At 60.7% G+C, this 54,148-nt stretch carries 45 protein-coding genes; 24 read left to right on the top strand and 21 right to left on the bottom strand.

What is annotated here, in order from left to right:
* Nucleotides 1-97 precede the first annotated feature (97 nt).
* The 3 genes from QMX86_RS10275 to QMX86_RS10265 form a co-directional block, all read right to left on the bottom strand.
* The gene (locus tag QMX86_RS10275) at nt 98-1,042 is read right to left on the bottom strand and encodes an ornithine cyclodeaminase family protein (RefSeq protein WP_122707152.1); all 945 of its coding nucleotides are present in this window, start codon (nt 1,040-1,042) and stop codon (nt 98-100) included.
* Between the two features lie 117 nt (nt 1,043-1,159).
* Nucleotides 1,160-2,638: an ATP-dependent RNA helicase RhlB gene (gene rhlB / locus QMX86_RS10270; RefSeq protein ID WP_016771585.1), complete on the bottom strand. Its 1,479-nt coding sequence runs from the start codon at nt 2,636-2,638 to the stop codon at nt 1,160-1,162.
* Nucleotides 2,639-2,734: 96 nt separating this feature from the next.
* On the bottom strand, nt 2,735-3,391 hold the full coding sequence (locus QMX86_RS10265) for an alpha/beta fold hydrolase (RefSeq protein ID WP_071174461.1): 657 nt from the start codon (nt 3,389-3,391) through the stop codon (nt 2,735-2,737).
* 468 nt (nt 3,392-3,859) lie between these two features.
* Between QMX86_RS10265 and QMX86_RS10260 the strand changes: the two genes are divergently transcribed.
* From QMX86_RS10260 to QMX86_RS10245, 4 genes are all read left to right on the top strand, one after another.
* Entirely contained in the window at nt 3,860-4,891 is a 1,032-nt protein-coding gene (locus QMX86_RS10260) for an amino acid ABC transporter substrate-binding protein (protein ID WP_016771583.1), read from the top strand.
* Between the two features lie 66 nt (nt 4,892-4,957).
* Entirely contained in the window at nt 4,958-6,139 is a 1,182-nt protein-coding gene (locus QMX86_RS10255) for an amino acid ABC transporter permease (RefSeq protein ID WP_071174462.1), read from the top strand.
* Nucleotides 6,140-6,149: 10 nt separating this feature from the next.
* Nucleotides 6,150-7,244, top strand: a complete 1,095-nt coding sequence (locus QMX86_RS10250; RefSeq protein ID WP_110600243.1) for an amino acid ABC transporter permease — start codon at nt 6,150-6,152, stop codon at nt 7,242-7,244.
* A gap of 13 nt (nt 7,245-7,257) precedes the next feature.
* Nucleotides 7,258-8,022 (top strand): amino acid ABC transporter ATP-binding protein, encoded by a 765-nt coding sequence (locus tag QMX86_RS10245; protein WP_016771581.1) that lies wholly within the window; start codon nt 7,258-7,260, stop codon nt 8,020-8,022.
* Nucleotides 8,023-8,079: 57 nt separating this feature from the next.
* On the opposite strand, the gene QMX86_RS10240 is transcribed toward QMX86_RS10245, so the two are convergent.
* Nucleotides 8,080-8,568, bottom strand: a complete 489-nt coding sequence (locus QMX86_RS10240) for a type II toxin-antitoxin system MqsA family antitoxin (protein ID WP_073473650.1) — start codon at nt 8,566-8,568, stop codon at nt 8,080-8,082.
* Nucleotides 8,565-8,876 (bottom strand): type II toxin-antitoxin system MqsR family toxin, encoded by a 312-nt coding sequence (locus tag QMX86_RS10235; RefSeq protein ID WP_071174464.1) that lies wholly within the window; start codon nt 8,874-8,876, stop codon nt 8,565-8,567. Before QMX86_RS10235 ends, QMX86_RS10240 begins: the two co-directional genes overlap by 4 nt.
* A gap of 166 nt (nt 8,877-9,042) precedes the next feature.
* Here QMX86_RS10235 and QMX86_RS10230 point away from each other — a divergent pair, with 166 nt between their 5' ends.
* From QMX86_RS10230 to QMX86_RS10210, 5 genes are all read left to right on the top strand, one after another.
* Nucleotides 9,043-9,702, top strand: a complete 660-nt coding sequence (locus QMX86_RS10230) for a FadR/GntR family transcriptional regulator (RefSeq protein ID WP_282386714.1) — start codon at nt 9,043-9,045, stop codon at nt 9,700-9,702.
* The gene (locus QMX86_RS10225; protein WP_122747668.1) at nt 9,692-10,996 is read left to right on the top strand and encodes a CynX/NimT family MFS transporter; all 1,305 of its coding nucleotides are present in this window, start codon (nt 9,692-9,694) and stop codon (nt 10,994-10,996) included. Before QMX86_RS10230 ends, QMX86_RS10225 begins: the two co-directional genes overlap by 11 nt.
* A gap of 190 nt (nt 10,997-11,186) precedes the next feature.
* Entirely contained in the window at nt 11,187-11,657 is a 471-nt protein-coding gene (locus QMX86_RS10220; RefSeq protein WP_071174467.1) for a nuclear transport factor 2 family protein, read from the top strand.
* A 40-nt stretch (nt 11,658-11,697) separates the two neighbouring features.
* Nucleotides 11,698-12,000: a GIY-YIG nuclease family protein gene (locus tag QMX86_RS10215; protein ID WP_073473642.1), complete on the top strand. Its 303-nt coding sequence runs from the start codon at nt 11,698-11,700 to the stop codon at nt 11,998-12,000.
* 84 nt (nt 12,001-12,084) lie between these two features.
* Complete coding sequence (locus QMX86_RS10210; RefSeq protein WP_282387908.1) at nt 12,085-13,020, top strand: glutathione S-transferase family protein; 936 nt, start codon at nt 12,085-12,087, stop codon at nt 13,018-13,020.
* Nucleotides 13,021-13,103: 83 nt separating this feature from the next.
* On the opposite strand, the gene QMX86_RS10205 is transcribed toward QMX86_RS10210, so the two are convergent.
* Together QMX86_RS10205 and yejK are read right to left on the bottom strand one after the other, a co-directional pair.
* Nucleotides 13,104-13,454, bottom strand: a complete 351-nt coding sequence (locus QMX86_RS10205; RefSeq protein WP_282387698.1) for a glutaredoxin family protein — start codon at nt 13,452-13,454, stop codon at nt 13,104-13,106.
* Nucleotides 13,454-14,458, bottom strand: a complete 1,005-nt coding sequence (gene yejK / locus QMX86_RS10200) for a nucleoid-associated protein YejK (RefSeq protein WP_016771572.1) — start codon at nt 14,456-14,458, stop codon at nt 13,454-13,456. Before yejK ends, QMX86_RS10205 begins: the two co-directional genes overlap by 1 nt.
* Before the next feature lie 395 nt (nt 14,459-14,853).
* Here yejK and QMX86_RS10195 point away from each other — a divergent pair, with 395 nt between their 5' ends.
* Nucleotides 14,854-15,135 (top strand): HU family DNA-binding protein, encoded by a 282-nt coding sequence (locus QMX86_RS10195; RefSeq protein ID WP_003221909.1) that lies wholly within the window; start codon nt 14,854-14,856, stop codon nt 15,133-15,135.
* Nucleotides 15,136-15,335: 200 nt separating this feature from the next.
* Here QMX86_RS10195 and rlmF read toward each other — a convergent pair whose 3' ends face one another.
* The 5 genes from rlmF to QMX86_RS10170 all read right to left on the bottom strand — a co-directional run bounded on the left by rlmF (nt 15,336) and on the right by QMX86_RS10170 (nt 22,005).
* Entirely contained in the window at nt 15,336-16,355 is a 1,020-nt protein-coding gene (gene rlmF / locus QMX86_RS10190; RefSeq protein ID WP_016771571.1) for a 23S rRNA (adenine(1618)-N(6))-methyltransferase RlmF, read from the bottom strand.
* A 233-nt stretch (nt 16,356-16,588) separates the two neighbouring features.
* Nucleotides 16,589-19,435, bottom strand: coding sequence for a valine--tRNA ligase (locus QMX86_RS10185; RefSeq protein ID WP_282384220.1), 2,847 nt, complete (start codon nt 19,433-19,435; stop codon nt 16,589-16,591).
* Nucleotides 19,436-19,633: 198 nt separating this feature from the next.
* Nucleotides 19,634-20,020 (bottom strand): hypothetical protein, encoded by a 387-nt coding sequence (locus QMX86_RS10180; protein WP_056783087.1) that lies wholly within the window; start codon nt 20,018-20,020, stop codon nt 19,634-19,636.
* 8 nt (nt 20,021-20,028) lie between these two features.
* Entirely contained in the window at nt 20,029-20,457 is a 429-nt protein-coding gene (locus QMX86_RS10175; protein ID WP_243243217.1) for a DNA polymerase III subunit chi, read from the bottom strand.
* 57 nt (nt 20,458-20,514) lie between these two features.
* Nucleotides 20,515-22,005, bottom strand: coding sequence for a leucyl aminopeptidase (locus tag QMX86_RS10170; RefSeq protein ID WP_039759172.1), 1,491 nt, complete (start codon nt 22,003-22,005; stop codon nt 20,515-20,517).
* A 296-nt stretch (nt 22,006-22,301) separates the two neighbouring features.
* Between QMX86_RS10170 and lptF the strand changes: the two genes are divergently transcribed.
* The 8 genes from lptF (at nt 22,302) to pdxJ (ending at nt 30,708) form a co-directional block, all read left to right on the top strand.
* Nucleotides 22,302-23,423, top strand: a complete 1,122-nt coding sequence (lptF, locus tag QMX86_RS10165) for an LPS export ABC transporter permease LptF (protein WP_016771566.1) — start codon at nt 22,302-22,304, stop codon at nt 23,421-23,423.
* A complete protein-coding gene (gene lptG / locus QMX86_RS10160) occupies nt 23,416-24,477 on the top strand; it encodes an LPS export ABC transporter permease LptG (RefSeq protein WP_073473630.1) in 1,062 nt (353 codons plus the stop codon). Before lptF ends, lptG begins: the two co-directional genes overlap by 8 nt.
* A gap of 173 nt (nt 24,478-24,650) precedes the next feature.
* Nucleotides 24,651-26,447, top strand: a complete 1,797-nt coding sequence (gene lepA, locus QMX86_RS10155; RefSeq protein WP_016771564.1) for a translation elongation factor 4 — start codon at nt 24,651-24,653, stop codon at nt 26,445-26,447.
* Between the two features lie 9 nt (nt 26,448-26,456).
* Nucleotides 26,457-27,311, top strand: coding sequence for a signal peptidase I (lepB, locus tag QMX86_RS10150; RefSeq protein ID WP_016771563.1), 855 nt, complete (start codon nt 26,457-26,459; stop codon nt 27,309-27,311).
* Nucleotides 27,312-27,480: 169 nt separating this feature from the next.
* The gene (gene rnc, locus QMX86_RS10145) at nt 27,481-28,170 is read left to right on the top strand and encodes a ribonuclease III (RefSeq protein WP_024011703.1); all 690 of its coding nucleotides are present in this window, start codon (nt 27,481-27,483) and stop codon (nt 28,168-28,170) included.
* Nucleotides 28,163-29,065, top strand: a complete 903-nt coding sequence (era, locus tag QMX86_RS10140; protein WP_016771562.1) for a GTPase Era — start codon at nt 28,163-28,165, stop codon at nt 29,063-29,065. The genes rnc and era overlap by 8 nt, the downstream gene beginning before the upstream one ends.
* A 167-nt stretch (nt 29,066-29,232) precedes the next feature.
* Complete coding sequence (gene recO, locus QMX86_RS10135) at nt 29,233-29,922, top strand: DNA repair protein RecO (protein WP_282384210.1); 690 nt, start codon at nt 29,233-29,235, stop codon at nt 29,920-29,922.
* Between the two features lie 39 nt (nt 29,923-29,961).
* Nucleotides 29,962-30,708: a pyridoxine 5'-phosphate synthase gene (gene pdxJ, locus QMX86_RS10130; protein ID WP_130928302.1), complete on the top strand. Its 747-nt coding sequence runs from the start codon at nt 29,962-29,964 to the stop codon at nt 30,706-30,708.
* A gap of 80 nt (nt 30,709-30,788) precedes the next feature.
* Here pdxJ and mltF read toward each other — a convergent pair whose 3' ends face one another.
* Complete coding sequence (gene mltF, locus QMX86_RS10125; protein ID WP_024011704.1) at nt 30,789-32,249, bottom strand: membrane-bound lytic murein transglycosylase MltF; 1,461 nt, start codon at nt 32,247-32,249, stop codon at nt 30,789-30,791.
* Nucleotides 32,250-32,534: 285 nt separating this feature from the next.
* On the opposite strand from mltF, the gene purL reads away from it, so the two are divergent.
* The 3 genes from purL to QMX86_RS10110 all read left to right on the top strand — a co-directional run bounded on the left by purL (nt 32,535) and on the right by QMX86_RS10110 (nt 38,034).
* Nucleotides 32,535-36,431, top strand: a complete 3,897-nt coding sequence (gene purL / locus QMX86_RS10120) for a phosphoribosylformylglycinamidine synthase (protein WP_073473626.1) — start codon at nt 32,535-32,537, stop codon at nt 36,429-36,431.
* Nucleotides 36,432-36,436: 5 nt separating this feature from the next.
* Entirely contained in the window at nt 36,437-36,748 is a 312-nt protein-coding gene (locus tag QMX86_RS10115) for a YqfO family protein (protein ID WP_016771558.1), read from the top strand.
* Nucleotides 36,749-37,680: 932 nt separating this feature from the next.
* A complete protein-coding gene (locus tag QMX86_RS10110; protein ID WP_016771557.1) occupies nt 37,681-38,034 on the top strand; it encodes a DUF6124 family protein in 354 nt (117 codons plus the stop codon).
* A gap of 63 nt (nt 38,035-38,097) precedes the next feature.
* Here QMX86_RS10110 and QMX86_RS10105 read toward each other — a convergent pair whose 3' ends face one another.
* The 8 genes from QMX86_RS10105 to QMX86_RS10070 all read right to left on the bottom strand — a co-directional run bounded on the left by QMX86_RS10105 (nt 38,098) and on the right by QMX86_RS10070 (nt 52,540).
* Nucleotides 38,098-43,815: a membrane-targeted effector domain-containing toxin gene (locus tag QMX86_RS10105; protein ID WP_282390390.1), complete on the bottom strand. Its 5,718-nt coding sequence runs from the start codon at nt 43,813-43,815 to the stop codon at nt 38,098-38,100.
* A 129-nt stretch (nt 43,816-43,944) separates the two neighbouring features.
* Entirely contained in the window at nt 43,945-45,660 is a 1,716-nt protein-coding gene (gene nagE, locus QMX86_RS10100; protein WP_282384198.1) for an N-acetylglucosamine-specific PTS transporter subunit IIBC, read from the bottom strand.
* Nucleotides 45,661-45,683: 23 nt separating this feature from the next.
* Entirely contained in the window at nt 45,684-48,197 is a 2,514-nt protein-coding gene (ptsP, locus tag QMX86_RS10095) for a phosphoenolpyruvate--protein phosphotransferase (protein WP_282384196.1), read from the bottom strand.
* A 34-nt stretch (nt 48,198-48,231) separates the two neighbouring features.
* Nucleotides 48,232-49,254, bottom strand: a complete 1,023-nt coding sequence (locus QMX86_RS10090) for an SIS domain-containing protein (protein ID WP_095180442.1) — start codon at nt 49,252-49,254, stop codon at nt 48,232-48,234.
* Nucleotides 49,235-50,341, bottom strand: a complete 1,107-nt coding sequence (gene nagA, locus QMX86_RS10085) for an N-acetylglucosamine-6-phosphate deacetylase (protein WP_282384190.1) — start codon at nt 50,339-50,341, stop codon at nt 49,235-49,237. Before nagA ends, QMX86_RS10090 begins: the two co-directional genes overlap by 20 nt.
* 40 nt (nt 50,342-50,381) lie before the next feature.
* The gene (locus QMX86_RS10080; protein WP_016771550.1) at nt 50,382-51,113 is read right to left on the bottom strand and encodes a GntR family transcriptional regulator; all 732 of its coding nucleotides are present in this window, start codon (nt 51,111-51,113) and stop codon (nt 50,382-50,384) included.
* A gap of 283 nt (nt 51,114-51,396) precedes the next feature.
* Entirely contained in the window at nt 51,397-51,912 is a 516-nt protein-coding gene (locus QMX86_RS10075) for a L,D-transpeptidase family protein (RefSeq protein ID WP_016771549.1), read from the bottom strand.
* A gap of 76 nt (nt 51,913-51,988) precedes the next feature.
* The gene (locus QMX86_RS10070; protein ID WP_016771548.1) at nt 51,989-52,540 is read right to left on the bottom strand and encodes an NUDIX hydrolase; all 552 of its coding nucleotides are present in this window, start codon (nt 52,538-52,540) and stop codon (nt 51,989-51,991) included.
* 147 nt (nt 52,541-52,687) lie between these two features.
* Here QMX86_RS10070 and QMX86_RS10065 point away from each other — a divergent pair, with 147 nt between their 5' ends.
* Genes QMX86_RS10065 through QMX86_RS10055 form a run of 3 tightly spaced genes read left to right on the top strand, consistent with a single transcriptional unit; the run spans nt 52,688 to nt 54,063 of the window.
* Nucleotides 52,688-53,287 carry a CoA pyrophosphatase gene (locus QMX86_RS10065; protein WP_016771547.1) on the top strand — a complete coding sequence of 200 codons (600 nt, stop codon included), beginning with the start codon at nt 52,688-52,690 and terminating at the stop codon, nt 53,285-53,287.
* Between the two features lie 39 nt (nt 53,288-53,326).
* Entirely contained in the window at nt 53,327-53,851 is a 525-nt protein-coding gene (locus QMX86_RS10060) for a gamma carbonic anhydrase family protein (protein ID WP_282384187.1), read from the top strand.
* Entirely contained in the window at nt 53,848-54,063 is a 216-nt protein-coding gene (locus QMX86_RS10055) for a DUF1289 domain-containing protein (protein WP_122880357.1), read from the top strand. The genes QMX86_RS10060 and QMX86_RS10055 overlap by 4 nt, the downstream gene beginning before the upstream one ends.
* The last annotated feature ends 85 nt before the right edge of the window (nt 54,064-54,148 follow it).

Genomic DNA, 54,148 nt, shown 5'->3' with positions numbered 1-54,148 from the left:
CGCGAGCCTGCTCGCTATGCGGGGTATCAGGCGACAGCTTCGGTGAATGTCAGTCCGCATTCGCGAGCAGGCTCGCTCCCACAGGGGATTTTTGGCGTTAGTGGGTTAAGTGATAAACCGCATTGGCGAGGGCAATGTCTTCCAGGCCCAAGCCGATTGAACGGAAAAACACGTGACGGTCGTAACCCGGGCGCTGCACTTTTTCGCTGAGCAAGTCGGCGAGGTCGCCGACAATCGAATCCTTGCTCCAGCCATGCTGTTCGGCGGCAATCAGCATCTCACCTGCCGAACCCGGCGTGGTCTGACGATAGTCGCAGAACACCTGCATGTCGTTGAGGCTTTGCGGCGGTACTTCATGGGCGCGCGGGGCGTTGGTGCTGATCGAGGTGATCAGCGCCGGTTTGTGCAGTTGCGCCGGATCGATCACCGGCCCGGCAGACGAGGTGCAGAGCATGATCACGTCAGCATTGGAGATGGCGGTCTCGCGGCTGTCGGCAATCTTCAGTGACGGCGCGATGGACTTCAACACAGTCTGTGTTTCCACATCTTCCAGCAGCGATGGCGAATACAGGCTGATGCTCTGCCAGTCGCGCAGCGCCTTGGCGTAATGCAGATGCGCCTGAGCGACCTTGCCGCTGCCGATGATTGCCAGTCGCTGGGCGTCCAACGGGGCGAGGGCGTCGACCGCCACTGCCGTGGTCGCGGCGGTGCGCGCGGTGGTCAGTTCGCCGGCATCACAGAGCAGCAGCGGCTGGCCGGTTTTCATCGACATCAGCAGGGTCCACGCCGTCACCAGCGCACCCTGCTCACGAACGATGTACGGCGAAGTCTTCACTCCGTATACGCCGTCCTCAGCCAGCACGCCCAGATAATTGATGAAGTCGCCTGCGCCCTTGGGGAACTCGACCCATTGCTGCGCCGGCTGCACGGCGTTACCGGCCGCCAGATCCCGGAACAGCTTGCGCAGGATTTGCGGAACATCGATACGCGCCAATAGCTCATGGGCCTGGGCTTGATCGATCACATAAGGCGTACTGGACATTTCGCGCTCCGAAACTAAACTTATTTTTCCATTATGGACTTTTAGTTCTGGCGAGCAACCATCGGGCATAAAAAAAGCGCAGTCCGTTTCCGGCTGCGCTTTTTCATTTCGTGACGCTTACTGCGGGCGCTTGCGCTCAACTGCGCGCAGCAGATGCGTCGGCGGCGTTTCGCAGCTGATCTTGCGACCGAGTTTTTCTTCGATGGACGGCAACTGATAGGAGTCGTCCTCGCCAGCGAAGCTGATCGACACACCGTCAGCGCCGGCGCGACCGGTACGGCCGATACGGTGCACGTAGTCGTCCGGCACTTCCGGCAGGGTGAAGTTGATCACGTGGCTGATGCCGTCGATGTGAATGCCGCGACCGGCAACATCGGTGGCGACCAGCACGCGAATCTTGCCTTCGCGGAAACCTTCCAGAGTCTTGATGCGCTTGTGCTGCGGTACGTCGCCGGACAGCTGCGCGGCGTTGATGCCGTCACGCACCAGGCGCTCTTCGATGCGGCGTACTTCGTCCTTGCGGTTGGCAAACACGATGACCCGCTCCCAACCGTTGTCGTTGACGAGGTTATAGAGCAGTTTGTATTTGTCGGCAGCGGCCACGGCGTAGATGTGCTGCTCGACGTTCTCGTTGGCGACGTTGGTGATTTCGATTTCGACGATGGCCGGGTCGGTGGTCCATTGCTTGGCCAGATTCATCACGTCTTCGGTGAAGGTTGCGGAGAACAGCAAAGTCTGGCGTTCGGACTTCGGCGGGGTCTGGCGAATGATCTGCCGTACCTGTGGGATGAAACCCATGTCGAGCATGCGGTCGGCTTCGTCCAGGACCATTACTTCAACCATGTCCAGATGCACGTCGCCGCGCTGGTTGAAGTCGAGCAGGCGGCCCGGCGTGGCGACGAGGATGTCGCAATGACGTGCTTCGAGGTGCTTGAGCTGTTTGTCGAAGTCCATGCCACCGACGAAGGTCATGACGTTGAGGCCGGTGTACTTGGTCAGGTCAGCGGCGTCCTTGGCGATCTGCACCACCAGCTCACGGGTCGGCGCGATGATCAGCGCGCGCGGTTCGCCCATGTAGCGCTCTTTCGGCGGCGGAGTCTGCAGCAACTGGGTGATGATCGAGATCAGGAACGCGGCGGTCTTGCCGGTGCCGGTCTGCGCGCGGCCAATGGCGTCTTTGCCGGCGAGGGTGAAACCCAGCACCTGCGCCTGGATCGGCGTGCAGTACGGAAAGCCCAGGTCCTGGATGGCGTGCATCAGTTCCGGAGCAAGCTTGAAATCGTGAAAGCGGGTTTTGCCTTCCTGCGGCTCGACGACGAAGTCTTCGAGTTTCCATGGAATGACCGGTGCCTTGGGCTTCGGTTCGCGACGTGGCCTGGCCGGTTTCGGCGCTTCGCTGGGTGCAGGCTCTACGGCAATTGGCGCTGGCGCAGCGGGTATTTCTTCTGGCTTCGGTGCGGCTGCGGGAGCGGGGCGGTCGGCCTGCGGGGCATCGGTGCGATGACCGGGGGCGTGCGACGGCGCACTGGGAACTGGCGCGAGCTGCTCAGCCTCGCTTTTACCGAACATCTTCTTGAGTGCTTTGAGCACGGTCATCTCATCAGTTGGTTAAGGAATGTACGCCGGCCAGTGTAATGCAAGAATCGGGCGCGGCGTAGTAGGAGGGATCAATGGGCGGACATTGCTCGCAAATCAGCGCAGGCGTTCGCTCAGCCAGACGCCGACGTCGCGGATCTCTTCAGGTAACACTTCGTGCTCCATTGGGTATTCCTGCCATGTCACGGTGACACCATGCTTCACCAAATGCTCATAGGCAGTGCGCCCCATCGAGTTCTGCACCACGCCATCGAACTGCCCGTGCAGACACAGCACCGGAATACGCTGCTGACTGGCGGATAACTCCAGTTCTTCGCTGAATGTCGGTGCGTACGTCGACAACGCCAGCACCCCACCCAGCGGTCCCTGCCATTTAAGAAACGCGGTATGCAATACCACCGCGCCGCCTTGCGAAAACCCGGCAAGGAAAATCCGCGAGGCGTCTATTCCGCTGGCGCGCTGGTTTTCGATCAGCTCGATGATGCGCTCTGCCGACGCCTCCAGTTCGTCGCGATCGATCGCCCGGGCCGGGCTCATGGCCTTGATGTCATACCAGCTGGGCATGGCATATCCGCCATTTATCGTCACTGGACGGGTCGGTGCCTGCGGCAGCACAAAGCGCGTGCTCAACAGACTTTCCTGCAACGCCTCGGCCACCGGCAGGAAGTCGTAGCGGTCGGCGCCGAGGCCGTGCAGCCAGATCACGCAGGCGTCTGCGGGCTTAACAGGCTGAAGAATCAAGGGCTCGGTCATGTCTGCTCCAAAAATGTGCGGGCGCTCACAATGAGTGCGTGATTGAAGTGCGCGCCCGGTTGATCCGTTAACAAGATGTCGCAAGGTTACAAGTTTAGCTATTGACGTGTCGCGCAATCACTTTCGCAAGCGGTGTGGTACGGCGTTTGCTATGGAGCTTTGCGTACGAAGCATCCGTTGCGCGGCGGTAACACTATCAGTGTCAGTCGCGCGATGGGATAGCAACGAATCCGGTGATGGATGTTCGCCAATGGCCGCAACGGGCTTAGCGAACGTGAAAGGGCTACAGCCCGTTCGGCCGATTGGTGAGAAGTGAGTGATCCATGATGTGGATTTTCTCCTACTAGACTCATAGCGAAGGTCTTACGTCGGTTGACCCCAAAAAAAGCCAACACGGGTCAACAACGCCTCAAAAGGGTGCGACAGGACTCAAGCTCCGACACAACAAGAGCAAAACTGGAGGTTTGAATGAAGATGTTGAAATCCACTCTGGCGGTCGTGACTGCTGCAGCAGTACTCGGCGTCAGCGGGTTCGCTCAGGCGGGTGCAACCCTGGATGCGGTACAGAAAAAAGGTTTCGTGCAGTGTGGCGTGAGCGACGGTCTGCCGGGCTTCTCGGTACCGGATGCGACCGGCAAGATTCTCGGCATCGATGCTGACGTCTGCCGCGCTGTGGCGGCAGCCGTTTTCGGCGACGCCAACAAGGTCAAGTTCAGCCAGTTGAACGCCAAGGAGCGCTTCACCGCGCTGCAATCCGGCGAGATCGACATCCTGTCGCGCAACACCACCATGACCAGTTCCCGTGACGCGGGCATGGGCCTGAAATTCCCGGGCTTCATCACCTACTACGACGGCATCGGCTTCCTGGTGAACAACAAGCTGGGCGTGAAAAGTGCCAAAGAGCTCGACGGCGCGACCATCTGCATCCAGGCCGGTACCACCACCGAACTGAACGTTTCCGACTACTTCCGTGGCAACGGTCTGAAATACACCCCGATCACCTTCGACACCTCCGATGAAAGCGCCAAGTCGCTGGAATCCGGTCGTTGCGACGTGCTGACCTCCGACAAGTCCCAGCTGTTCGCCCAGCGCAGCAAGCTGGCCTCGCCGAAGGACTACGTGGTGCTGCCGGAAACCATTTCCAAAGAACCACTGGGCCCGGTCGTACGTAACGGCGACGACGAGTGGCTGGCGATCGTGCGTTGGGTCGGCTACGCGCTGCTCAATGCCGAAGAAGCCGGCATCACTTCGAAGAACGTCGAAGCTGAAGCCAAGTCCACCAAGAACCCGGACGTGGCCCGTATGCTCGGCGCTGACGGCGAGTACGGCAAAGACCTGAAACTGCCGAAAGACTGGGTTGTGCAGATCGTCAAGCAAGTCGGCAACTACGGCGAAATCTTCGAGAAAAACCTCGGCAAGAGCACTCCGCTGGAAATCGACCGTGGCCTGAACGCCCTGTGGAACAACGGCGGCATTCAGTACGCACCACCAGTGCGCTAATGGTTCTATCGCCCGGCGGGCCAACCGCCGGGTGATGTTCTTGTTCCATTTCTTCCGGGGCACTTCATGCAAAATTCAATCGGCGCACCAAAGCAGAGGCTCAGCCTCAGCGATCCACGAGTGCGTGCGTGGCTATTCCAGATCATCACCGTTGTGGCGGTGGTCTCGCTTGGCTGGTACCTGTTCGACAATACGCAAACCAACCTTCAGCACCGGGGCATCACCTCCGGCTTCAGCTTTCTGGAGCGCAGTGCCGGATTCGGCATCGCTCAAACCCTGATCGACTACACCGAAGCGGACAGTTACGCGCGGGTGTTTGTCATCGGCCTGCTCAACACCCTGTTGGTGACGTTTATCGGCGTGATCCTGGCGACGATTCTCGGTTTCATCGTCGGCGTGGCGCGGCTGTCGCAGAACTGGATCATCGCCAAGCTGGCGACGGTGTATGTGGAAGTGTTCCGCAACATTCCGCCGCTGCTGCAGATCCTGTTCTGGTACTTCGCGGTGTTCCTGACCATGCCGGGGCCGCGCAACAGCCACAACTTCGGCGACACCTTCTTCGTCAGCAGCCGTGGCCTGAACATGCCGGCCGCACTCGCTGCCGACGGTTTCTGGGCGTTCGTGATCAGCATCGTCCTGGCCATTGTCGGCATCGTGCTGATGTGCCGCTGGGCCAACAAGCGCTTCGAAGAAACCGGCGTACCGTTCCACAAGTTCTGGACCGGCCTGGCAATTGCGCTGGTGATCCCGACCCTGTGCGCGCTGATCTTCGGCGCTCCGCTGCACTGGGAAATGCCCGAGCTCAAGGGCTTCAACTTTGTCGGCGGCTGGGTGTTGATCCCGGAACTGCTGGCGTTGACCCTGGCGCTCACCGTGTACACCGCAGCGTTCATCGCCGAAATCGTGCGTTCCGGGATCAAGTCGGTCAGCCACGGCCAGACCGAAGCGGCGCGTTCGCTTGGCCTGCGCAACGGCCCGACCCTGCGCAAAGTGATCATCCCGCAAGCCCTGCGCGTGATCATTCCGCCGCTGACCAGCCAATACCTGAACCTGGCGAAGAACTCCTCGCTGGCCGCCGGTATCGGTTACCCGGAAATGGTTTCGCTGTTCGCCGGCACCGTGCTCAACCAGACCGGGCAGGCTATCGAAGTGATTGCCATCACCATGAGCGTGTACCTGGCGATCAGTATCAGCATTTCCCTGCTGATGAACTGGTACAACAAGCGCATTGCGCTGATCGAGCGGTAAGGAAAAGCGCATGAGTACTCATACTTTCAAACCCGACATGCCTCCACCGAACAGCAGCATCGGCGTGGTGGCGTGGATGCGCGCGAACATGTTCTCCAGCTGGCTCAACACCCTGCTGACGCTGTTTGCGTTCTACCTGATCTACCTGGTCGTGCCACCGATCCTCAGCTGGGCGATCGTCGATGCCAACTGGGTCGGCACCACCCGCGCCGACTGCACCAAGGAAGGCGCCTGCTGGGTGTTCATTCAGCAGCGCTTCGGCCAGTTCATGTACGGCTATTATCCGACCGAACTGCGCTGGCGCGTCGACCTGACCGTGTGGCTGGCGGTCATTGGCGCAGCACCGCTGTTCATCTCGCGCGTGCCGCGTAAAGCGGTGTACGGCCTGAGCTTCTTGGTGCTGTACCCGATCATCGCCTTCATCTTGTTGCATGGCGGTTTCGGAATGACCACCGTGCCGACCAGCCAGTGGGGCGGCCTGATGCTGACTCTGGTGATCGCCACCGTCGGCATCGCCGGAGCATTGCCGCTGGGCATCGTGCTGGCGCTGGGACGGCGTTCCAATATGCCGGCGATTCGTGTGGTCTGCGTGACCTTCATCGAGTTCTGGCGCGGCGTGCCGTTGATCACAGTGTTGTTCATGTCCTCGGTGATGTTGCCGCTGTTCCTGCCCGAAGGCATGAACTTCGACAAGCTGCTGCGGGCGCTGATCGGCGTGATCCTGTTCCAGTCGGCCTACGTTGCCGAAGTGGTGCGCGGTGGTCTGCAGGCGATTCCCAAAGGGCAGTACGAAGCGGCTGCAGCGATGGGCCTCGGTTACTGGCGTTCGATGGGCCTGGTGATTCTGCCGCAAGCCCTGAAGCTGGTGATCCCGGGCATCGTCAACACGTTCATTGCGCTGTTCAAGGACACCAGCCTGGTGATCATCATCGGTCTGTTTGACCTGCTCAACAGCGTCAAGCAAGCCGCCGCCGACCCGAAATGGCTGGGCATGGCCACCGAAGGCTACGTGTTCGCCGCCCTGGTGTTCTGGATTTTCTGTTTTGGTATGTCGCGCTATTCCATGCATCTGGAACGCAAGCTCGACACTGGCCACAAGCGTTAGGAGTTCTCTGTAAATGAGCGAAGCAATCAAAAAGCCTGTGGGTCCGGAAGGCATTATCCAGATGCAGGGCGTGAACAAGTGGTACGGCCAGTTTCACGTACTCAAGGACATCAACCTCAACGTCAAACAGGGCGAGCGCATCGTCCTGTGCGGCCCGTCGGGTTCCGGTAAATCGACCACGATTCGTTGCCTGAATCGTCTGGAAGAACACCAGCAGGGGCGCATCGTCGTCGATGGCGTGGAACTGACCAACGACCTCAAGCAGATCGAAGCGATCCGTCGCGAAGTCGGCATGGTGTTCCAGCACTTCAACCTGTTCCCGCACCTGACCATTCTGCAGAACTGCACCCTGGCGCCGATGTGGGTGCGCAAGATGCCCAAGCGCAAGGCCGAGGAAATCGCCATGCATTATCTGGAACGCGTACGCATTCCGGAGCAGGCGCACAAGTATCCGGGGCAGCTTTCCGGCGGTCAGCAACAGCGTGTGGCGATCGCCCGCGCCTTATGCATGAAGCCGAAAATCATGCTGTTCGACGAACCGACTTCAGCGCTTGATCCGGAAATGGTGAAAGAGGTTCTGGACACCATGATCGGTCTGGCCGAAGACGGTATGACCATGCTCTGTGTGACCCACGAAATGGGCTTTGCCCGCACCGTGGCCAACCGCGTGATCTTCATGGACAAGGGCGAAATCGTTGAACAGGCCGCGCCGAACGATTTCTTCGACAATCCGCAGAATGATCGGACCAAGTTGTTCTTGAGTCAGATTTTGCATTGATGCCCGTCAGGCACTGAAACAAACCCGGACTCAGTTCCGGGTTTGTTTTATCTGGGCTCATCTGGCCAGAACAGATTCCCGCTCCGGGTAACGAGTTTCAAGAAGCTGTTTGAGACCGTCGTCTGTGTGAAGTGCCTGAATTTCCTCTAGCAGTTCGGGATGACGATCCAGAAGCCGCATCAGTGTGAACAACGGCTGCGGCGGAGCCAGTTCGCCGCGTTCATATCGTGAAAACGCATTATGCCCACCTCCTGACAGCCACTTCACCGCACTTCTTTGAGTGAGATGGAGCTTTCGGCGAATACGCTTCATTTCGGTACCGATCAGCCCAAGTACGTCTTCGAGTAATTGATCGCCGGCGTCTACGTAGCGCTCGGCACTGTCGGTACCACTGTCAAAAATGATTTCGCCACAGACCCTGCACTCCCAGCCGGCAAGAAGGTGTACGGGCCGCGAAAACTGTTTGTAATTGACGTCGAGACTGCGATCTTGAAAGTGGTGCATTGCGTGTTCGGTGCCGCAACTCAGGCATTGCCTCTTGCTCATGTGTTTTTCTCCTTGAAGGAGATCACCGGAGACCCACCGCTGGTGCAGTAGGTCACTTTGATGTAGATCTCCCGATTTCGAAACGATACGTGATAGACGTCGTGCCAGTTCCGATGGTTGGAATAAGAGGTCATGGATTTGTAGAGCATCCGCCGCTCAAGCGTTGCCACAACCTGCATCATCACTTTCCAGGACATGCCCATGTCCCGGCCTGTCTCAAGTGCATAACGTGTAAAGGCTTCTTTGCCTCGTCTAATTACTTCGGCCTTCACGACTGCCAAGTCGTAATGGGGTGTGTTCTTTTCCATAAGAAGCCAAAACCCTGTCCTTGAAATTACCCTTAAAGGGTAATTTTGACCAATCGAAAATGCCGCTCCATGTGTCTCCGATTGACCCTAGGTGGTTGCCGTCCTACATGGGTCTGACTAACATGTCGGAAAATTCATCCTATGATTGGATGAAAAGGCGAGGCTCATGTCAGAAATTTCCCCTTTGATCAAGCGATCCCTGGTCGATCAGGCATTGGGTCAACTGCGTCAGCGCATCAACAGCGGTGCGTGGCAGGTCGGCGAGCGTCTGCCGACCGAGCCTGAGCTGTGCGCCGAGCTGGGCATCAGCCGCAACACAGTGCGTGAGGCGATGCGTGTTCTGGCGTTCTCGGGATTGATCGAAATTCGCCAGGGCGACGGCAGTTATCTTCGTGCGCTGGTCGACCCGCTCGACACACTAAAAGCGCTATCGCGTTGTTCGCTGGAGCAGGCCCGGGAAACCCGGCACATCCTTGAGGTCGAGGCCATCGGCCTGGCGGCGTTGCGTCGTACCGATGAGGATCTGGCGGCGCTGCGTGAAGCGCTCGGCACCAGCGGCAGCCATTACCACGGCGATCTAGACACCTATATCGCCTGCGATCTGGTGTTCCATCGCCGACTGGTCGACGCCGCCCACAACCCGACCCTCAGCGAGTTGTATCGCTACTTCTCCAGCATCGTCGGCGCGCAATTGCGCCAGACCCTGAATATCTCCCCGCGCCGTCAGGAAGTGTTCGATCTGCACATCGACTTGCTCGATGCGGTCGAGCAACGCGACCCGGAACGGGCAAAAGCCTTGTCGAGGCAGTTGATCAATGAACCTTGAAACCGAGAAGACCATGTCCCGCAGTGAGTTATCCACAGCGTCGAAGCGCACCCGCGAACTTGAAGAGCTGCTGATCGATGCCGAGGCTGATGACGAGCAGGTCCAGCAAAGCCATCCGTTGGTAAAACGTCCATGGCTGTTGCTGCTCGGGTTGATTCTGGTGGCGCTGAACCTGCGCCCGGCGTTGTCGAGCATGGCGCCATTGCTCAGCGAGGTCTCCAGAAGCCTCGGGCTGTCTGCGGCGCAGGCGGGATTGCTGACCACGTTGCCGGTGCTGTGCCTGGGCTTGTTCGCACCGCTGGCACCGATTCTGGCGCGGCGTTTCGGTGCTGAGCGGGTGGTGCTGGGGATTCTGCTGACACTGGCCGGCGGCATCATCCTGCGCAGCAATTTCGGCGAGATCGGCCTGTTCGCCGGCAGCGTCCTTGGCGGCGCCAGCATCGGCATCGTCGGCGTGCTGCTGCCAGGCATCGTCAAACGCGACTTCGCCAAACACGCCGGGACCATGACCGGCGTCTACACCATGGCCCTGTGCCTGGGCGCTGCGATGGCGGCGGGTTCGACCGTGCCGCTGAGTGAGCACTTCGGCAACAGCTGGGCGATGGGCCTGGGCTTCTGGGTGATTCCGGCATTGGTGGCGGCGGTTTTCTGGCTGCCACAAGTCGGCTCCAAACATGGCGCACACAACGTCGCCTATCGCGTGCGCGGCTTGCTGCGTGATCCGCTGGCCTGGCAGGTGACCTTGTACATGGGCCTGCAATCGTCGCTGGCCTACATCGTGTTTGGCTGGTTGCCGTCGATCCTCATCGGGCGCGGGCTTACACCGACTCAGGCCGGATTGGTGCTGTCCGGTTCGGTGATCATTCAACTGGCCAGTTCGCTGGCCGCGCCGTGGCTGGCGACCCGGGGCAAGGATCAGCGTCTGGCGATCGTCGTGGTCATGGCGCTGACCCTGGCCGGCCTGTTCGGCTGCCTGTACGCACCGATCGAAGGTCTGTGGGGCTGGGCGATTCTGCTCGGCCTGGGGCAGGGCGGTACGTTCAGTCTGGCCCTGACCCTGATCGTCCTGCGCTCGCGCGATTCCCATGTCGCGGCGAATCTGTCGAGCATGTCGCAGGGTTTTGGCTACACCCTGGCGTCCATGGGGCCGTTTGCCGTGGGCGTGGTGCATGACTGGACCGGCGGCTGGAATGCGCTGGGCTGGATTTTCGGCATTATCGGCGCCGGTGCAATCCTCGCCGGGCTGGGTGCCGGCCGGGCGCTGTATGTGCAGGTGCAAAGCGAAAAGATCTGAATGCACTGACTGCAAATGTGGGAGCGAGCCTGCTCGCGAAAGCGGTGTTTCAGTCAACATGGATGTTGAATGTTGAATTGCCTTCGCGAGCAGGCTCGCTCCCACCAGGGTTTTGCGTAATGCCGATAGTGTTTCTGCGCGCGGCAGATTATGGTGCTGGCAATCTGTACCTATTTCTTTGGAGATTGCCGTGAGCGAAGCCCATAGCGCCCTGATCACCCGCTTCTACCAGGCCTTCCAGCGCCTCGACGCCGAAGCGATGGCCGCCTGCTACACCGATGACGTGGTCTTCAGCGATCCGGCCTTTGGTGAACTGCGCGGGCGCGATGCCGGCGACATGTGGCGCATGCTGACTACCCGCGCCAAGGATTTCTCCCTGACCTTCGACAACGTCCGCGCCGACGAACGCAGCGGCGGAGCACACTGGGTCGCGACCTACCTGTTCAGCCAGACCGGCAACATCGTCATCAACGATATCCAGGCGCGATTCGTGTTCCGGGACGGCAAGATCTGTGAGCACCACGACCACTTCGATCTGTGGCGCTGGTCGCGCCAGGCGTTGGGTTTCAAAGGCCTGCTGCTGGGCTGGACGCCGCTGGTGCGCAACGCCGTCCGCGCCCAGGCGCGCAAGGGACTGAAGGCATTTCAGGCCGGGCGCTGATAAGATCGCCGCCTGTTTTCCTACACGTTCAGATCCCGAAGTGACCAGTCTTAGCGAACAATCCGTCGATGCTGCCGAGCCAGTGAGCAAATCCTGGTTCGTCTACCTCGTGCGTGCCGCCAATGGCTCGTTGTACTGCGGAATCAGCGACGACCCGGTGCGGCGTTTTGCCAAGCACCAGAGCGGCAAGGGCGCGCGGTTCTTTCTCTCCAGCCCGGCGATGGCGCTGGTCTACACCGAACTGTGCCGCGACAAAAGCGATGCTTTGCGCCAGGAGCGGCTGATCAAGAAGCTGCGCAAGAGCGCCAAGGAATGCCTCGTCGCGTCTTATCAATCTGACTGATTGGTTCCCATCAGGCAGATCTGTAGGCTGCTAATCAAATGCACGCTAAGCTGCGGGCTCACTATCTGAGCGGCGGAGCCGAGCATGTCCGAGTTGATTCTGCATCATTACCCGACCTCTCCATTCGCCGAGAAGGCTCGCCTGCTGCTGGGTTTCAAAGGCTTGTCCTGGCGTTCGGTGCATATTTCCCCGGTGATGCCAAAGCCGGATCTGACGGCGTTGACCGGTGGCTACCGCAAGACTCCAGTGTTGCAGATCGGTGCTGACATCTATTGCGACACCGCACTGATCGCTCGACGCCTGGAACAGGAAAAAGCCCTGCCGGCGTTCTTCCCCGAAGGTCAGGAGATGACCAGCGCCAGTTTTGCGGCGTGGGCCGATTCGGTGGTGTTCCAGCACGCCGTGAGCCTGGTGTTCCAGCCAGAATCGGTAGCCGTGCGTTTCGGCAAATTGCCGCCGGAAGCGATCAAGGCATTCCTGGCCGACCGCGCCGGTTTGTTCAGCGGTGGCAGCGCCACGCGTCTGTCCGCCGAGCAGGCCAAACATCAGTGGCCGACGATCATGGCGCGTCTGGAGCAGCAGTTGCAGCGCGAGCAGGGCGACTTCCTCTTCGGCGAGCCATCGATTGCCGACTTCGCCCTGGCGCATCCGCTGTGGTTCCTCAAGGCGACCCACGTCACGGCGCCGCTGGTGGATGAATATCCGGCAGTTGCGGCGTGGCTGGGTCGAGTGCTGGGGTTCGGCCATGGCGCGGCGAGCGAGATGTCTTCCGCCGAGGCACTGGAGGTCGCGCATAACGCGACGCCAGCGGCATTGCCGGATGAGCGGTTCGTTGATCCGAACGGCTTCAAGACGGGACAGCAGGTGGCAATTGCCGCTATCGATTACGGCGTTGATCCGGTGGTGGGCGAGTTGTTGTTTGCCGGCAGCGAGGAGTTGATCATTCGCCGTGAAGACGAACGTGGCGGCGTGGTGCATGTGCACTTCCCGCGCTTTGGGTTCCGTATCGAAGCGCGCTAAAAGCAAAAGATCGCAGCCTTCGGCAGCTCCTACACCGATCTCATGTAGGAGCTGCCGAAGGCTGCGATCTTTTGATCTTGATTTTATTTCAGGGCAGCGAGGATTTCGTCCGGGTCGAACCCGCGAATCAAGGTGCCGTTCACATCAATCAGCGGAATCCCGCGTCCACCCAATGCCTCATACGCCTTGCGCGCATCGGCATCCTTCTCGATGTCGAACTCCTTGAACGGTATGCCCTTGCTGTCGAGAAAGCGTTTGGTCTGTTTGCAGTAGCCGCACCAGTCGGTGGCATAGAGCACGACATTGGCCTGCTCCCGCGTCTGCTGCGAGACCATTCGCGCGGGATTGAACACCCGCTCGATCTTGCCCCAGTTCTGATAGACCACGACCACCAGCAGCACCAGGGCGACTTTTTTCAGCACATTGCCGAGCATCAGTTACGCCGCTTCAGCTGGTCGGTCAGCGAAGTCGGCAGGCCTTTGATGATCAGGGTGCCGTTCTCTTCGTCGTACTCGATCTTCGAACCCAGCAGGTGCGCTTCGAAGCTGATCGACAGGCCTTCGGCGCGGCCGGTGAAGCGGCGGAATTGGTTGAGGGTACGTTTGTCCGCCGGGATCTCCGGCGACAGGCCATAGTCCTTGTTGCGGATGTGATCGTAGAAGGCTTTCGGGCGTTCTTCGTCAATCAGCTCCGACAGCTCCTCAAGGCCCATCGGTTCGCCGAGCTTGGCCTGGCTGCTGGCATAGTCGACCAGAGTCTTGGTTTTCTCGCGGGCCGAGTCTTCCGGCAGGTCTTCGCTCTCGACAAAGTCGCTGAAGGCTTTGAGCAGGGTGCGGGTCTCGCCGGGGCCGTCGACGCCTTCCTGGCAGCCGATGAAGTCGCGGAAATATTCCGAGACCTTCTTGCCATTCTTGCCCTTGATGAACGAAATGTACTGTTTGGACTGCTTGTTGTTCTGCCACTCGGAAACGTTGATCCGCGCTGCCAGATGCAATTGGCCAAGGTCGAGATGGCGCGAAGGCGTTACGTCGAGCTCGTCGGTCACCGCCACGCCTTCGCTGTGGTGCAGCAGGGCGATCGCCAGATAGTCAGTCATGCCTTGCTGATAGTGGGCGAACAGCACGTGGCCACCCACCGAGAGGTTGGATTCTTCCATCAGCTTCTGCAGATGCTCGACCGCCACTTTACTGAACGCGGTGAAGTCACGGCCGCCGTCCATGTACTCCTTCAGCCAGCCACTGAAGGGGAATGCGCCGGATTCCGGATGGAACAGGCCCCAGGCTTTGCCCTGTTTGGCGTTGTAGCTTTCGTTGAGGTCGGCGAGCATGTTTTCGATGGCGGCGGACTCGGCCAGTTCAGAGTCACGGGCGTGCAGAACTGCGGGCGTGCCGTCGGGTTTTTTGTCGATCAGGTGGACGATGCAATGACGGATCGGCATGGGCTTCTCGGCTGTTGGAAGGGAGGAGGGCAGGCTCCCCCGAAAAAGCGCTCAGTGTACCGCAACCACTGGTTTTGGCGCGGGTTGCAGGGCAAAACCGGGGCGCGCACCCGGCCTTAAGCGGTTTTTTACCGATTTAGCGCAATAAAGCTGACCAAATGGGTAGCTAGAGGCGGATATTTCCTTGTCGCTGTGCTAGTTTTGCCCGGTCTTACGCGAAGTCACTGCGTTAAGCGTGCATTCAGCATTTGTCAGGTCGAACCAAACCCTGATTTCGGCATCTATAACCCGACTCGTCGTGGTTATCGCCGAGGGTGCCAGATCCAGAAGATCGGGCTCGATGGCTGACACTGCACTCTGCAATCCATATGAATTTGATAGGGAAGGAACACTACATGGCTCTTACTAAAGACCAACTGATCGCCGACATCGCTGAAGCTATCGACGCGCCGAAAACCACCGCGCGTAACGCTCTGGACCAACTGGGCCAAATCGTTGCCGATCAGCTGGAAAACGGCGGCGAAATCACCTTGCCAGGTATCGGCAAGCTGAAAGTGACCGAGCGTCCTGCCCGCACCGGCCGTAACCCTTCGACTGGCGCTGCCATCGAAATCCCTGCAAAGAAAGTGATCAAGCTGGTTGTGGCCAAAGGCCTGACCGACGCTGTGAACAAGTAAGACGCAGCGATAAAAAAACCGTGCTTCGGAGTGATCCGGGGCACGGTTTTTTTGTGTCTGCGATTTGACGATTGACTCATGAATGCCATAAACCATTGTGGGAGCGAGCTTGCTCGCGAAAGCAGTGTGTCAGTCAACTTCAATGTCACTGATATACCGCATTCGCGAGCAAGCTCGCTCCCACAGCGATCTGCTGTGTCTTAGCGCACCCAGCGCTCACGCCGCCAGATCTGCTGCTCGGACTTGGTCTGGAAGGTCCAGGCGACAAAGCGGCTCTGCTTCTGCCCCTGCGACATCTCCACGACCTGGCTCTCCAGCACGCCAGCCTTCTTCAGTGCGGTCTCGATGGCCGGCAGGTTCGAGGCCTTCGATACCAAGGTGCTGAACCACAACACTTTGTGCTGGAAGTTCGCACTTTCGGCAATCAACTGCGTCACGAAGCGCGCTTCACCGCCTTCACACCACAGCTCCGCCGATTGCCCACCGAAGTTCAGCACCGGTAGCTTGCGTTTCGGGTCGGCCTTGCCCAAGGCGCGCCACTTGCGCTCGCTGCCCTTGGTCGCTTCTTCCATCGAAGCGTGGAACGGCGGGTTGCACATGGTCAGGTCAAAACGCTCGCCCGGCTCCAGCAAGCCGATGAGGATGTGCTTGCGGTTTTCCTGCTGGCGCAGCTGGATCACTTTGCTCAGATCATTGGACTGCACGATGGCTCGCGCCGCCGCCACGGCTGTCGGGTCGATCTCCGAGCCGAGGAAGTGCCAGCGATATTCGCTGTTGCCGATCAGCGGATACACACAGTTGGCGCCCATGCCGATATCCAGCACATTGACGATCGCGCCGCGCGGGACCTTGCCGTCGTTCATGCTCGCCAGCAGGTCGGCGAGAAAGTGCACATAGTCGGCACGCCCCGGAACCGGAGGGCAAAGATAGTCTGCCGGGATGTCCCAGTGCTGGATGCCATAGAACGCCTTGAGCAGCGCCCGGTTGAACACGCGCACCGCGTCGGGGCTGGCGAAGTCGATGCTTTCCTTGCCGTACGGGTTGGTGATCACGTACTTGGCCAGTTCCGGCGTGGTCTTGATCAGTGCCGGAAAGTCGTAACGACCCTGATGGCGATTGCGCGGATGCAGGCTGGCCTTCTCGCGCGGCTCGACGGCTTTGCTCGGGGACGCGGCGTCAGGCTTCTTGCGCGCAGGTTTGGGTGTGCGGGGGGCGGTCATGGGCGTGGTCGATTCGGGTATGGCTGAAAGTGGCGGGCATTGTCCCACATCTGAAGGCAACACCGTTCAAACTGTGGGAGCGAGCCTGCTCGCGAAGGCGGTTTCACATCCGGCAGATTTGTCGGCTGACACAGCGCTTTCGCGAGCAGGCTCGCTCCCACAGGGGACTCGAGGTTTTGCAGGAATAAAAAAGGGAGGCCACTTGGGCCTCCCTTTTTCAGTGCGATTTGCCGTTACAGACTGGCAATCCGCGCGTGCTGCTCGGCCAGTTTGCCCAGGGCCTGTTCGGCCTCGGCCAGTTTGGCGCGTTCCTTCTCGATGACTTCGGCCGGGGCCTTGTCGACGAAACCTGCGTTGGAAAGCTTGCCGCCAACGCGCTGGACTTCGCCCTGCAGACGCAGGATTTCCTTGTCCAGACGCGCCAGTTCCGCGCCCTTGTCGATCAGACCGGCCATTGGTACCAGCACTTCCATCTCGCCCACCAGTGCGGTAGCGGACAGCGGTGCTTCTTCGCCAGCGGCGAGCACGGTGATCGATTCCAGACGCGCCAGCTTCTTCAGCAGCGCTTCGTTCTCGCTCAGGCGGCGCTGGTCTTCAGCGCTGACGTTCTTCAGGAAGATCGGCAGTGGCTTGCCCGGGCCGATGTTCATCTCGCCACGAATGTTGCGCGTGCCGAGCATCAGTTCCTTGAGCCATTCGATGTCGTTTTCCGCCGCCGGATCGATGCGCTCCTCGTTGGCCACCGGCCAAGGCTGCAGCATGATCGTTTTGCCCTGAATACCGGCCAGCGGCGCGATGCGCTGCCAGATTTCTTCAGTGATGAACGGCATGAACGGATGCGCCAGACGCAGCGCCACTTCCAGCACACGCACCAGCGTACGGCGAGTGCCGCGCTGACGTTCGACCGGCGCGTTCTCGTCCCACAACACAGGCTTGGACAGTTCCAGATACCAGTCGCAGTATTGGTTCCAGATGAACTCGTACAGCGCTTGCGCGGCGAGGTCGAAACGGAACTGATCCAGTTGGCGGGTCACTTCGGCTTCGGTGCGTTGCAACTGCGAAATGATCCAGCGATCAGCCAACGACAGCTCGTAGGCTTCGCCGTTCTGGCCGCAGTCTTCGCCCTTGTCCAGAACGTAACGCGCGGCGTTCCAGATCTTGTTGCAGAAGTTGCGATAGCCTTCGACGCGACCCATGTCGAACTTGATGTCGCGACCGGTCGAGGCCAGCGAGCAGAACGTGAAGCGCAGGGCGTCGGTGCCGTAGCTTTCGATGCCATTGGCGAATTCTTCGCGGGTGGCTTTCTCGATCTTCTTCGCCAGTTTCGGTTGCATCAGGCCCGAGGTGCGCTTCTGCACCAGGGTTTCCAGGTCGATGCCGTCGATGATGTCCAGCGGGTCAAGGACGTTGCCCTTGGACTTGGACATCTTCTGGCCCTGGCCGTCGCGTACCAGACCGTGTACGTACACAGTCTTGAACGGAACCTGCGGCGTGCCGTCTTCGTTCTTCATCAGGTGCATGGTCATCATGATCATCCGGGCAACCCAGAAGAAAATGATGTCGAAACCGGTGACCAGCACGTCGGTGGAGTGGAATTTCTTCAGGAACTCGGTCTGCTCAGGCCAGCCCAGAGTAGAGAACGTCCATAGGCCGGAACTGAACCAGGTGTCGAGTACGTCGTTGTCCTGTTGCAGCGCAACGTCCGGGCCGAGGTTGTGCTTGGCACGCACTTCGGCTTCGTCGCGACCGACGTAGACTTTGCCTGACTCGTCGTACCAGGCCGGAATCCGGTGGCCCCACCACAGCTGACGGCTGATGCACCAGTCCTGGATGTCGCGCATCCACGAGAAGTACATGTTTTCGTACTGTTTAGGCACGAACTGGATGCGACCGTCTTCAACGGCAGCAATCGCCGGCTCGGCCAGAGGCTTGGTCGATACGTACCACTGGTCGGTCAGCCACGGCTCGATGACCGTGCCGGAGCGATCGCCTTTCGGCGTTTTCTGGTTGTGATCGTTGACACTCACCAGCAGGCCGGCGGCGTCGAACGCGGCAACGATCTGCTTGCGCGCCTCGAAACGCTCCAGCCCGGCGAACTCCGCCGGAATCTTGCCGTCGATGCTCTCGTTCAGCGTGCCGTCGAGGTTGAACACCTGCGCGGCAGGCAGCACGTTGGCGTTCTTGTCGAAGATGTTCAGCAGCGGCAGGTTGTGGCGCTTGCCCACTTCGTAGTCGTTGAAATCGTGGGCCGGGGTGATTTTCACGCAGCCAGTGCCGAATTCAGGATCGCAATAATCGTCGGCGATGATCGGGATGCGCCGGCCAACCAGTGGCAGCTCGACGAATTTGCCGATCAGCGCTTTGTAGCGTTCGTCGTTCGGGTTAACCGCGACGGCGGAGTCACCGAGCATGGTTTCCGGACGGGTGGTGGCGACGATCAGGAAGTCATCGCCCTCAGCGGTTTTTACACCATCGGCCAATGGGTATTTCAGGTTCCACAGGAAGCCTTTCTCTTCGTGGTTTTCCACTTCGAGGTCGGAAATCGCTGTGTGCAGTTTGGTGTCCCAGTTGACCAGACGCTTGCCGCGGTAGATCAGGCCGTCTTCATGCAGACGCACGAAAGCTTCCTTGACCGCTTCCGAGAGGCCGTCGTCCATGGTGAAGCGCTCGCGGCTCCAGTCGACGGACGAGCCGAGGCGACGGATCTGCCGGCTGATGTTGCCGCCGGACTGATCTTTCCATTCCCAGACTTTTTCGAGAAATTTTTCCCGGCCCAGATCGTGACGATTCTGGCCCTGGGCTTCGAGCTGACGCTCCACCAGCATCTGCGTGGCGATACCGGCATGGTCGGTGCCCGGTTGCCAAAGGGTGTCGCGACCCTGCATGCGGCGGAAACGGATCAACGCGTCCATGATCGCGTTGTTGAAACCGTGACCCATGTGCAGGCTGCCGGTGACGTTCGGCGGCGGGATCATGATGGTGTAGGACTCGCCCGCGCCTTGCGGGGCGAAGTAGTTCTCGGACTCCCAGGTCTTGTACCAGGAAGTTTCAATGGCGTGCGGCTGGTAGGTCTTATCCATGCGCGGCGGGACCCTATTGGCATTTATTCAGGAAAAGCCGGGAAGTATAGCGGGGCATGGTGCCGAGGGCGAGCGGGGGAGGTCTGGCGGAGATCTAAATGTAGGAGTGAGCCTGCTCGCGATGCAGGCACTGCGGTTTTTCAGGAAAACCGAGGTGATGCCATCGCCAGCAGGCTGGCTCCTACAGAGGATTGGGGCTTATTCGTACTGGCTGAGCAGCCGCTCCATCCGCGCATCGAGGCGACGTTTGATTTCGGTTTCGATGTGCGGGGCGAAGTCGTCGATCACGTCTTGCATGATCAATTGCGCGGCGGCGCGCAGTTCGCTGTCCAGATGCAGCAAGGCGTCCGGGCCTTTATCGACCGGAGCGGCAGCCGGGGCAGCCGGCGGCGCTGGTGGCGGCTCGACGGCCGCCGGCTGATTGCCGACGGAATCGAACAGCATCGGAATCTGTTCCTGTTCGCCGTCATCGACCGTATCGGTCAAGAGCGGCGGTTGCAGGTTGTCATCGCCGAGCAACTGGCGGATCGATTCAAGATCGTCCAGCAGATGTGCGGACTTCTGTTGCGGTTTCGGAGTGTCCATTGGAGTGCTCAGAGTCGCTGTAAACGGTGGTCTTGCAGAGAATAGCCCTGTTCGCGGTAGAAACGGAAACTCTCCCGCGCCGCTGCGCGGATGGCTGGATCTTCCACCACCACTTCCGCCACGCGGGCGAATTTGCTGGCGAAGGCCGGGACTTTCAGGTCGAGATTGACCAGCAGGTCCTGATGTTCACCGCAGTCTTCGCCCAGCCCCAGCACGATCAAACCGTCCGGTTCGCTGTCGGCCGGGCCGTGGGGCACGAAGCTTTCACCCTTGAATGCCCACAGACGCGCATCGAGATCGTCGCGCTGGGCCGCATCGCTGCAATGCAGGTAGATGCGGTGGCCCATGCGCCAGGCTTTCTCGGTGAGCTTGCAGGCGAAATCCAGGCGCGCTGAAGGATCGGCGCTGGGCAGGATATAGAAGTCGACTTTGGTCATTGCGGTTCCAGAGCGGCAAGCGGCGTCACCCGAGAGTGACGCCACCTTTCAGCGGTTTCAGGCCTTGGCGCGATCCAGCAGGTACTGGGTCAGCAGTGGAACCGGACGGCCGGTGGCGCCTTTGTCCTTGCCGCCGCTGGTCCATGCCGTGCCGGCGATGTCCAGGTGCGCCCAGTTGAGGTTCTTGGTGAAGCGCGACAGGAAGCAGGCGGCAGTGATGGTGCCGGCCTTCGGCCCGCCAATGTTGGCGATGTCGGCGAACGGGCTGTCTAGCTGCTCTTGATACTCATCGAACAGCGGCAGTTGCCAGGCGCGGTCGTCGGCAGCCTTGCCGGCGCTGAGCAACTGGTCGATCAGTTCGTCGTTGTTGCCCAGCAGGCCGGACGTGTGTGCGCCCAGGGCCACTACGCAAGCACCGGTCAGGGTGGCGATGTCGATCACCGCTTGTGGCTTGAAGCGCTCGGCGTAGGTCAGCGCATCGCACAGCACCAGACGGCCTTCAGCGTCGGTGTTGAGGATTTCCACGGTCTGGCCGCTCATGGTGGTGACGATATCGCCCGGCCGCGAAGCATTGCCGCTCGGCATGTTTTCGGCGCAGGCGAGGATGCACACCAGATTGATCGGCAGTTTCAGCTCAAGCACAGCACGCAAGGTCCCGAACACGGAGGCAGCGCCGCCCATGTCGTACTTCATCTCGTCCATGCCGGCGCCCGGCTTCAGGCTTATGCCGCCAGTGTCGAAGGTGATGCCCTTGCCGACCAGCGCGTATGGCTTCTCGGATTTCTTGCCGCCGTTGTATTGCATGACGATCAGGCGCGGCGGCTGGGCGCTGCCCTGGCCCACGGCGTAGAACGAGCCCATGCCGAGGGATTTGATCTTTTTCTCGTCGAGTACTTCGACTTTCAGATCCTTGAACTCTTTGCCCAGGTTCTTGGCCTGTTCGCCCATGAAGGTCGGGTGGCAGATGTTCGGTGGCAGGTTGCCAAGGTCGCGGGTGAAGGCCATGCCGTTGGCGATGGCGGTGGCGTGGTTCACGGCGCGCTGCACTTCGGCTTGCGCAGCCTTGATGGTCAGCAGGGTGATTTTCTTCAGGGCGCGCGGTTCGGCTTTCTGGCTCTTGAACTGGTCGAAGGTGTAGCCGCCGTCGACCAGGGTTTCTGCCAGCAGGCGAGTCTTGCCGTAGCTGTCGCGACCTTTGACGATGACTTCATCGAGCGCCAGCACGGCGTCACCGCCGCCCAGGCCTTTGAGGGTGTTGAGGATGCCGGCAACGATTTTGCGGAACGGACGGTCGCCCAGTTCTTCGTCCTTGCCCACGCCGACCAGCAACACGCGCTCGGCTTTCAGGTTCGGCAGGCTGTGCAGCAGCAGGCTCTGACCGACCTTGCCGGCCAGGTCGCCACGCTTGAGCACGGCGCTGATCGCACCACCGCTCGACTCGTCGACCAGTCTGGCGGCGACACCGAGTTTGCGGCCTTCGCCGACGGCAACCACCAGGGTGGCGGTTTTCAACGTTTCTGGGCTAACGCTTTTTACAACCAGTTCCATGTCCGGATCCCTGAATGAATGGTCAACACGCAGGCGTTCGACGTTGTCCGCAGTCGCCTGCTTATAGATAGAAGAGGCGCAGGCCAAAGCCTGCGACAAGGGCCGCAGTTTGAACCTCGCTCCCCGCGCCTGACAACCCTCAGCAAAGGATTACAGCGATGGATGAGTGTGCGCAGTGACAGGCGCACCCAATCACAGGATAATGCCGCATCTTTTTTCGACCGCTCTGCATGGCGGGCCGGTCGATGTGTTTGCTTGTTTGGCCGCCTTAGCCTGACAACCCTGGAGTGTCTGGTTTGATCGTCTTCCGTTATCTGTCCCGCGAAGTCCTGTTGACCCTCAGCGCCGTAAGTGCCGTGCTGCTGGTCATCATCATGAGCGGTCGCTTCATCAAATACCTGGCGCAGGCTGCGGCCGGTCAGCTCGATCCGGGCTCGCTGTTCCTGATCATGGGCTTTCGTCTGCCGGGGTTCCTGCAACTGATTCTGCCGCTGGGCCTGTTCCTCGGGATCCTGCTGGCCTACGGTCGCCTGTACCTCGAAAGCGAAATGACCGTGCTCTCGGCCACCGGCATGAGCCAGCAGAAGCTGTTTCGCATGACCCTGTTTCCGGCAACGCTGGTGGCACTGGTGGTGGCGTGGTTGAGCCTCGGCCTGGCTCCGCAGGGCGCCAACCAGTTTCAGTTGCTGCTGAACAAGCAGGACGCGCTGACCGAGTTCGATACCCTCGAACCGGGCCGCTTCCAGGCCTTGCGTGACGGTACTCGGGTGACTTACACCGAAACCCTGAGCGACGACCGCGTCAATCTCGGCAGTGTGTTCATCTCGCAGAAGAACCTCGGCGCCGATAAGAAGGACCGCGGGATTTCCGTGCTGGTGGCCGAGTCGGGCCGTCAGGAAATCCGCCCCGATGGCAATCGCTACCTGATCCTCGACAACGGCTATCGCTATGACGGCAGCCCGGGGCAGGCCGATTACCGCGCCATTCATTACGAAACCTACGGTGTGCTGCTGCCCAAGCCGGATGTCAGCGAAGAAGTCACTGATCGCGATGCAATGCCGACTTCGTCCCTGTGGGGCAGTGATGACATCCGTTCGAAAACCGAACTGCAATGGCGCATGTCCCTGCCTTTGCTGGTGTTCATCGTGACCCTGATGGCGGTGCCGCTGTCGCGGGTGAATCCGCGTCAGGGGCGTTTCCTCAAGCTGCTGCCGGCGATTCTTCTTTATATGGCTTACCTGACCATCCTGATTGCCGCTCGCGGCGCCCTCGAAAAAGGCAAGATCCCGCCGGCCCTCGGCCTGTGGTGGGTGCACGCGATCTTCCTGGTGATCGGCCTCGGCCTGCTGTATTGGGAGCCGCTGCGCCTGAAACTGGCCAGCCGTCGCAGCGCCGCGCTGGAGGTGGCCCGTGGTTAAACTCGACCGCTACATCGGCAGCAGCGTGTTCATGGCGATCATCGCCGTGCTGGCGATCATCCTCGGCCTGGCGACGCTGTTTGCCTTCATCGATGAAATGGGCGACGTCAGCGACACCTACACCCTGGTCGACGTGCTCGGCTTTGTATTGCTGACCGCACCGCGCCGGCTCTATGAAATGCTGCCGATGGCCGCATTGATCGGCTGCCTGATCGGTCTCGGCAGTCTGGCCAGCAGCAGTGAGCTGACGGTCATGCGCGCTGCTGGCGTGTCGATCGGCCGTATCGTCTGGGCTGTCATGAAGCCGATGCTGGTGCTGATGCTCGCCGGCGTGCTGATTGGCGAATACGTCGCCCCGGCCACCGAAAGCATGGCCCAGGCCAATCGCTCGCTGGCCCAGGGCAGCGGCGATGCGCAAAGCGCCAAGCACGGTATGTGGCACCGTCAGGGTGAAGAATTCATCCACATCAACGCGGTGCAGCCGAACGGTCTGTTGTACGGCGTGACGCGTTATCACTTCGACAAGGAGCGCCATCTGCTCAGCTCCAGCTTCGCCAAAAAGGCTGAGTTTGACGGCACCAAGTGGCAGCTCACCGACGTTGCCACCACGCTGTTCCACGAGCGCAGCACCGAGGTCGTCAATGCCCCGAGCGAGGAATGGGACGTGGCGTTGAGCCCGCAACTGCTCAGCACCGTGGTCATGGCGCCGGAATCGCTGTCGATCAGCGGTCTGTGGGGCTACATCCACTATCTGGCCGAGCAGGGCCTGAGCAATGGCCGTTACTGGCTGGCATTTTGGGTCAAGGTGTTGCAGCCGCTGGTGACCGCCGCGCTGGTGCTGATGGCGATCTCGTTCATCTTCGGCCCGCTGCGTTCGGTGACCCTCGGTCAGCGTGTTTTCACCGGCGTGCTGGTGGGCTTCACCTTCCGCATCGTCCAGGATCTGCTGGGGCCATCGAGCCTGGTGTTCGGTTTCTCGCCGCTGTTTGCGGTGCTGGTGCCGGCCGGCGTGTGTGCGCTGGCGGGTGTCTGGCTGCTCAGACGCGCGGGCTGATGAACAAGCTTTCATTCAGCGCTTGAACCCTGAAAACGCCTCGGTCGCCAGACCGGGGCGTTTTTGCATGTGATCCGGGTGACAGGCGAACGTGACGCTTGCGCCGTGTATCAGGTACAATTCCCGGCTATTTTTCGGCGGGCCAAGCCTGCAGCCTTTTTGAGTGTTGATCCGTGAGTGATTTGAGTCATATCCGCAATTTCTCCATCATCGCCCACATTGACCATGGCAAGTCGACGCTGGCTGACCGTTTCATCCAGATGTGCGGCGGCCTGGCCGAGCGTGAAATGGAAGCCCAGGTACTGGATTCCATGGATCTTGAGCGTGAACGCGGGATCACCATCAAGGCCCACAGCGTTACCCTCTATTACAAAGCCAAAGACGGCATCACCTACCAGCTGAACTTCATTGACACCCCGGGCCACGTCGACTTCACCTATGAAGTCAGCCGTTCCCTGGCCGCGTGCGAAGGTGCCTTGCTGGTGGTCGATGCGGGGCAGGGCGTCGAAGCCCAGTCCGTGGCCAACTGCTACACCGCCATCGAGCAGGGCCTGGAGGTCATGCCGGTCCTGAACAAGATCGACCTGCCCCAGGCCGAGCCGGATCGCGTCAAGGACGAGATCGAGAAGATCATCGGCATCGACGCCACAGACGCCGTTACTTGCAGCGCCAAGACCGGCCTGGGTGTCGACGAAGTGCTCGAGCGTCTGGTGCACACCATCCCTGCGCCGACCGGCAACATCGAAGATCCGCTGCAAGCGTTGATCATCGACTCCTGGTTCGACAACTACCTGGGCGTTGTTTCCCTGGTACGCGTGCGCCACGGCCGTGTGAAGAAGGGCGACAAGATTCTGGTCAAGTCCACCGGCAAGGTGCACCTGGTCGACAGCGTCGGCGTGTTCAACCCGAAACACACCGCCACCGTTGATCTGAAGGCCGGCGAAGTGGGCTTCATCATCGCCAGCATCAAGGACATTCACGGTGCGCCGGTCGGTGACACCCTGACCTTGAGCTCCACGCCGGACGTGCCGGTGCTGCCGGGCTTCAAACGCATTCAGCCACAGGTTTACGCCGGTCTGTTCCCGGTCAGTTCCGACGACTTCGAGGATTTCCGCGAAGCGCTGCAGAAGCTGACCCTGAACGACTCGTCGCTGCAGTACACCCCGGAAAGCTCCGACGCCCTGGGCTTCGGCTTCCGTTGCGGCTTCCTCGGCATGCTGCACATGGAGATCATCCAGGAGCGCCTCGAGCGCGAGTACGACCTGGACCTGATCACCACCGCGCCGACGGTAATTTTCGAGCTGGTGCTGAAAACCGGTGAAACGATTTACGTCGACAACCCGTCGAAGCTTCCGGACGTGTCGGCGATCGAGGACATGCGCGAGCCAATCGTGCGCGCCAATATCCTCGTACCGCAGGAACACCTGGGCAACGTGATCACCCTGTGCATCGAGAAACGCGGCGTTCAGGTCGACATGCTGTTCCTCGGCAATCAGGTGCAAGTGACCTACGACCTGCCGATGAACGAAGTGGTCCTGGACTTCTTCGACCGTCTCAAATCCACCAGCCGCGGCTATGCTTCGCTGGACTACCATTTCGATCGTTACCAATCGGCTAATCTGGTGAAACTGGACGTGCTGATCAACGGCGACAAGGTCGATGCCCTGGCATTGATCGTGCACCGTGACAATTCGCACTTCAAAGGTCGCCAGTTGACCGAGAAGATGAAAGAACTGATTCCTCGTCAGATGTTCGACGTGGCGATCCAGGCCGCCATCGGTGGTCAGATCGTGGCCCGGACAACTGTCAAGGCGCTCAGAAAGAACGTATTGGCCAAATGCTACGGCGGTGACGTCAGTCGTAAGAAGAAACTGCTCGAGAAGCAGAAGGCCGGTAAGAAACGCATGAAACAGGTCGGCAACGTGGAAATTCCACAGGAAGCCTTCCTCGCCGTGCTCAGGTTGGAATAATCAGGTCCTATGTCGCTAAATTTCCCGCTGTTGCTGGTCATCGCCGTGTTCGTCTGCGGCCTGTTGGCGTTGCTTGATCTGCTGTTCCTGGCACCGCGTCGGCGTGCTGCCATTGCCTCTTATCAAGGCAGTGTCAGCCAGCCCGAGCCTGTGGTGGTCGAGAAGCTGAACAAAGAGCCGCTGCTGGTCGAATACGGCAAGTCGTTCTTTCCGGTGCTGTTCATCGTGCTGGTGCTGCGTTCGTTCCTGGTGGAGCCGTTCCAGATCCCGTCCGGCTCGATGAAACCGACCCTGGACGTCGGCGACTTCATTCTGGTGAACAAGTTTTCCTACGGCATCCGTCTGCCGGTGATCGACAAGAAGATCATCGAAGTCGGTGACCCGCAGCGCGGCGATGTGATGGTGTTCCGCTACCCGAGCGACCCGAACGTCAACTACATCAAGCGTGTGGTCGGCCTGCCCGGTGACACGGTGCGTTACACCGCCGACAAGCGTCTGTTCGTCAACGGCGAATCGATTGCCGAGAAGATGGTCGGCGCCGAGGCGGGATCGCTGGGCAGCGCGGAGCTCTATCAGGAAAAACTCGGCGCAGCCGAGCACCTGATCCGCAAGGAAATGAGCCGCTACCGCGCCACCCCGGACCGTTCGTGGACAGTGCCTGCCGGGCACTACTTCATGATGGGCGACAACCGCGACAATTCGAACGACAGCCGCTACTGGGATGATCCGAACATTCCCAAGGATCTGCTGGGCATGGTTCCCGACAAGAATATTGTCGGCAAGGCCTTCGCGGTCTGGATGAGCTGGCCAGAGCCGAAACTCAGCCACCTGCCGAATTTCTCGCGGGTTGGCCTGATCAAGTAATCAAACACGGCGCTGTTGACCACAGCGCCGAATGCATTTCTGGAGCCGGCACAATCGGCTTCGCAATCGCCAGGATTTATTTTTTGAACACAGCGTTAATTGTCCCAGGCCTGCGCCGTACCCCGGCGATGGCAGTGGAAACCAGCCACGAACTCAGCGTGGGTAAACCGTGAGCGTTTCTCTTAGCCGTCTCGAGCGCCAGCTCGGTTACACCTTCAAGGACCAGGAGCTGATGCTGCTGGCCCTCACGCACCGCAGTTTTGCCGGGCGCAACAACGAGCGTCTGGAATTCCTCGGTGATGCCATCCTCAACTTCGTCGCTGGCGAGGCGCTGTTCGATCGCTTCCCGCTGGCCCGCGAAGGCCAGTTGTCGCGTTTGCGCGCACGGCTGGTAAAAGGTGAGACCCTGGCCGTACTCGCTCGCGGTTTCGACCTCGGTGATTATTTGCGTCTGGGTTCGGGTGAACTGAAGAGCGGTGGTTTCCGCCGTGAATCCATTCTGGCCGATGCCCTCGAAGCGTTGATTGGCGCGATCTACCTCGATGCCGGCATGGACGTCGCCCGCGAGCGCGTGCTGGCCTGGCTGGCCGGCGAATTCGAAGGCCTGACGCTGGTCGACACCAACAAGGATCCGAAAACCCGCTTGCAGGAACACCTGCAATCGCGCGGTTGCGAACTGCCACGCTACGAAGTGGTGGATATCCAGGGCGAACCGCACTGCCGAACCTTCTTCGTCGAATGCGAAGTGGTCTTACTGAATGAAAAAAGCCGAGGTCAGGGTGTGAGCCGTCGTATTGCCGAACAGGTAGCGGCCGCCGCAGCACTGATTGCCTTGGGCGTGGAGAATGGCAATGACTGATACAAACGCAACTCGCTGTGGCTACGTTGCCATCGTCGGCCGTCCCAACGTCGGCAAGTCGACGTTGCTCAACCACATCCTCGGGCAGAAGCTCGCGATCACTTCGCGCAAACCGCAGACCACCCGCCACAACATGCTCGGGATCAAGACCGAGGGCGACGTGCAGGCGATCTACGTCGACACCCCGGGCATGCACAAGGGTGGCGAAAAGGCCCTGAACCGTTACATGAACAAAACCGCTTCGGCGGCGTTGAAAGACGTCGACGTGGTGATCTTTGTCGTCGACCGCACCAAGTGGACCGACGAAGACCAGATGGTTCTGGAGCGTGTGCAATACGTGACCGGCCCGCTGATCGTCGCGCTGAACAAGACTGATCGCATCGAAGACAAAGCCGAGCTGATGCCGCACCTGAGCTGGTTGCAGGAACAGCTGCCGAACGCGCAGATCATCCCGATTTCCGCGCAGCACGGGCACAACCTCGAAGCGCTGGAAAAGGTCATCGCCGATCACTTGCCGGAGAATGATCACTTCTTCCCGGAAGACCAGATCACCGACCGCAGCAGCCGTTTCCTTGCCGCCGAACTGGTGCGCGAGAAAATCATGCGCCAGATGGGCGCCGAGCTGCCGTACCAGATCACGGTCGAAATCGAAGAGTTCAAGCAGCAGGGCAAGACCTTGCACATCCACGCGCTGATTCTCGTCGAGCGTGACGGCCAGAAGAAAATCATCATTGGCGACAAGGGCGAGCGCATCAAGCGCATCGGCACCGAAGCGCGCAAGGACATGGAGCTGCTGTTCGACTCCAAGATCATGCTCAACCTGTGGGTCAAGGTGAAGGGCGGCTGGTCCGATGACGAGCGCGCGCTGCGTTCGCTGGGTTATGGCGACCTGTAAATACGCAGTTGTCGCAACACCGAAGAAACCTGTGGGAGCGAGCTTGCTCGCGAAGACGATGGAACATTCAGCATTGATGTTGACTGTCACACCGAGTTCGCGAGCAAGCTCGCTCCCACAGTGTTTGTGGGGTGAATATAAAACCGCGTTTTATCCATGAGAGTTCCATGTCCTCAAACCCGCCCCCCGCCCAACCCGCCTACGTCCTGCATTCGCGCGCCTATCGCGAAACCAGCGCACTGGTCGATTTCCTCACGCCGCAAGGTCGGCTGCGGGCGGTGTTGCGCAGTGCGCGGGGCAAGGCCGGGACGCTGGCGCGGCCGTTCGTGGCGCTGGAGGTCGAGTTCCGTGGCAAGGGCGAGCTGAAGAATGTCGGGCGCATGGAAAGCTCCGGCACCTCCGCCTGGCTCAATGGCGAGGCGCTGTTCAGCGGCCTCTATCTCAACGAGCTGTTGATTCGGCTGTTGCCTGCCGAAGATCCGCATCCCGCAGTCTTCGATCACTATGCCGCGACCCTGCTGGCGCTGGCCGAAGGTCGGCCGCTGGAACCGTTGCTGCGCTCCTTCGAATGGCGTCTGCTGGATGATCTCGGCTACGGCTTCTCCATGAATACCGACATCCACGGCGAACCTGTCGCTGCTGACGGCCTCTATCGCTTGCAAGTGGACGCCGGACTCGAGCGCGTTTACCTGCTGCAACCAGGCTTGTTCAACGGTACCGAACTGCTGGCCATGGCCGAAGCCGACTGGTCGGCGCCCGGTGCGCTGTCGGCGGCCAAGCGTCTGATGCGCCAGGCCCTGGCGGTGCATTTGGGCGGGCGTCCGCTTGTCAGTCGCGAGCTGTTTCGCAAGCCCTGATATGCTGTGCGCCGAACCTCTCAATTCAGGAGCGCATCCGTGACCAGCAGCAATCGCATTCTTCTCGGCGTGAACATCGACCACGTTGCCACCCTGCGTCAGGCCCGTGGCACGCGCTACCCGGATCCGGTCAAAGCGGCGCTGGATGCAGAAGAGGCGGGCGCCGATGGCATCACCGTGCACCTGCGCGAAGATCGCCGTCACATCCAGGAGCGCGACGTGCTGCTGCTCAAGGATGTGCTGCAAACCCGCATGAACTTCGAAATGGGCGTCACCGAAGAAATGATGGCGTTCGCCGAGCGTATTCGCCCGGCGCACATCTGCCTGGTCCCGGAAACCCGTCAGGAGCTGACCACCGAGGGTGGTCTGGATGTGGCAGGGCAGGAAGAACGCATCAGGGCTGCGGTCGAGCGCTTGTCGAAGATCGGCAGCGAAGTGTCGCTGTTCATCGATGCTGACGAGCGCCAGATTGCGGCTTCCAAGCGCGTCGGTGCGCCGACCATCGAGCTGCACACCGGGCGTTATGCCGATGCTGAAACCCCGACTGAAGTGGCCGAGGAATTGAAGCGTGTGGCGGATGGCGTTGCGTTTGGTCTGGCCCAAGGCTTGATCGTTAACGCCGGTCACGGCTTGCATTACCACAATGTTGAAGCCGTGGCTGCGATCAAAGGCATCAACGAGCTGAACATCGGCCACGCGCTGGTGGCGCATGCGTTGTTCGTTGGCTTCAAGTCTGCCGTATCGGAAATGAAAGCGCTGATTCTGGCTGCTGCTCTCAAGGGCTAAGATCAAAAGATCGCAGCCTTCGGCGGCTCCTACAGGTGAACACATAACCCTGGAGCTGCCGAAGGCTGCGATCTTTTGCTTTAGAGAGGGGCAGGCTCTTGCGCCGGTTTCGACTTGTCGATCGCCGGCACATGCAGGTTGCCCTCGGCCACCTGATCGCCTTCAAGCTGCGGCTGGGTTACCCAAGTCAGAATGTCGTAGTAGCGACGAATGTTCGCCACGAAGTGCACCGGTTCGCCACCGCGGGCGTAACCGTAGCGGGTCTTGCTGTACCACTGCTTCTGCGAAAGGCGCGGCAGGATCTTTTTCACGTCCAGCCACTTGTCCGGGTTCAAGCCTTCCTTCGCCGCCAGTTTGCGCGCGTCATCCAGATGGCCGCTGCCGACGTTGTACGCCGCCAGGGCGAACCAGGTGCGATCCGGTTCCTGGATCGAATCGTCTAGCTGATCCTTCATATAAGCCAGGTACTTGGCGCCGCCCATGATGCTCTGCTTGGGGTCGAGGCGGTTCGATACGCCCATCGCCTGCGCGGTGTTCTGGGTCAGCATCATCAAGCCGCGTACGCCGGTTTTCGAGGTCACCGTCGGCTGCCACAGGGATTCCTGATAACCGATGGCGGCCAGCAGGCGCCAGTCGACTTTCTCTTTCTTCGCGTAATTCTTGAAGTGCTGTTCGTATTTCGGCAGACGCTGCTGCAAGTGCTGGGCGAAGGTGGTGGCGCCCATGTAGCCAAGCACATCGACGTGGCCGTAATAGCGATCTTTCAGGCGTTGCAGGGTGCCGTTCTTCTGCACCTTGTCCAGATAGGCGTTGATTTCATTGAGCAGGCTGTTGTCTTCGCCCGGGCCCACCGCCCAGCTCTGACTGCGCGCGTCGCCGAGGTCGAAGGCCACGCGGATGTTGGTGAAGTACACCTGATTCATCGCCACTTCGTTGGAGTCGACCAGTGTCAGGTCGATCTGGCCCTCATCGACCATGCGCAGCAGATCGACCACTTCAACCGCGTCGGATTCTTCGTATTCGATGCCGGGATATTTCTGTTTCAGCGCGGCCAGTTGCTCGGCGTGGGTGCTGCCCTTGAGCACGGTGATCTTCTTGCCGACCAGATCCGCCGGATCGGTGGGCCGCGACTGGCCGTTGCGGTAGATGATTTGCGGGGTGACTTCGAGGTAGGAGTGGGAGAACCGCACCTGCTTCTTGCGTTCATCGCTGCTGACCAGACCGGCGGCCGCGAGTACCGGGCCGTTTGGCTTGCCGACCTGGTTGAACAGGTCATCGAGATTGTCGGCCGTCTCGATCTTCAATTCGACGCCCAAATCGTCGGCGAAGCGCTTCACCAGCTCGTATTCGAAGCCGGTTTCACCGCTGCGATCCTGAAAGTAGGTGGCGGGGCTGTTGCGGGTAACCACGCGCAGCACACCGTCCTCCTTTACGCGCTCGAGTGTGTTGGGTTTATCAACACAGCCACCGAGCACCAGGAAGAGTCCGGTTGCGATCAGCCATTTGGCGTATCGCGGACGCAAAGCCGTTGGGAAAAACATCTGCGCAGTATACGCAAACGGCCACGGGCGCCATATCTCGACAGCGTAGGACTAGTCTGCTAGCGATCACAAAATCGAACGAAATCCCTTGAATACGGGCCTTCAGGGCATTTTGTTACAGTAAAAATAAGCCATGCTGAAACGCTCGATTTACCTGACCCCGAAGGCAGAAACACAGATTGCTACCCGAGTGCAACCGTGCGTAGCGTTTCGGGTGATGTTGAGGTCGGTTTAGGCTAGAATGCACGGCCTCAAAGCACACCCCTTCCCGAGGCTGTCCCGAAGATGTTGATCCTGCGCGGCGCTCCTGCCCTTTCTGCCTTTCGCCACAGCAAACTCCTTGAGCAACTGAGCCAGAAGGTTCCAGCTGTCAGTGGCCTGTATGCTGAATTCGCTCACTTCGCCGAAGTCACCGGCGTCCTGACCGGCGACGAACAGCAGGTGCTAGCGCGCCTTCTGAAGTACGGCCCAAGTGTTCCGGTTCAAGAGCCTACCGGCCGTCTGTTTCTGGTGTTGCCGCGTTTCGGCACCATCTCGCCGTGGTCGAGCAAGGCCAGCGACATCGCCCGCAACTGCGGCCTGAGCAAGATCCAGCGTCTGGAACGCGGTATCGCCTTCTATGTTGCAGGGCAGTTCAGCGAAGCCGAAGCCCAGCTGATTTCGGACGCGCTGCATGACCGCATGACCCAGATCGTGCTGGCCAACCTCGAACAGGCCGCCGGTCTGTTCAGCCATGCCGAGCCGAAGCCGCTGACCGCCATCGACATCCTCGGTGGCGGCCGCGCCGCGCTGGAAAAGGCCAACACCGAGCTGGGCCTGGCCCTGGCCGAAGACGAGATCGACTATCTGGTCAACGCCTTCAACGGTCTCAAGCGCAACCCGCACGACATCGAACTGATGATGTTTGCCCAGGCCAACTCCGAGCACTGCCGCCACAAGATCTTCAACGCCAGTTGGGACATTGACGGCCAGAGCCAGGAAAAAAGCCTGTTCGGCATGATCAAGAACACCTATCAGATGCACAGCGAAGGCGTGTTGTCCGCTTACAAGGACAACGCTTCGGTGATCGTCGGCAACGTTGCCGGCCGCTTTTTCCCGAATCCTGAAACCCGCCAGTACGGCGCGGTGCAGGAGCCGGTGCACATCCTGATGAAGGTTGAAACCCACAACCACCCGACCGCGATTGCGCCGTTCCCGGGCGCATCCACCGGTTCCGGTGGCGAGATCCGTGACGAAGGTGCAACCGGTCGCGGCGCCAAGCCAAAGGCCGGCCTGACCGGTTTCACCGTATCGAACCTGCAGATCCCGGGCTTCGAACAGCCGTGGGAAGTGCCGTACGGCAAGCCTGAGCGCATCGTCACCGCGCTGGACATCATGATCGAAGGCCCGCTCGGCGGTGCTGCGTTCAACAACGAATTCGGTCGTCCGGCGCTGACCGGCTATTTCCGTACCTTCGAACAGTCGATCACCACTCCGCACGGTGACGAAGTGCGCGGTTATCACAAGCCGATCATGCTCGCTGGCGGCATGGGCAACATCCGCGAAGAACACGTCAAGAAAGGCGAGATCGTGGTCGGCTCCAAGCTGATCGTGCTCGGCGGCCCGGCGATGTTGATCGGTCTCGGTGGCGGCGCGGCTTCGTCGATGGCCACCGGCACCAGCTCGGCGGATCTGGATTTTGCTTCCGTGCAGCGTGAGAACCCTGAAATGGAGCGTCGTTGCCAGGAAGTCATCGACCGTTGCTGGCAACTGGGCGACAAGAACCCGATCAGCTTCATCCACGACGTCGGCGCGGGCGGTCTGTCCAATGCCTTCCCGGAACTGGTCAACGACGGCGATCGCGGTGGCCGTTTCGAACTGCGCAACATCCCGAATGACGAGCCGGGCATGGCCCCGCACGAAATCTGGTCGAACGAATCCCAGGAACGTTACGTGCTGGCAGTCGGCCCGGAAGACTTCGAGCGCTTCCAGGCGATCTGCGAACGCGAGCGTTGCCCGTTTGCCGTGGTCGGAGAAGCCACTGCCGAACCGCAATTGACCGTCACCGACAGCCACTTCGGCAACAACCCGGTGGACATGCCGCTGGAAGTGTTGCTGGGCAAGGCGCCGCGCATGCACCGTTCGGTGGTTCGCGAAGCCGAGCTGGGCGATGACTTCGATCCGTCGAACCTCGACATCAGCGAGTCCATCGAACGCGTTCTGCATCATCCGGCCGTGGCCAGCAAAAGCTTCCTGATCACCATCGGCGACCGCACCATCACCGGTCTCGTCGCCCGTGACCAGATGGTCGGCCCATGGCAAGTGCCGGTGGCCGACGTTGCCGTCACCGCCACCAGTTTCGACGTCTACACCGGTGAAGCCATGGCGATGGGCGAGCGTACTCCGCTGGCGCTGCTGGACGCGCCGGCCTCGGGCCGCATGGCCATCGGCGAAACCATCACCAACATTGCCGCCTCGCGCATCAACAAGCTCTCCGACATCAAACTGTCGGCGAACTGGATGTCGGCGGCCGGTCACCCGGGCGAAGACGCGCGTTTGTATGACACCGTGAAAGCGGTCGGCATGGAGCTGTGCCCTGAGCTGGGCATCACCATTCCGGTGGGCAAGGACTCGATGTCCATGGCCACGCGCTGGAATGACAACGGCGAAGACAAGACCGTCACTTCGCCGATGTCGCTGATCGTCACCGGTTTCGCGCCAGTGGCTGACATCCGTCAGACCCTGACCCCGGAACTGCGCATGGACAAGGGCACCACCGACCTGATCCTGATCGATCTCGGTCGCGGCCAGAACCGCATGGGTGCATCGATCCTCGCGCAAGTCCACGGCAAACTCGGCCAGCATGCACCGGACGTCGATGACGCCGAAGACCTGAAGGCCTTCTTCGCGGTGATCCAGGGCCTCAACGCCGACGGTCACCTGCTGGCCTACCACGACCGTTCCGACGGTGGTCTGCTGACTTCCGTGGTGGAAATGGCCTTCGCCGGCCACTGCGGTCTGAGCCTGAACCTGGACAGCGTTGCCGAATCCGCTTCGGAAATCGCCGCGATCCTGTTCAACGAAGAACTCGGTGCGGTGATCCAGGTTCGTCAGGACGCCACCCCGGACATCCTCGCGCAATTCAGCGCCGCCGGTCTGGGCGACTGCGTGTCGGTGATCGGTCAGCCGATCAACAATGGCCAGATCAACATCACCTTCAACGGTGACACCGTGTTCGAAGGCCAGCGTCGTCTGCTGCAACGTCAGTGGGCCGAGACCAGCTACCAGATCCAGCGTCTGCGCGACAACGCCGACTGCGCCGAGCAGGAATTCGACGCGCTGCTGGAAGAAGACAACCCGGGCCTGAGCGTCAAGCTCAGCTACGACGTCAATCAGGACATCGCCGCGCCTTACATCAAGAAAGGCATCCGCCCACAGGTTGCCGTGCTGCGTGAGCAGGGCGTCAACGGTCAGGTGGAAATGGCCGCCGCGTTCGACCGCGCCGGTTTCAGCGCGATCGACGTGCACATGAGCGATATCCTCGCCGGTCGTGTCGACCTCAACGAGTTCAAAGGCCTGGTGGCCTGCGGTGGTTTCTCCTACGGCGACGTGCTCGGCGCCGGTGAAGGCTGGGCCAAGTCGGCGCTGTTCAACAGCCGCGCCCGCGATGCGTTCCAGGGCTTCTTCGAACGTAACGACAGCTTCACGCTGGGCGTGTGCAACGGTTGCCAGATGATGTCCAACCTGCACGAGCTGATCCCGGGCAGCGAGTTCTGGCCGCACTTCGTGCGCAACCGCTCCGAGCAGTTCGAAGCGCGGGTGGCGATGGTGCAGATCCAGGAATCGAACTCGATCTTCCTGCAGGGCATGGCCGGTTCGCGCATGCCGATCGCCATCGCCCACGGTGAAGGGCATGCCGAGTTCGCCAGCGAAGAAGCACTGCTGGAAGCCGATCTGTCCGGTTGCGTGGCGATGCGTTTTGTCGACAACCACGGCAAGGTCACCGAAGCCTATCCGGCCAACCCGAACGGCTCGCCGCGCGGGATCACCGGCCTCACCAGCCGTGACGGTCGCGTGACGATCATGATGCCGCACCCGGAGCGTGTGTTCCGTGCGGTGCAGAACTCGTGGCGTTCGGAAGACTGGAACGAAGACGCGCCGTGGATGCGCATGTTCCGTAACGCTCGCGTGTGGGTTAACTGATCGTCGTGTACAAGCTGGCGTTTTTTGTTCCTGACAGTCATGTCGAGGTGGTCAAAGGGGCTGTGTTCGCTGCCGGTGGTGGGCGGATCGGTGACTATGACCACTGTGCGTGGCAGGTGCTTGGCCTGGGCCAGTTTCGACCGTTGGACGGCAGTCAGCCGTTTATTGGTCAGGCGGGGCAGGTCGAGCGGGTTGAGGAATGGAAGGTTGAGCTTGTTGTTGCGGATGAGTTGATTGTGGCTGTTGTGGCGGCGTTGAAGCTCAGTCATCCGTATGAGACGCCGGCTTATGAGGTGTGGCGGCTGGAGGATTTCTGATCTTCTTTGCTGCTGGAACGGGAGACCCGCAGATGAGTGATTGTCTGCGGGTTTTTTGTTGGCCTTGGTTTTATTTGGATTTGGGTGAATATCCGTTGCTTCGGGTGTGGCGGCTGGCGGTTTCGCCCTTACGGCGACTTACTTTTTTACAAGCGCCTAAAAAAGTAAGCAAAAAACGCTAGCTCCTGCGTTCGGCCCTCGCAGGCTCGGGTTCCTTCGCTCCGGGACTGATCCGGGCGCAGCGGCTACGGTTTGCTTCGCTGCACCTCCTTCCGCTGTGTTCGACTTCGTCGAACGGTCGCTGCGCTCCCACGCCCGGATCAATCCCTCCACTCAGTCTTCCGACGTCGCCGGTGGATCAAGATCAAGAGCAGGCGAGCTGACACTCGGCCTATTGAGTGGTGAAAAGCGTGTGTGTCCGGCTTTTGATTTGTGTTGTTGCTGCCCCTCACCCCAGCCCTCTTCCGAGGGAGAGGGGGCCGATTTTGTGTGGTTTGCAAATCCTGAGTTCAACTCGGACTTTCACGTCGGCGTACCTCGCCTGAACAACTCGGTCAGTCCCCTCTCCCTCTGGGAGAGGGCTAGGGTGAGGGTGGCGATCTGGAGTGTGTTTAAAGCGGTATCTGAGTTCGCAGAACCTTCCCACAAGGTTTTCAGGTTGTCCGTCGGACGTGCGATCTCTAGTCTTTTCCCGTCGCTGCGAATCAGCGATCGGGAGTGAGATCCCCGGATAGCTTGCAACTGGCGCCAGCACCACGATAATTGGCACCAGCTCAATCTGCTGCCTGCTTTATGGCGGCTGTGTGCGGGCAGACTTCGGTCTGGCCGGTTGCCTGCTCCGGTGGATCTCACCTCGCACATAGCTGCCACCTATTCGCCGCGTGAGATCCGGCGATCGATGGCTGCCCATCAGCATCAGCAGGAGAAGCATTGTGGATAAAATCGTTCCCGATCCACCATACGAACCCACCCCCCTCGAACAAACCATCCGCGCCGACGACCTCGCGAAAAACCGCGAAGCGATCAAGCGCGCTCTGGATTTTTACCTGTGTCCGCAGCCGAGCAAGGCGCGCCCGCCCGGCACCCTGTTTCTGATCCAGCCCGACGTCGACACCGAAACCCTGCTCGCCCACGCCTGTGAATCCCTCGCTTCAGCCAACACCCTGGCCAGTGATTTCGCCGATCAGTTGGGGCGACCGCAGCGTAATACGGCGCTGGCGATTCAGCAGATCATCATGCTCGCTGAGCTGGCGGTGAACCGTGCGCTGGATCGGGTTGATCCGTAGGCGTAAAAAAACCACCGGGCCGTTAAGCCCGGTGGTTTTCCACGACGTGCAATCGCGTGGATGTCACGTCACCTGTGTCAGCTTGACGTCCGTTACAAGCATGTCGACCAAGGTTCGCAGGTATTTGAAGCTCTGATCTTTTTTCCCCCAGCGATCAATGAAGAACAGACCTTTGTCATTGATCTGAATCGGCGTCTCAACGATCTCGCCGGACCTGGATCTATGCACCACACTGGCTTTGCGGGTATCTGCATTTTCGATCAGGAATTGGCCCTGTCGAGTCAGTCTGCTGCGACTGACAGACGGAGGCGCAGCAGGCTTTTTCGTGCCGGGGACGGCCACCTCCATCACAAAGTCGCTGCTCAAGGCCCTCACGTTGGCCTCGTGCTGGCCGCTGACAAATTCCCATGTACCGCGATGAATATCCCTGGCCAGCTCGGGGGCGGTGTCGCGCACGTGCAGGCTGACGGCTGAAAGTGTATCGGCCAGACCTGGCACGCCGAGGTTGTAATTGGTGTGCGCACTGCCGATGAGGGCCACCCATTTATGCGGGCCGTTGGCCAGTTGATCAGCCTCGATCACTCGGGTTGCAAAATAGCTGAACATCTCGTTTCGCGAGACTGCTTTGTCATGCAGGCCCTTGAGGTGGTAGGACGCTGTGCAATCGATCGCTCTGATGCGGATGTTGTATTTGGCTGCTGCCTGGTAGAGCTCCGTGTAGGTATCGCTCCCACCGTAAGCCATCATGTGCCCTCGGTCCTGACGATGCAGGTACGCCTTCAGCCTGTCCGGCATACGTTGGGTTCGCAAAAAAATGTCGAGATCGGCCTGGTGCAGATCGGTGAACAGGTGCTCGACATACAACGTGTCATAGCCTGCTTTCTTGAGCGCTTTCATGTGCTTTTTCAGCAGCGCTTTGCTCGCCACATCGGCATGGGCTTCGCCGATCAGCAGATTCAAGCGTCCGTCGGCCAGCTGCCGCAGAAAAGCCTCGAATGTGCAATCGGAGGTGAGCACCGGCAGGATCGGCGCATCGGGAGGGACGTAGTCGGTGAAGGCGTCTCTGGCGGTTTTTTCCAGGCGCTTGCGCTGGGCGATGAAAGCCTCGTAGGCCGTTCTTTCACTGGAGATCGTCGGGGTGTAATTCGAGTCCATGGAGTAGGGCTTATGCAACATTTCAGCGATATCGTCACGCAGCGGCAAAGCCACATCGAAATCGCTGAAGTGGTCAACGGCGCTAGCTGCGGCGGGCGGCCTGGAGACGGGTAGAGGTGCCTTGTAGGTGCTCGGCATCTGTACCAGGAAATCACCTTGCGCAGTCGCATCGCCGGCGATGGCGCCGGGTGTATCCCTGCCTATGCGTGCCGGTTGATACAGGTCGATGTCTTCAACACGCACGGCTACGGCCTCGTGCAGATCGGCCAGGCCCGGCGTGTTGTCGAACGTGGTCATGCGCGACTGTTCGGTCAGGGCAATCCAGCGCTCTTCGCCAACTTCGGCCACATCGCTGGCAAGCGCCTTGTGCGAATAGAAGTTTCTGATGGAGTTGTTTCGCGGGGTCAGCGGCGAGACCTCGGACATCACCATGATCCCTTCGAGTTTATAGCTGGCCGAGCCGTCTAGCGCATGGATGCTCATGCCTTTTTCCCGGGCCCTGCGCACCAGCGCCAGGTAAGAAAAAGCTGCGTCCGGCGCATACCCCATGGCTTTGTCGAGCGCCTTCAGATGTTTCTTGATATGAAACCAGGAGCCGTTCCTGTTGAGCTTTTCCAGTTTGAGATGAAACACGTCACCCGGCAGGTATTCGAGAAAGAGATGCTTGTAGCCGTTCGCCACGAGGGCGTCGAGATGCTCGATCAATAACTGTTTGCTGGCGATTGAACCAGGTTGTGCACCGATCACCAGGTTTTTTGCGGCGAATGCTTCGCTGCCGATCAACTGTGCGAATGAGGTACTGGCGGCAACTGCCGGCACTTCGGCACGGCCGGGCAGCGGTGCGAGCCGGGCAAAATGGCGCGTGGCGTCTTTGGTGAGTTTTTCGACCTGTTCCAGATAGGCTGTGCGTACATCGCTCAACTGATCGACCACCCGGGCCATGATGGTCTGCCGCGGGATACCCATGTCGCTCAGTTGCAGCAATGCCTCGCGCGATTGCGGCACCAGCAACGTTTCGACGCGCTCGCGGTAGTCGATCGCGACTCCATAATCTTTGTGCGGACCGGGTGTATCGGGTACAGCTTCGTATTTCGGTGCCCCGCCGGACAGGCCGCTGCGCACCATCACCCCGTCGGAATTGCGTACGGTCAGAATGCCGGTCGAAAGCAGTCCGGAGCCATTCGGATCCGGGCGGTAGAGCAAATAACGGCCCAGCGCGTCCGGGTTGTTACTGGCGTAATACGACTGTCCTCTGAAAGCGACCGCCTGCATATCGTCCCAGACGGGTTCAGTGGCCATTTGATCGACCAATGCCAGAGCACTCTGTTGCTCATTGCCGGCAGTGGCGACAGTCTGACGCAACGGGCGCCGGACGGGCTTGAGTGACCGTAGCGCCGGACGCAGATCCGTCAGCACCGCGCCGGCACTGTTGAACAGACAACCGAGCAAGTGCCGGAACGCTTCGTTGTTGTTGCCCTGACGATAGGCATGCAGGGCGAGCATCGCGTCCTTGAAGGCCAGCAACAGGCCGGTGCTCAGGCTCAACAGCGGGAAGGGCGCGGTGGCGATGGCCGCGACCCACTCAACGCTCGTCCAGATCAGGCCGGCGATCATTTCGCTACGACTGGTGGTGGTCGCGTGGACGTTGTCGATCCGCCGTTGCAGCTTCATGTCATAGAGCGCGGTAGGCAGGTCGCTGACGGCGTCAGCCGGTCGCATCGAGTCGTAGCGGGCGGGGCTGGGGGTGGTTTTGTTGAGGTCTTTGGGCAGCTTCTTGCGGATGTTGTCCAGATGCGTGCGCACCCGGGTCTGGGCGCTGATACCCACGCGCGAGGTGAAGTACTCGACCATGCCCGATTGCAGCAGCAGATAATTGAACAGGCGCGCTTCACGAAAACGCACGCCGTCCGGCGCGTCCGGCGTATACAGCAGAACCGGATTACTGCCATGGCTGAACAGCCAGGTATCGATCACCCATTCGCCATCGATCATCAACCGGTGGATCGGGTACTTCGTCCGCGTCTGCCCCGACGTTTGATCCATGCTGGTGATGCTTTGCTGGAGCCATTGCAGGTCGCTGCTGGCGATATGTCCTTGCAGCTGGCATTCCAGCGCGGCGCTTTGCATCTGGCGCTGAGTGATCGCCAGCGTCGCGTTGCGGCGGAACGCGTAGCCTTCGCTCTGGGAATTCTGCAGCTCCTTTTTGACTTTGTCGGTATAGCGTTGGCCGATCCACACCCCTGTGACCGAGCGCGCGACATTCTGCGCGGTCAGGCTGCTGATATCGATGCCTTGCGGACCTCTGAAGCGCGCCGAGCGTGAAAATTTCTGCTCGAGAAAACCCACGCCGTCGGCATAGCCGTCGCGATACAGCCGGGTATAGGTCAACGGCTTTGGTGTCCATGAGGGCACGATCGATTTTGGCGAGTAGGCCCAGACGGTATCAGGATCGACGTCATTGGCCGCACGTTTGAGCAAGCGGTTCAGGCTGAGCTTCGCTTGCTCGTGCACGTAGGCGTCAAATGTCTGGAAACGCCCGCCCGACAGCGGATGTTGCTTGAATGCGAGCAGTGCGCCCTCGGCGTCGTCGCTCAGCGTCGTCAGTTGTCGGCGATTGGCCGCAGTGGTCGAGCGATACCACACCGGTGTGCTGAAATCGTAATCATCGATGCGTGTGGCGAGCATGTGTTCAGCCATTGCTTTGAGGCAATCGAGATGGTTGCCGAGGTGATCGAAAGTCACCTTCTGGTGCTCCGCTGCTTCCGGTTTGAAGCTCAGCCCCGACAGGACTTTGCGCAGAGCAGGACGAAAGCGCATCGGTGCGCGGCTGACCAGGTAACCGGCCATGGTTTGGGCGGCGTCACTCTGCTTGGCCCACGACAACACATGGGCCTGACATTCGCGCTCACTGTCAAAGGCCTCGAACTGGCGATCGCGTGGGGCTTGTGGCGTGCATAGCAGAACGCGTTTGAGCGCACCGGTCTGATCGTTCTGACGCAGCACCCAAAGGTCTTGGAGTTGCGCACCGTGCAAGCACAGCGTGGCGGCGCGCAACTGTGAATCGCTGCCGCTGCGCAGGCGCTGGATCATTTGCAGGTCGCTGTCGAGCAGGTGCCCTTGCAGCGCTGCGGTATGGGCGAGCGCGACGATGCGCTGATCGAGCATCTGCTCAATGGCAGGTTTGATTGCGGAGCTTGCCTGCATCTGCGTTTGCAAACGTGCGAAGTCGACGCGCGGTTCCAGCTCCAGTGCTTGCTTGATCACCCAGGCGGGCGTCACGTCCGCGTACTCGTCGGCTAGCGGCAGGTCGTTGTAAGTCAGCCGGGTGTGGCTGAGAAACTCCGAGCCAGGCAACTCATCGCCGGTGTGCGGGCCGCGCAGGGTCAGCTCGAGCAGGTTGCGCTTGTGCACATATACGTCGTATCCCGGTACCCGCCGGTCGGTGGTGATTTGCAGGTTGTCCGGTTGCAGATCGTCGATTTGCAGATCATCACTCAGACGCTCCAGCCATTGCTGGCGGGCCACGGCCATCAGACTGACCGCCGGGCCCATCAGGTCAAGCAGGTTTTGCCGGGCCTGATTGTAGTTGCCCAGGTGCAACGCCAGTTCGGCCCGCTTGGCGGCGTCGGCGCTGCGGTACCAGTCCGGGGCGCTGTTGCGCAAATGCCGTTCGAACAGGGTTTGTGCCTGAAGGGCCAGACGCGGAGTGAGATCCGGCAGCGCAGCGCCGATGGCGCGCTCCAGCTCGGCGATCAAGCGGGCGGGATCCTGCTGCGGGTTAGCGGCGAAACTCAGTGCATATTCGATATCCAGGGTGCGTTTTTCGATCAAGGCATCGTAGATGTGTTCGAACAGCGGTTGGCTGTCGATGGGCGCCAGCTGCAATGGCCAGATTCCTGCTGTACCGACATCGTGGTAGCGGCTGGGCAGCAGCTGCATCAACTCGCCACGGCTGATGCTGTGCTTCATGGTCTCGAGCAGATGGGCGTCGAGATCAGCCAGGGAATTGAACAGCTCCAGGCCCCTGGCGGGCGTGAACAACACGACGAAGCCCGCGCTCTGGTCGGTCAGCAGATCGCTGACTTTCGGGGTGTCGTTTTGCGTAACAACAAAGGCCCCGGCGAGCTCGACGGTGGTTTGCTGATAAGTGAACTGCAACGCATACATGGCCGGACGCAAGAGCGGGCCCAGCGCCAGTTTCTTCATCAGCTCACCAGCCTGCGGGTGCAACAGGCGATCCTTGACGGCTTGTTGCGCCTCGTACTCGAGCGCGGTGAAACCGGCGTCGTATTTAAGGAAGGTTTTTGCCGGTTTGCCGTCGATCTGGTCACGCAGATCCATGTTGATCAGTTGCGTGCTGAGGCGCACCTTCAGCGTGGCGATCAGTTGCTTGCCTGCCTCGCTTTGCAGGTCGCTGGTTGCCAGCGCCTGATAGAGCGCGCGACTGCGTTGCAGGTAGCCGTCGCGATAGGTTTTCAGCTGCTCTTCGAGACGTTTGAGATGAGCCTGCTCGGTGCTCGGTTTGTGCTCTGGCAACAGCGGCGTTTCAGTGTTGAAGAGCAGACGGCCGATCTGGTTGAGATCGTTTTTGATCTCATCGGGTGTGGGTGCGTTGGGGGTGCTCATGGGCACGATTTCCATGCTGGGGATGAAGGGCCAGCATGGCGAGCGGGGCGTGGAGGAGGGTGGTATTCATGTATTGTGCGCGGGCCGGATTTTCCCCGCCCGCCCCAGCCCTCCTGTTACCCGCGCAGATCAAACCTGCGCGCTGACCTCCCCGCGACTCAGCAATGTCTCGATCGCCCCGCTCAAACTCGCGGCCTTGTCCCCCACCAGCAAATGCCAGACGCCGCCGTCCAACTGGCTGACACCCAAGCAGCCGAGCGCTTTGAGCTGCGCATCGGACAATGCCTTGGCATCGGCCAGTTGCAGGCGAATGCGGGTCATGGCGATGCAATCGAGTTGCAGCACATTGTCGCGACCGCCCAGTGCATCCAGCCATTGCTGTGCCTCGTTGCGGGTAAGCGCAACGGTCTTCGGCTCATCGGTAATGACTGCGGTTTCCACCAACGCTGTTCGGCCCAGCGCAGGCATGGCCAAGCGAATCTCATCGGCGATGCTGTCAGCCAACGGCCCGACCACGACCTGCAAACTGCCGCCCTTGCCCGGGCGCACCACCGCCATCGCGCCCAACGCTTTCAGCTCGGCATCCGAGGCCTTGTTGCGGTCGACCATCTCCAGGCGCAGTCGGGTCGTGCACGCACCGACGGTGAGCAGATTCTCTGCGCCGCCCAAGGCTTTGATATACGCACTGGCGCGTTCGGTTTCCGAAAGCACGGCTTTTTCTGCCGTGGCCACGTCTTCGCGCCCCGGCGTCTTCAGATTGAAGCGGCGGATACAGAAGTCGAAGACCAGGTAATAGATGACCGCATAAGCCAGCCCGACCGGCACCACCAGCCAGCCATTGGTCGACTTGCCCCAGCCGAGAATCATGTCGATGAAGCCACCGGAAAAGGTGAAGCCCAGATGAATGTTCAGGCCGTTGGTGATCGCCATCGACAGCCCGGTCAGCAGCGCGTGCAGCAGGAACAGCAGCGGCGCGAGAAACATGAAGGCGAATTCGATTGGCTCGGTCACACCGGTCAGAAACGAGGTCAGCGCCATCGACAGGAAGATCCCGCCCATCACCTTGCGCCGCTCCGGCAAAGCGTTGCGGTACATCGCCAGGCACGCGGCGGGCAGGCCGAAGACCATCATCGGGAACATGCCGGTCATGAACTGGCCGCCCTTCGGATCGCCGGCAAAATACCGCGACAGATCGCCGGTCACCAAGGCGCCCGTGGTCGGGTCGGTGAAGTTGCCGAAGACGAACCACGCCATGTTGTTGAGGATGTGGTGCAGGCCGGTGACGATCAGCAGGCGGTTGAACACGCCGAAGACGAAGGCGCCGAGGCTGCCGCTTTCCATCATCAGCGCGCCGAACGCGTTGATGCCCTGCTGGATCGGCGGCCAGATATAGCCGAACAGCACGCCCAGACCCACCGCCGCGAACCCGGTGACGATCGGCACAAAACGCCGGCCACCGAAGAACGCCAGATACTCCGGCAGCTTGATGTCCTTGAAGCGGTTGTACAGCGCACCGGCCATCAGGCCGCTGACGATCCCGGCGAGCATGCCCATGTTGATCGTCGAGTCGAGCACCTTGAGCGTGGAGATCATCACCAGATAACCGATCACTCCGGCGAGGCCGGCGGTGCCGTTGTTGTCCTTGGCAAAACCGACGGCGATGCCGATGGCAAAGATCATCGCCAGGTTGGCGAAGATCACTTGCCCGGCATCGTGGATGATCGCGATGTTCAACAGGTCGGTGTCGCCCAGGCGCAGCAGCAGGCCGGCAATCGGCAGGATCGCGATCGGCAGCATCAGCGCGCGGCCCAGGCGTTGCAGGCCTTCGATGAAGAGTTGGTACATGGCGTTTGTCCTTTTTGTTTTTGTTAGCGCAGAGGCCAATGTTGATGACAGGCGTGGCGAACGGCGGCGGCGCTGGACAGCTTGAGCAGGTCGCGGCTCAGGCGCTGACATTCGGCTTCATGCAACTGACGTACGCGGTCCTTGATTTCACCGATCTGCACCGGGCTCACCGACAGTTCGGTGACGCCCAGACCCACCAGCACCGGCGTCGCCAACGGGTCGGAGGCGAGGGCGCCGCAGACACCGACCCAGCGCTTGTGCACCGCCGCGCCTTCGCAGGTCATGGCGATCAGACGCAGCAACGCGGGGTGCAGGGCATCGACCCGCGCCGCCAGCCCGGCGTGGTCGCGGTCCATGGCCAGGGTGTATTGCGACAGATCGTTGGTGCCGATCGAGAGGAAGTCGGCGTGTTCGGCCAGTTGTTCGGCTTGCAGCGCGGCGGCGGGGACTTCGATCATCACGCCGATTTCCGGGCGCTCGGCAATGCCCAGTTCAAGCCGCAGTGCATCGACGCGCTGGCGGATGTGCAGCAGTTCGTCGACCTCGGTGACCATCGGCAACAGAATCCGGCAACGCGACAACGGCTTGACCTGCAACAGCGCGCGCAGTTGCTGATCGAGAATTTCCGGCCGCGCCTGGGCCAGACGAATGCCGCGCAGACCGAGCACCGGGTTGGCCTCGGCGGGCAGCGGCAGGTAGTCGAGTTGCTTGTCGCCACCGACGTCGATGGTGCGGATGATCACCGACTTGTCGCCCATGGCATCGATCACCGCTTGATAGGCGCTGCGCTGTTCTTCGACGTCCGGTGCCGTCTGGCGATCGACGAAGAGAAACTCGGTGCGCAACAGGCCGACGCCATCGGCACCGTTGGCAAAAGCGTCTGCCGCTTCGTTGCTCGAGGCGACATTGGCGACCACTTCGATGTGCACGCCATTGCGCGTTTCAGCGGGCAAATGGGCCTTGGCCTGTTGGCTGTCGCGGCGCTGCTGGCGCTGGATTTGTGCCTGTTGCACTTCGCTCAGGCGCTCGGCGTTTGGCGTCAATTCGAGGCGCCCGTCGTCAGCGTCGAGTACCACGGCCTGATCTTGCGGCTGCTCAAGCAATTGCGCGCCCAAAGCGACGATGCACGGCAGACCTTTGCCGCGCGCCAGAATCGCTACGTGCGAGGTCGCGCCGCCCTCGGCCATGCACAACCCGGCGACACCTTGCGCGCTGAGTTGCAGCAGATCCGATGGCGTCAGTTCATGGGCGGCAACGATGGCGCCGGCCGGCACCTGGTATTGCCAGGCCTCGCCAAGCAGGGCGCGCAGCATGCGTTGCTTGAGGTCGCGCAAATCGTTGGCACGTTCGGCCAGCAGCGGACTGCCGGTGCCTTGGAGCATGTCGCACTGGGTGTCGATCGACTGACTCCAAGCGTGCGTCGCAGCGGTGCCTTGTGCGATGAATTGCTGCGCGGCGTCGAGCAGGGCCGGGTCTTCGAGCAGCGCCATGTGTGCGGCGAAGATCGCTTCTTCGTCGGCGTTCTTGTGCTTTTTCGCCTGGGCGAGGGTGGCGGCGATTTCGCTGCGCACCGCGTTCAATGCCGTTTCAAGCGTCAGCTGCTGTTGCTCTGGATCGTGATGGCCCGCATCTGCCGGCAAGGTGATCGCGTTCAAGCGAAACAACGGCCCGGCGACCAGCCCCGGCGCCGCGCAAACACCGTGCAACACGCCAGCCTCGGCCGGGCGTTTCAGCGCGGCTGTGGTGGTCGGCGCTTGCCCGTGATGATCGTCCGGCAGCGCCGTGGCCAATGCGCTGAGCAGAGCTTGCAATGCGGCATCGGCGTCCGGCCCCTGACAACTGACCTGCACCACATCCTGCTCACCAATCGCCAGCCCCATCAAACCGATCAGACTGTTGCACGGCGCCGATTTGCCGTTGAAATGCAGCTGTGAGTGGCTGCTGAAACCCTGGGCGGTCTGGCGGATCAGCGCAGCCGGGCGCGCATGCAGGCCGCCGCGATGAGCGACCTGCACTTGACCACGAACCTCAGGCCCATCGCTTATATCGGTATTCGCCGCCACCACATTGCGCGCGATGATGTGCAGCAACGGCTCGCCGACTTTCACCGCCTTGAGGGTGATCGGCCGCACTTGAAAATCCGCGCTGTTGGTCAGGATCAACAGGCTGACCAGGCTTTTGCAGTGCAGGCCGACCTTGTCCAGGTCATAGCGCAGCAGCGGCTGACCAAGGCTGACGCGATCGCTTTCCTTGACCAGCATGGCGAAACCTTCGCCGTTCAGTTCAACGGTGTCGAGGCCCAAATGCAGGAGGATTTCCGCACCGTTGTCGGCGCGCACGGTCACCGCGTGGCTGCTGCGCGCAACGTGGATGACCACGCCGGCGCAGGGCGAATACAGCGTGTCGTTGAGCGGGTCGATGGCGATGCCGTCGCCCATCGCGCCACTGGCGAACACCGCGTCCGGGACGTTGGCGAGCGTCAGCACCGGGCCGCTGAGCGGGGCGCTGAGGGTCAGCTCTTTATTGTTGTCGGGCATGGCTGGGTCTCATCAGGTGTGCAGTCAGTCGGACTTAATGCGTGCGGGTCACTTTGCTCAAATGGCGCGGCTGATCCGGGTCCATGCCCCGCGCCACGGCCAGGCCTGCGGCCATCACGTAAAAGCTCTGGATCGCCAGAATCGGGTCGAGGGCCGGGTGTTCGGCGCGGGTCAAGGTCAGGTCGCGTTCGTTGACGTCATCTGGCGCGGCGAGCAAGACCCGGGCGCCGCGCTGGCGCATTTCCGCCGCCAGGCTCAGCAGGCCGGCCTGCTCGGCACCGCGCGGGGCGAACACCAGCAGCGGATAGTGTTCGTCGATCAGTGCCATCGGCCCATGACGGACTTCGGCACTGCTGAACGCTTCGGCCTGAATCGCCGAGGTTTCCTTGAACTTCAGCGCCGCTTCCTGGGCAATCGCGAAACCGGCGCCACGGCCGATCACCATCAGGCGCTCGCAATCGCGCAGGGCTTCGATGGCCACGCTCCAGTCCTGTTTCGCCGCTTCGCGCAGGCCTTCTGGCAGCGCATCGTGGGCTTGCAGCAATTCGCTGTCCTCTTTCCAGTGCGCGATCAAACGCGCGCTGGCGCTGAGAGTGGCGATAAAGCTTTTGGTCGCGGCGACGCTGCTTTCAGTCCCGGCAAGCAGCGGCAGGCTGAATTCACACGCTGCCTCCAGTGGCGAGTCGGCAGCGTTAACCATCGACACGCTCAGCGCGCCACGCTTGCGCAACAGGCGCAGGCTGTTGACCAGATCCGGGCTCTGTCCCGACTGCGAAAACGCGAACGCGACCTGACCGCTGACTTTCAGCGGCGCCTGCTGCATGGTCACCACCGACATCGGCAACGAGGCCACCGGCACGCCCAGTTGCTGCATGGTCAGGTAGGCGAAGTAGCTCGCCGCGTGGTCGGAACTGCCACGGGCGACGGTCATCGCCACTTGCGGTGGCTGCCGGCGCAGACGCCCGGCGATCTCGATCATCGGCGCGTCGAGCTGTTGCAGTTGGGCTTGCACGGCCTCGAACGAGGACAGCGCCTCTTCAAGCATTTTTGAAGTCAATGTCTTCTCCTTCGACCATGACGGCGGTCAGTGTGAGTGAGCGATCGAGCCGCACGCAGTCGGCCCAGGCGCCGGGGACAAGGCGCCCGCGTTCGGTCATGCCGAGGTAGTCGGCGGGAAATTGCGACAGACGCTGCGAGGCTTCGGCGATCGGCAAACCGATCTTGACCAGATTGCGCAGGGCCTGATCCATGGTCAGGGTGCTGCCGGCCAGCGTGCCGTCGGGCAGGCGCACGCCGCCCAGGCATTTGGTCACGGTGTGGCTGCCAAGCTTGTATTCACCGTCGGGCATGCCGGCGGCGGCGGTCGAATCGGTGACGCAATACAGGCACGGGATCGAACGCAGGGCCACGCGGATGGCGCCGGGATGCACGTGCAGCAGATCGGGAATCAGCTCGGCGTATTTGGCGTGGGCCAGTGCTGCGCCGACGATGCCCGGCTCGCGGTGATGCAGCGGGCTCATGGCGTTATAGAGGTGGGTGAAACTGCTGGCACCGGCAGCCAGCGCGGCCACGCCTTCCTCGTAGCTGCCGAGGGTGTGCCCGATCTGCATGCGGATGCCCCGACTGCTCAGCTCACGGATCAACGCATCGTGACCGGCGATTTCCGGGGCAATGGTGATGACGCGGATCGGCGCCAGCCCCAGATATTCTTCAACTTCGGCCATCAACGCGGTGTGGGCGAAGTTCGGTTGAGCGCCGAGTTTTCCCGGGTTGATGTAAGGGCCTTCAAGGTGCACGCCGAGAACACGCGCGGCGCCTTTCGGACGCTGTTCGCAGAATTGTCCTACCTCTTTCAGGACATTTGAGATCTCCGCACTCGGCGCAGTCATTGTCGTGGCCAACAGCGAAGTGGTGCCGAAACGCACGTGGGTTTTGCTGATGGTTTCGAAGGCTTCGGCGCCTTCCATGATGTCTTTGCCACCGCCGCCATGCACATGCAGGTCGATGAAACCCGGCAGCAGATAGGGCAGATCGTTAGTGGCCGGGTCGCAGGGCACGCCTTCGATCGACACGACCTTGCCGTGTTCGTGAATCAGCCGGCCGCGAACCCAGCCGCTGGCGGTGAGGATGTTGTCTTCGGACATTTTCGTTCTCGCTTGGGGCCGCTCTCAGCGACGCGGCTCTTTATCTACGAAGCTCTGCAACAAAGTCGTAGTAGTCGTTGCGGCAATAGGTGTCGGTGACTTCGATCGGCGTGTTGTCTTCCAGATAGCCGACCCGGGTCATCAGCAGCATGGCGGTGCCGGGGGCGATGCCGACCAGTGCGGCGAATTCGTCCGAGGCGTTGATTGCCTGGATGTGCTGAAGGGCGCGGACGATCGGTTTGCCGATGCCGTCGAGGTATTCGTAAAGCGAATCGCCCACCGCTTGCGGCCTGGGCATGATCGAGGCGGGCAGGGTGCTCATTTCGATCGCCATGACCGTGTCATCGGCTTTGCGCAGGCGCTTCATGCGCGCCACCTTGTCATTCGGCGACAGGCCGAGGCGGATCAATTCTTCGTGGGTCGGCAGGGTGATCTCCCGCTCCAGCCATTTCGAGCTCGGCACGAAACCTTTCAGGCGCAGCATTTCGCTGAAGCCGGACAGACGCGACAGCGGTTGTTCCAAGCGTGGGGTGATGAACGTGCCCGAGCCTTGCAGGCGGCGGATCAGGCCTTGCTCGAGCAAGACTTCCAGCGCCTTGCGTGCGGTGACCCGGGAGATGCCGAGCTGGTCGCTGAGATTGCGCTCGGACGGCATCGCCTGTTCGGCCTTCCACTGCCCGGCATGAATCGCCGCTTCCAGATTGCGCGCCAGTTGCAAGTACAGCGGCGTCGGCTGGGAGTCATCGGGACGTAGGGTTTGAAGGTCGTTCATGTAGGTCGTTTCCGTCGCGAGTATAGGATTGTTGTGGCTCGCTTGTGCGACGGAAGCTAATACCACTTGAATACCATGTCAACGCGATGAAATGGCGTCTGACCCAATGGATTGGCGGGTTTCAGGGGGCAGTGTTTAAAGTGGTATTAGTGATGGCCCATAAAAAGCAAAAGATCGCAGCCTGCGACAGCTTCTACAGTTGAGAGTGGTATCACCCCTGTAGGCGCTGTCGCAGGCTGCGATCTTTTGAATTATTTTTTTTGCGGGTGACCAGCGGTCGAGGTTACGGACGAATCTCGATCATCGTGCCGTCCGGTACCAGATTCCACACTTCACGCATGTCGACGTTGCGCATGGCGATGCAGCCGTCGGTCCAGTCGAGGGTGTGGAACAACTGCTCAGGGTTGTCTGCCGAATCCGGAGTGCCGTGGATCATGATCATCCCGCCAGGCTCGACACCTTCACGGCGTGCGCGGGCGGCATCGCTGATGTTCGGGTAGGAGATGTGCATCGACAGGTTGAATTTCTCGCTGGTCTTGCGCCAGTCGATCCAATAGAAACCTTCGGGTGTGCGTTTGTCGCCCTCGATCAGTTTCGGGCCTTTCTTCGCGCCCTTGCCCAAGGAGATGCGATAGGTCTTCAGCGGCTTGCCGTCGGCAATCAACTGCAGTTGGTGGGCCGATTTCAGTACCAGGACTTTTTCGATCAATGGAGTGTTCGAGGGCGTCACGGTGGTCACGAATGACGCTTGCGAAACGCTGACGAACGACAGGCACAACAGGGCAAGCAACCAACGCATTGAAACGATTCCCCAAGAATGACGCAGACACATAGTGATAGATGCAGGTGTGGTTATCGGCAGGGTGCCGCGAAGCTCAAGTGATCGCCGGCTGCACCAGTGGCGGAATCGACTCCGAACGCACCGGATAAACCTCGCTGCGCCGATCGGCAAAGAAGCATTCCAGCGTGCGCCCGACCGTGCGGAAAGCCAGCTCGTCCCAGGGAATGTCGGCTTCTTCGAACAGCTGCACTTCAAGGCTTTCCGGCCCGGCCGCATACTGCAGATCGGCCAGTTCGGCGCGGAAGAACACATGCACCTGGCTGATGTGCGGCACGTCGATCAGCGTGTAGATGCTCAGGTTGCGCACCCGGGCGCAGGCTTCTTCGGCGGTTTCGCGGATGGCGGCCTGCTCGATGGTCTCGCCGTTTTCCATGAAGCCGGCAGGCAGCGTCCAGTAACCGAGACGCGGCTCGATGGCGCGGCGGCAGAGCAGCACTTTCGTCCCCCAGGTCGGCACGCAACCGGCGACGATATTGGGGTTCTGGTAGTGAATGGTCTGACAGCTGTCGCAGACAAATCGCAGCCGCGAGTCGCCTTCGGGAATGCGCTGGGTGACCGGGTTACCGCAGTGGCTGCAAAATTTCATGCTCGGGTTCCTGAATGCTGCGCCTATCTTGGCGTGCAGCGGGGCCGGTCGGCAAGTTGTCGTTTCGCGACACGACGGGTTTCGGGGGCTTGGGCGCTCGCTTTGATTGGTGCATGATGCGGAGCAAGGCACCGATCGAGAACACTCATGCTGGACGAGCTACTGCATAGGGTAAGCAACCACACACCGCGTACGCTGGAGACCGACGCACGTTTCCCCGAAGCCGCCGTGCTGGTGCCGATCACCCGCAGTGACGAACCGGAACTGGTCCTGACCCTGCGCGCCAGCGGGCTTTCGACCCATGGCGGCGAAGTTGCCTTCCCCGGAGGGCGCCGCGACCCGGAAGATCCGGACCTCATATTCACCGCGCTGCGCGAAGCCGAGGAAGAGATCGGCCTGCCACCGGGCCTGGTCGAAGTCATCGGCCCGCTAAGCCCGCTGATTTCCCTGCACGGCATCAAGGTAACGCCGTATGTCGGCGTGATTCCCGACTTTGTCGAATACCAGCCCAATGATGCCGAGATCGCCGCCGTCTTCAGCGTGCCGCTGGAATTCTTCCGCAAGGACCCGCGTGAGCATACCCATCGCATCGATTATCAGGGCCGCAGTTGGTACGTGCCGAGCTATCGCTTCGGCGAGTACAAGATCTGGGGTCTGACGGCGATCATGATCGTCGAGTTGATCAACCTGCTCTATGACGCCAAAATCAGCCTGCACCGACCGCCGAAAAGCTTTATCGATACCTGAGCCGTCGTTCGAACGGCCGTGAGCCCTGAGGAAAACAAGATGAAATACCGCCTGGGCGACGCCCGTGTCGAAACCCATCCACAGAGCTGGGTCGCGCCCAATGCCGTGCTGGTGGGCAAGGTTCGCCTGGAAGAGGGCGCCAACGTCTGGTTCAACGCTGTGTTGCGCGGCGACAACGAACTGATCCTCATCGGCAAGAACAGCAACGTGCAGGACGGTACGGTGATGCACACCGACATGGGCTATCCACTGACCATCGGTACCGGCGTGACCATCGGCCACAACGCGATGCTTCACGGTTGCACTGTCGGCGATTACAGCCTGATCGGTATCAACGCGGTGATTCTCAACGGCGCGAAGATCGGCAGGAACTGCATCATCGGCGCCAATTCGCTGATCGGCGAAGGCAAGGAAATTCCCGACGGTTCGCTGGTGATGGGCTCGCCGGGCAAGGTCGTGCGTGAACTGACCGAGGCGCAAAAGAAGATGCTCGAAGCCAGCGCCGCGCACTATGTGCATAACTCGCGGCGTTACGCCCGCGATCTGGTCGAGCAGGAACAATGACCACTATCGAACGACCCGTCGCCTCGCCGTGCGTGAATATTTGCGCGCTGGACGAAGAAGATGTTTGCACCGGGTGCCAGCGCACGGTCGCAGAAATCACCCGCTGGGGCCGCATGACCAATGACGAGCGCCGGGTGGTGCTGGGGTTGTGTCATGAACGGGCGAAGGCGAGTGGATTGGTCTGGATGATTCCCGCGAAGTCAGGCGTCTGAACCACCGCTTTCGCGAGCAGGCTCGCTCCCACCTTGAAAATCCATTCCACTGTGGGAGCGAGCCTGCTCGCGAAGACGTCGGTCC

Origin of the sequence: Pseudomonas sp. PS01270 (assembly GCF_029959775.1) — a bacterium.
GTDB classification, from domain to species: Bacteria; Pseudomonadota; Gammaproteobacteria; order Pseudomonadales; family Pseudomonadaceae; genus Aquipseudomonas; species Aquipseudomonas atacamensis.
Note: the sequence above shows the minus strand (reverse complement) of the source record. Positions and strands in the feature narration are given on the sequence as shown.

What these genes read in the sequence shown, in the direction of transcription:
- QMX86_RS10275 (WP_122707152.1), bottom strand. Translation starts at nt 1,042, where the DNA reads ATGTCCAGTACGCCTTATGTGATCGATCAAGCCCAGGCCCATGAGCTA.
- rhlB (WP_016771585.1), bottom strand. Translation starts at nt 2,638, where the DNA reads ATGACCGTGCTCAAAGCACTCAAGAAGATGTTCGGTAAAAGCGAGGCT.
- QMX86_RS10265 (WP_071174461.1), bottom strand. Translation starts at nt 3,391, where the DNA reads ATGACCGAGCCCTTGATTCTTCAGCCTGTTAAGCCCGCAGACGCCTGC.
- QMX86_RS10260 (WP_016771583.1), top strand. Translation starts at nt 3,860, where the DNA reads ATGAAGATGTTGAAATCCACTCTGGCGGTCGTGACTGCTGCAGCAGTA.
- QMX86_RS10255 (WP_071174462.1), top strand. Translation starts at nt 4,958, where the DNA reads ATGCAAAATTCAATCGGCGCACCAAAGCAGAGGCTCAGCCTCAGCGAT.
- QMX86_RS10250 (WP_110600243.1), top strand. Translation starts at nt 6,150, where the DNA reads ATGAGTACTCATACTTTCAAACCCGACATGCCTCCACCGAACAGCAGC.
- QMX86_RS10245 (WP_016771581.1), top strand. Translation starts at nt 7,258, where the DNA reads ATGAGCGAAGCAATCAAAAAGCCTGTGGGTCCGGAAGGCATTATCCAG.
- QMX86_RS10240 (WP_073473650.1), bottom strand. Translation starts at nt 8,568, where the DNA reads ATGAGCAAGAGGCAATGCCTGAGTTGCGGCACCGAACACGCAATGCAC.
- QMX86_RS10235 (WP_071174464.1), bottom strand. Translation starts at nt 8,876, where the DNA reads ATGGAAAAGAACACACCCCATTACGACTTGGCAGTCGTGAAGGCCGAA.
- QMX86_RS10230 (WP_282386714.1), top strand. Translation starts at nt 9,043, where the DNA reads ATGTCAGAAATTTCCCCTTTGATCAAGCGATCCCTGGTCGATCAGGCA.
- QMX86_RS10225 (WP_122747668.1), top strand. Translation starts at nt 9,692, where the DNA reads ATGAACCTTGAAACCGAGAAGACCATGTCCCGCAGTGAGTTATCCACA.
- QMX86_RS10210 (WP_282387908.1), top strand. Translation starts at nt 12,085, where the DNA reads ATGTCCGAGTTGATTCTGCATCATTACCCGACCTCTCCATTCGCCGAG.
- QMX86_RS10205 (WP_282387698.1), bottom strand. Translation starts at nt 13,454, where the DNA reads ATGCTCGGCAATGTGCTGAAAAAAGTCGCCCTGGTGCTGCTGGTGGTC.
- yejK (WP_016771572.1), bottom strand. Translation starts at nt 14,458, where the DNA reads ATGCCGATCCGTCATTGCATCGTCCACCTGATCGACAAAAAACCCGAC.
- QMX86_RS10195 (WP_003221909.1), top strand. Translation starts at nt 14,854, where the DNA reads ATGGCTCTTACTAAAGACCAACTGATCGCCGACATCGCTGAAGCTATC.
- rlmF (WP_016771571.1), bottom strand. Translation starts at nt 16,355, where the DNA reads ATGACCGCCCCCCGCACACCCAAACCTGCGCGCAAGAAGCCTGACGCC.
- QMX86_RS10185 (WP_282384220.1), bottom strand. Translation starts at nt 19,435, where the DNA reads ATGGATAAGACCTACCAGCCGCACGCCATTGAAACTTCCTGGTACAAG.
- QMX86_RS10180 (WP_056783087.1), bottom strand. Translation starts at nt 20,020, where the DNA reads ATGGACACTCCGAAACCGCAACAGAAGTCCGCACATCTGCTGGACGAT.
- QMX86_RS10175 (WP_243243217.1), bottom strand. Translation starts at nt 20,457, where the DNA reads ATGACCAAAGTCGACTTCTATATCCTGCCCAGCGCCGATCCTTCAGCG.
- QMX86_RS10170 (WP_039759172.1), bottom strand. Translation starts at nt 22,005, where the DNA reads ATGGAACTGGTTGTAAAAAGCGTTAGCCCAGAAACGTTGAAAACCGCC.
- lepB (WP_016771563.1), top strand. Translation starts at nt 26,457, where the DNA reads ATGTCGCTAAATTTCCCGCTGTTGCTGGTCATCGCCGTGTTCGTCTGC.
- era (WP_016771562.1), top strand. Translation starts at nt 28,163, where the DNA reads ATGACTGATACAAACGCAACTCGCTGTGGCTACGTTGCCATCGTCGGC.
- recO (WP_282384210.1), top strand. Translation starts at nt 29,233, where the DNA reads ATGTCCTCAAACCCGCCCCCCGCCCAACCCGCCTACGTCCTGCATTCG.
- mltF (WP_024011704.1), bottom strand. Translation starts at nt 32,249, where the DNA reads ATGTTTTTCCCAACGGCTTTGCGTCCGCGATACGCCAAATGGCTGATC.
- purL (WP_073473626.1), top strand. Translation starts at nt 32,535, where the DNA reads ATGTTGATCCTGCGCGGCGCTCCTGCCCTTTCTGCCTTTCGCCACAGC.
- QMX86_RS10105 (WP_282390390.1), bottom strand. Translation starts at nt 43,815, where the DNA reads ATGAGCACCCCCAACGCACCCACACCCGATGAGATCAAAAACGATCTC.
- nagE (WP_282384198.1), bottom strand. Translation starts at nt 45,660, where the DNA reads ATGTACCAACTCTTCATCGAAGGCCTGCAACGCCTGGGCCGCGCGCTG.
- ptsP (WP_282384196.1), bottom strand. Translation starts at nt 48,197, where the DNA reads ATGCCCGACAACAATAAAGAGCTGACCCTCAGCGCCCCGCTCAGCGGC.
- nagA (WP_282384190.1), bottom strand. Translation starts at nt 50,341, where the DNA reads ATGTCCGAAGACAACATCCTCACCGCCAGCGGCTGGGTTCGCGGCCGG.
- QMX86_RS10080 (WP_016771550.1), bottom strand. Translation starts at nt 51,113, where the DNA reads ATGAACGACCTTCAAACCCTACGTCCCGATGACTCCCAGCCGACGCCG.
- QMX86_RS10075 (WP_016771549.1), bottom strand. Translation starts at nt 51,912, where the DNA reads ATGCGTTGGTTGCTTGCCCTGTTGTGCCTGTCGTTCGTCAGCGTTTCG.
- QMX86_RS10070 (WP_016771548.1), bottom strand. Translation starts at nt 52,540, where the DNA reads ATGAAATTTTGCAGCCACTGCGGTAACCCGGTCACCCAGCGCATTCCC.
- QMX86_RS10065 (WP_016771547.1), top strand. Translation starts at nt 52,688, where the DNA reads ATGCTGGACGAGCTACTGCATAGGGTAAGCAACCACACACCGCGTACG.
- QMX86_RS10060 (WP_282384187.1), top strand. Translation starts at nt 53,327, where the DNA reads ATGAAATACCGCCTGGGCGACGCCCGTGTCGAAACCCATCCACAGAGC.
- QMX86_RS10055 (WP_122880357.1), top strand. Translation starts at nt 53,848, where the DNA reads ATGACCACTATCGAACGACCCGTCGCCTCGCCGTGCGTGAATATTTGC.